We start from the raw sequence: 57,671 nt of genomic DNA, 5'->3' as shown, positions 1-57,671 counted from the left end.
AATATATATTATATGCTTAGGAAGGAGTATGCTATACTAATTTATAATTTTATATTAAATTTTTAAAACTTCACCAACGTTTAGTATATTTATTGATCCATCGTTTAATTTTTCTAGTCTTAAGGATGTCTCGTTAAAATCCTCTAAGGATAACATAAAGGTTTTATAATGAATAGGAAGCATAATATTTGCATCCATCATCTTAAACATCTCAAAGCTTTCTTCTGGAGTGCAGTGCATAACTGAAAATCTATCAGGCTTATAACAGCCAACAGGCATTAAAGCAACATCACATTTTAAATCTTTAAAACCTTCAGTAAATGCTGTATCACCAGCGTAAAAAACGCTTTTATTTTTATGTTTAATGATATAAGAATTACTTTCATCATCTATACCCATGTAATATCTTCTACCATCATGATTTGCTTCTAAAGCTTTGATAGAGATGTATTCATCATTATAAGTTTCACCATGTCTTAAAAGAACTACGTTTTTAAATCCCATAAGTTTAAGTAATTTTTTATAACCTTTAGGCACTATAACAATAGCATTCCTATTTAATTTAAAAAGTGATGAGAAATGCATATGATCCATGTGACCATGAGATAAAAGAATGTAATCTATATTTATATTCTTTAAATCATTAGGCATTTTAACCATTCTTTTAAAATGACCTAAAAAGTTCGAAGTAACAGGATCGGTAACTAATATTTTATTACCAAGATTTATAAGAGCTGTAGCGTGGCCCAGCCATTTAACAGAGTCCTCGGATAAATCATCATTCATACAATCCTCTGGTTTTTGAGAATAAGCTTTAAAGTTATTTAATGTAAGGCGTGAAAGAAATTTTATATTGGCAAAAAAATTCATAAATAAAGTCTCCTTTTAGTGTTTCCATTTAAACACTATTATACCAACAATCATTATGATAACGCCAATAATTTCGTTCATTCCAAAAGTTAATTTTTTTGAATCAAATAATCCAAAGGCATCTATAATTGCAGCAGCAGTTAATTGAGCAACTAATATTATAGCTATAGAGTATGTTGCTCCTAAAGAAGTTATACCAGTTATGACCGTGAAAATTATTATAACTCCCAGAACACCACCTAAAAGATACAATTTATTTACAGTGCGTAGTTCTTTAAAGGTTCCATTACCAAAAAAGAACATAATAATAAGAGTTAAAACAAATGCCGATCCTTGAACGATAGCATTTGTTTCCCAAATACCTATTTTATCACTTAATCTACTATTAAAAACTCCTTGGATACTCATGGCTACACCAGCTAGAATAGAGAAAATAATACCTATCATAAAATCACCTCTAGCTTATTGTATCCAAAAAATAAAAAAAAAAGCACTCTAAAAAATTAGAGTGCAATTTTACAATAGTTTATATTAAAAAAACGTTCTTCGATTTGATCTGATGAAAAACCTAAACTTACACCAAGACTCATAAAGTCTTCAAGTAAAGTTTCATAATGATCAATTGAAGGTGATATTATAAGATCATTTAAATCTATAAATAAATTTAAAAATTGATCACTTAGACAATAATCATTCGGTTTTATAGTTATTGAATTTAGGGTAACATAATTTTTATCTATGCCTAAAGTCAGTATGTGACCTAAGCAATCTACATATTTTTCTAGGACTAATTGTTTTGATATCTTAGTTTCTTTTTCAGTTGAATAATTAAAACATTTTGTTTCGTTAGCTAAATCACTAAGCCTAACTTGCAAAGTTAGTTGCTTTCTAGCAGTTATTTTATACTCGCTTAAATTCTTATCAACTGAAATTTTAGAATTTATTAAATTTTGGTGAGAAAATAATTTATCAAGATTCATTTTGTGAAATCCCCCTATCCTCTTTAACACAAAGTGTTACAACTTTATTTTACAAAAACTTTTTAAAATTGAAAAGGTGGGTAAACGAATACAAAAAGAAAAAGTTAAAATTTTTTTAAATTTATTGACAAATCCAAATATTACGATTATTAAAAAAGAGCATATTATAGATTTTAAAAAAATATATATGCTCTCGTAAATATTTTCGTATTAAATTTTAAAAGATTAATAGTCTCTAAGATTGTAACTTTTAACAACCATATCTTTTTTGTTATTAACAGGTTTCCAAAGTTCTATCCTATTTATTTTTGCAACACTAAAAAATCCTTTGTCTTTTGTTGTACTGCAAGCTATTTCATACTCATTTTTTTTCCATTCCCTATTTGCAAAATTTGAATTAGCAAGAGAAACATGCATATCCCAATCATTTATATTATCTCTAACGAAGAAACCATGTAATTTAAGTAAATCATTCAATGATCTAGAAATCTTTTTTATATAACCTGCATTCTCTACTTTTAAATTTACAGATTTATGAGGTTCATTAAAACATATAATATCATTTAATTCTACTTTGAATTTTTTATAAGGTTTAAAGAACTTTTGTAAGATTTCATCAAGTTTATCAATGTTAGGGTTATCAATAACTTCTAAAGTTATGTGAAGTGTAGGAAGATTTTTATATAACTTATACTTTTTTGATAAACTTTTTTGTAAGGGTTCTATATTCTTATAAGAATTTTCATCAAATAATGCTACTAAATAATATTTCATATTAAAACCTCGCTTAATTGTTGTATTTATATAATATACAAACTTTGTTATAAATTATAGCATATTACAAGCAATAAAAATATAGAATAATTAAATTTTTTATGTACATAATAAGATTTGTGAATTGAAATTCATAATTATATTTTAAAAGTAAGAGGAGATTTTAAAATGAGACATAATGATAGTATTGGATGTTCTGTTGAAGAATGTGCATATCATTGCAAAGATGATAATTATTGTACATTAGAAAAAATTCAAGTTGTAAAACATGAAGCTACTGCTAAAACTAAAGAATGTACTGATTGTGGAAGTTTTAAAAATTCAAATGCATAATTTAATGTAAGAAGGATTAAATTTTTATATTATTCTTACTAAAATTAAAAAGATAAGCCTTATAATAGAATTTAATTTTATTATAAGGCTTATTTTTTTTATTAATTCAAGTAATAAATCCTCAGAATTATATAAAATAATATTAAAAAATGCCTATGAAATGAATATTTTTAAGAACATGTGAAACAATATATTTAATGGGAAAAATTAAATAAAATTGAAAAAATAAACTAAAAAGGGAAAAGTGTAAAAAAGAAATTAATTAAAAATTGATTTATTATTGTATGTTTACATTTACATAGAATAAATTACTATAATAACATTTGAAAAAACCTATTTAAATATAGTGGTATTGTGATATAATGAAAAGAGTTGATAAAATCAACTAATAATGGAATTTAAAATATTTTTAAAATATTTACAGGAAGTTTTCGGATTGAAATAGATAATAAGAAATTTGATGGGAATTTGATATATAGAATAAAAATAGGCAAGGGTGAAGTGGATGGAAAGATTAGTTATAAAAGGTGGAACAGCTTTAAAAGGTGAAATAGAAATTAATGGAGCTAAGAATGCAGCCGTAGCAATATTACCAGCTGCAATATTAGCGAGTTCAGGGGAATGTGTAATAGATAATATACCAAACATAGAAGATGTACATTGTTTAGAAAGAATATTAGGAGTATTAGGTTGCGAAGTAGAAAAATTAGGGGAAAATACTTTAAAAATAAATGCTACAAAAATGACTAGCGTAAACGCTTGTACAGAACATGGTAGTAGAATGAGAGCATCATATTATTTTATAGGTGCTTTACTTTCGAGGTTCAAAGAAGCTAGAGTTGACCTTCCAGGGGGATGCCCTATAGGGGTTAGGCCTATAGATCAACATATTAAAGGCTTTGAAGCATTAGGGGCAAAGGTTTCTATAGAGCATGGAACTATTTCAGTTAAGGCTGAAAAGTTAGTTGGAGCCAATATATTCTTTGACGTAGTAAGTGTTGGAGCTACTATAAATTTAATGTTAGCAGCAACTTTGGCAGAGGGAACGACTACACTTGAAAATGTTGCAAAAGAACCACATGTTGTAGATGTAGCTAACTTCTTAAATTCGATGGGAGCAGATGTTAAGGGTGCAGGAACTGATGTTATAAGAATAAAGGGCGTTAAAGATTTAAAGGGATGTAATTATAGTGTAGTTCCAGATCAGATAGAAGCAGGAACATTTATGATAGCAGCAGCGGCTACTAAGGGAGATGTTACACTAACAAATGTTATACCTAAGCATTTGGAATCAATAAGTGCAAAACTTATTGAAATGGGTGTTAATATAGAAGAGGGTGATGATACTATAAGAGTATTTGTAGATAAGCAGCTTAAAGGTATAAATATAAAGACATCACCATATCCAGGATTCCCTACAGACGTACAACAACCTATGTGTTCATTACTAAGCTCAGTAGAAGGAAGAAGTTTAATAGTTGAAACTATATGGGAATCTAGACATCAGCATGTTGATGAGCTTAAAAAGATGGGAGCATCAATAAAAGTAGAAGGAAGAACTGCTATAATCGATGGGACAGACAAGTTAACTGGAGCAGTAGTAAAGGCAACGGATTTAAGAGCAGGTGCAGCAATGGTTATAGCTGGTCTTATAGCAGAAGGAAGTACAGAAATATGTAGTATAGAGCATATAGATAGAGGATATCCTAGAATAGAAGAGAAGTTCAAATCACTGGGAGCTAATATATCTAGAGTTCAAAGATAACTAGGTGGGGGAAACATAATGAATTTTTGTTCACTATATAGTGGAAGTAGTGGAAATAGTATATTTATTGGTACGGATAATACAAGAATATTAATAGACGCAGGGCTTCCAGGGAAGAAAATTGATGAAGCATTAAAGAGTGTAGATGAAGATACAACAAAAATTGATGGGATATTTATAACTCATGAACACTCAGATCATATAAAAGGTGTAGGAGTTCTGTCTAGAAAATATGATATACCTATATATGCAAATTCAGATACATGGTTAGCTATGAAGTCTAATATTGGGAATGTTAAGGATCATAATATTAAAATTATGGATAAGAGAAGCACTGTAAGTATAAAAGATATAGAAATAAAATCTTTTAATATACCACATGATGCAGCAGGTCCTGTAGGCTATACAGTAAGTAATGGTAAATATAATTGTAGTGTAGTAACTGATATAGGAACATTTACAGAAGAGATAAAACAAAATATAAGAAAATCTGATGTGATATTGTTAGAAAGTAACCACGATGTACAAATGGTTAAATACGGACCCTATCCTTATATTTTGAAGCAAAGAATATTAAGTGAAATAGGTCATTTATCTAATGAGAATTGTGGTGAGGCAATAGTAGAGATTATGAAATATGGTAGACAAAAGCATATATTTTTAGGACATTTAAGTAGTACAAATAATCAACCAGATTTAGCATATCAAACAGTATTAAATGTATTAAATGAAAATAATCTAGAACTAGATAAGGATTTGATTCTAAAAATGGCAAGTAGGAACAATCCAAGTGAATACATAAGATTAGCAAAATAGGATTAAACATTATAGATAAGTATTTTAGGTAGAAGTTGAAATGTATTAAACCTTTTAGAAGAGGTGATTTATATGGATTTAAGAAACATCATATTAGCTTGTGAAGAGCATGTAGAAATTGCAATTGATGAGTGTATATCTAAAAAAGAAAGCTTTCCTAATATGATAATTGACGAAAATTATAAATGTAGTTATTGTGAAAAAGTATCAAAATATAGAATTGAATAAAAAGAAAATATAAATTTGCTTGAAAATAGAGGAATTAATTATTATAATTTTTATATAATATTTATGATTAAAAAGGAGATAGGGAAATGAGTTTATATAAACAATGGACGGATATGGTTGTAGAATATGTGAAAACTAAGGGCGAAGCAGCATTTTGGGATGAATATAGTGATATAGAAACAAAAATATACGTAAATTTATTAGCTAATCATGGAGAGGTTAAGAAGGCTTCTATAAAATCATTAGCAGATGAATTTGGAGTAACAATTGAATTTGTTATGGGATTCGTTGATGGAATAAATGATAGTTTAAAAACTTCATATGACTTAGAAAAGGTTGAAGCGGATCAAGAATTAGCTTTTGATATAGATTTTGAAAAATTATACTTTAACATGTTAGATGCTAAAGCTGAATATTTATATGAATTACCACAATGGGAAGCAATATTCTCACAAGAAAAGAGAAAAGAAATTGCTACAAGATATAGAGAATCAAAAATAGTTAGAAATGAAAATAAAGTTGGAAGAAATGATCCATGTACTTGTGGTAGTGGGAAAAAGTACAAGAAGTGCTGTGGTAAATAATTATTTACATAAGATATATGAAATAAAATAACTAAAAAGTGAGAGTAATATCTCACTTTTTTTATATAATATAGGAGGGTGTGTTTATGAATAAAAATATTGAATGGGTAAATGAAAAAAGAGCTGAAAGAGTTATAGCATCTTTAGAAAAGAATAATATGAACGGTTATTTAGTTAGGTCAAAAGATGAACTATTAAAAAAGATAGAAGAACTTATAAAAGATGGAGATACAGTAGGTTGTGGTGGATCAATGACACTATTTGAAACTGGGATAATAGATTATTTAAGAAGTGGTAAATATAATTTTCTTGATAGATATAAAGATAATCTAACAAAAGATGATATTAAAAAAATATATAGGCAAGCATTTTTTGCAGATGCATATTTTTCAAGCACAAATGCAATAACTGAAAATGGAGAATTGTATAATGTTGATGGTACTGGAAACAGAGTAGCAGCGCTTTTATACGGCCCAGAAAAGATAATAATAGTGGCAGGATTGAATAAGATAGTAAAAAATGTTGAAGAAGCTATAGCACGAACTAAGGATATAGTAGCACCTGCAAATGCTAAAAGGTTAAATAGGAAAACACCATGTGCTAAAGTTGGATATTGTGTAGAATGTCAAAGTGAAGATAGAATATGCTGTGAGTATACATTAATAAGAAGACAAACCATAAGCAACAGAATACACGTAATATTTATATCAGAGAATTTTGGTTATTAAATTTATAGTATGACTAAAAAATAATTTACCGTTAATTGTAGTGTTTATTGGGAGAGAATTTATGAAAAATAAAATATTTAAGGCATATATAGGTACTTATACTACAGAAGAAAGTGAAGGTATTTATAGTATTGAATTAAATTCTGATAGTGGGATTATTTCCGAGATAAAGTTAGAAGTTATTATAGAAAATCCAACATATTTAAGTTTAAGTAAAGATAATAAATATTTATATTCAATAATTAAAAAAGATAATTTTGGTGGAATAGCTATATTTAGAAATAATGTTAGTGGTTTAAATATGATAGATTATAAAGTGAATGAAGGGAAACCTCCTTGTTTTATAAAAAATATTTTTGAAGATGTTATTGTAACTGCTAATTACCATACTTTTAAAATAGAAGAATACTTTTTAAGTAATCAAGATAAAAGAATAGAAGATTTTCATAGTATTCCTAATAATTTAAATCACAATTTACAAAGTCATCCTCATTATGTTGATATAAGAGATGATAAATTTTTAGAAGTTATAGATTTAGGTATGGATCAAATATCAATTTATGATGTTTCAAAGGATAATAAGTTAAGGACTATTAAAGAGGTTATTAATTTGAAATCAGGTTGTGGACCAAGGCATATGGTTAAAAGTAAGGATGATAAATACGCGTATGTACTTACTGAAAAAACTTCTGAAATAATAATCTTGAAATATTTAAAAGATGGAAAGTATGAAGTAGTTAAATATCTAAAAACATTACCTGATAATGTTAAAAACAGTTTTGGTGGAGCTATTCACATTTCAAAGGATGGGGAATATATTTATATATCGCACAGAGGGTATGATAGTATAATGTCATTTAAAATAGATTATGAAAATGAGAATCTAATTTTTATTGATAATTGTAAGTTGAATGGTTCTTATCCGAGAGATTTTTCTTTAGATCCAGAAGAAAAGTTTATAATTGTTTGTAATGAAAAAAGTAATAATATAGAACTTTTGGAGAATAAGAAAGGAAAGCTTAAAAATTTAAATAAGAAAATTTTTTGTTCAAAACCAGTATGTGTTAAATTTCTAAACTATTAAATTAAAAGATATAAACCTAGAGATGCATTATAACTCTAGGTTTATTTTTTTTATAAATATATAAAAACAGTTTTTACAAGATAATTTTTTATTTAATTTATTTATCTTAATGTAAATAGATACAATGTATAAAATATAATGTTAAAAAATGGTGGTAATTAAATGGAAAAACAATAAACCATAATTAAAATTATTACATAGTATAATGTTATAAGTGAATTTTTGGAGTGATATATAATGCAGGATAATTTAGGATCTAGTAAAAGTGAAATAGAAAATATAGAGATAAAGGATATCAAAGTCTCACGAGAAGAAAATATAAAAAAACGAGTTAAGCTGGTGTTTTTTGTAAAGCAAGGATTAGATAGTTTTTTAGGTGATATTATTGAGGGACTATCAGAAGATTATGATATAAAAAAAGTCATAGCAATAAATTCTCAACAAATTGATGAAGGAATGAAATGGGCTGATATTTGCTGGTTTGAATGGTGTGATGAATTAATAGCATATGGTAGTAAGCATGCTTTAGCATATGAGAAGAAAATAATATGTAGAGTTCATAGTTATGAGGCATTCACTAATTATATTAATAATGTTAATTGGGATAATGTTGATAAAGCTATTTTTGTTGCGGAACATATTAGAAGTAATGTGCTGAAAAAGGTAAGCATAGGAAAAGAGAGAACAGAGGTTATATATAACGGAATAAATTTGGATAACATTAAATTTAAGGAAAGAGAAGTTGGATTCAACATAGCGTATGTAGGCTATATAAATTATAAAAAAGGACCTATGTTACTATTACACACATTTAAGGCCATTTATGATAAAGATAATAGATATAAACTATATATTGCTGGACAATTTCAGGATGAGAGATATGTACTATATTATCAGCAAATGATAAAGGAATTTGGGCTTGAAAACAACATAATCTATGAAGGATGGCAAGATAACTTAGATAAATGGCTTGAAGATAAAAATTATATATTATGTACGAGTGTATTAGAATCTCAAAATATGAGTGTAATGCAAGCTATGAGTAAAGGGATAAAGCCTGTCATCCACAATTTTGTAGGTGCTAGTAGAATATATTCATCTAAGTATTTATGGAATACCATCGATGAAGCTGTGAATATGATTACTGTTGATAAATATTATAATTCCATGGAATATAGAAAATATGTAAAAAATAAGTGTGAGTTAAAAAAACAAATAGCTTTGGTTAAAAATTCAATTGAAGGAATAATAAATAAGGAGAAGATAATAAATATTGTTAAAAAGTTCTTAAACAATGAAAATAAAAATGAAGTAAAACTAAATGATTGTACATTGTTAATTACGTCATTTAACAGACTTAAAATATTAAATGAGGATTTATTCAGGGGGTTTAAGTTTGGATTACAGGATAAATTAATTGTTGATGATTGTTCAACAGTTGATTTAGAAGAAAGAAACTCTATTATAAAAAATAAAAAAGTTTTGAGAATAGAGGATATAATAATTCATGAGATTAATAAAGGGTCAGCAGAAGCAAGAAATACTGGTTTTAAAAATATAAAAACTCTAAACACAATTGTTTTAGATGATGATGATATGCTTTTATGTATAGACAAAAACAAAATGAAAATTGAGTACAACAAATTAGCGGAAGATGCAATAATTGTAGTGCCTAGATATATAGTAAATTTATATGAAAATGGTCAAATTGAAGTAGCTTATGATAGAAAAGGTTATGGCGGATTACAAGCTAAAAGTGTTTTAAAAGATATAACAGTAACCTCAGAGATTAAGGCGCTTTTAGCAGGTGCAATAGTAAAAAATAGTGAGCTAATAGTTGCTAATAACAATAATGATAAATTTATTATATCAGAAGACTTTATAGCTTTAATAAAATTGTTTGCTAATAATTTAAATAAAAAAGTAGTAGTTTCAGAAAATTATGTTCATGTTAGAAGAATTAATAGTAATTCCTTAAGTAGAGTAATTAATGAGAAAAGAATAGCGATAGGATTAATTGCTCAATGTGTTGGGTGTTATTATTGTGTTAAAAATGAAATTATTAAAATTGAAGATGCATTTGAGTATATGAGAAAAAGAGGAAGTTTGATCCAACAAATTTATAAATATGGAGAGGAATTTATTGAAGAGTTAATCGCATATTTAAATTATGAAATTAAAGAGAATATTTTTGTTAAATATTTAAATACTTTGGATATAAAAGTTGAAAATTCTGTTGATGAAATATGCTTAGAAATAAATTTAATGAAGAAACTTATTAAGATATAGTACAAGGTTAGTATAGGCAAATAACTAGTTAAAAAACTAAGAATTTTTGACTAGTTATTTATTTACAATGTCTAGTTTAAAAAGCAATAGTACTTTAATAAAATAGGATGAATTTCGAGGTGATTAGTTAATGAAGGCTGTTATATTAGCAGGAGGGTTGGGAACAAGACTTAGTGAAGAAACAGAATTAAGACCAAAGCCTATGGTTGAGATAGGAGGAAAACCAATTATATGCCATATAATGAATATATATTCTCATTATGGGATTAATGAATTTATTATATGCTGTGGCTATAAAGGATATATTATAAAAGAATATTTTGCGAATTATTTTATGCATATGAGCGATTTGACAGTAGATTTAAGTTCTGGAGATATAACGTATAATAATAGTAAAGCTGAGCCGTGGAAGATCATGATTATAGATACAGGTTATAATACAATGACTGGAGGAAGAATTAAGAGGATAAAAGATTATGTAGGAGCTGAAACATTTATGCTTACCTATGGAGATGGGGTAGCCGACATTGATATAAATAAGCTTTTAGAGTTTCATAAAAGTAATGGTAAGATAGCGACAGTTACAGCAGTGCAACCTGCTGGTAGATTTGGAGCATTAAGTATAGAGAATAATATGGTTAACACATTTATGGAAAAGCCTGATGGAGATGGAACTTGGATTAATGGAGGATTCTTTGTGTTAGAGCATGAAGTATTTGATTATATTAAAGACGATAGTACTATATTTGAAAAAGATCCACTTGAAAATTTGGCCAAGGATAATAGCTTAAGTGCATATAAACATAAAGGTTTTTGGAGCCCTATGGATACATTAAAGGACAAAAATATGTTAGAAGATATGTGGCAAAAAGGAGAGGCAAAATGGGCAATGTGGGATTTGTAATAGTGTCTAATCTTTTAGTGTATAAAATTAGTGAGCACGCACATTTTATTTGTACACACATAATATGGAGTGTATGATATATTTTGGATAAAGATTGAAATTCAAAATATTTATTTAGCAATTATATAATATAGAGGGAGTTTGATGAAAAACACAATAAGCTTATGTATGATTGTAAAAAATGAAGAAGAGTATCTTGCAAAATGTTTAAATAGTATTAAGGATTTAGTAGATGAAATAATTATAGTTGATACAGGTTCTAAAGATAAGACAGTAAAAATAGCTAAGAAATTTGGTTCTAAAGTTTACCATTTCAAGTGGAACAATAATTTCAGCGAAGCTAGAAATATATCATTAGGGTATGCTACTAAGGATTGGATACTTATATTGGATGCGGATGATGAATTTAGTGAAGAGGCAAGGGTAAATTTCAAAAAATTACTAAATGGGAAGTTGGATGAAAAAGCAATATATTATTTTGAAACTCTAAGTTATTGTGGTAGAAGTGTTGAAGAAGGAACTGTGGTTACAAATTTAAACCCACGTTTATTTAAGAATAAGAGAGGAATTCACTATGAAGGAGAAGTTCATAACCAACTAATATATACTAGTCAAGAATATAACGTAGTTGAAGACTCTATAAAGATACATCACTATGGTTACTTAGATAAAAGAATTATTTCTCAGGATAAAAGAAATAGAAATATAAAAATTTTAAAGGAGCAAATAAAGAATAATCCTAAGAATTATTTTGCTTACTTTAATTTGGGGAATGAATATTCATCATTAAATGAGTTTAAAAGTGCTTTAGAATGTTACTATAAATCTTATGAAGATTTTAAACCTTCTAGAGGATATAGTTGTGTGTTAATATTAAGGATAGTCATATCAAATTATAATTTAGGAAATTATAATGAAGCTTTTAAGTTTATAGATATTGGACTTAAACATTATCCAAAATGTACGGATTTACATTATTATAAGGCTAATGTATATAAAGAAATAGATAGTCCTGCAATCCAAATAAGAGAGCTAGAAAAATGTTTAGAACTTGGAGAACCACCTTCAGATTTGAAATTTATACATGGAGTAGGTAGCTTTAAAGCAAGTTATGAGCTTGGAAATGCGTATATGAGACTTAGAGATTATGATACTGCATATAAGTATTATATTGAAACACTTAAAACAAAGCCTGATTATATTGATCCTTTATATAAAATAATATATATATTAAAGCTACAAAATCTATCGATAGAGGATTTTAAAGCAACAGTAGAAAAATTCTTCGGTGAAAATATTAAAAACGCATATGGCACTATTGCAGATTTATTTTGTAATATAGAATATTATGAAACAGCGCTAGAATATATAAAAAAATGTGAACAAGAGGGAAATACTACAGAAAGTACTTATGTATTAAAAGCTATATGTCTTATGAGAAGTGGTAAGTTTGAAGAATATATTAATGTTGAGAGTATAGGTGAAAATAGTATTCATTATGTGGCCTTTTCAATGTATAAAGTTTTAAGCGCTTTGATAATTAATAAATATGAATATGCAGAATCTACAATAGATAAATTTAAAAAAATTAATTTAAAAGAATCTGATAAAAAAGTTTTAAGTATATATACACAATTAGTAAATTTATTTCTAAAGAAACCAACCAATATAATATCAGAATCAAAAAATGAAAAAGAGTTGATAAATATAATTTTAGATATCTGTGAGATTTTATTGATGAATCAAAAAAATGATGAATTTGAAATAGCTGTTAATTTATTTAATTTAATAGAGAATGATTGTGCATTACTTTGTGTTGGAAAACTTTATAATAAGTATGGATATACTGATATTGCTAAAAAGGAAATCTTACGTTCTATAAAAGAGTTCGAAGTATATGATGTTGAAGCATTAGATATATTAAAATTATAAGAAAGCCTCCCATTAATTTGAAATATGATATTAATGGGAGGCCTTTTTAATCTACAATGGATTTTTATATAATTTTTATAAGCTATCCTAAATAAGAACCATAGAAGTTTATTGTTTCAGAATCGCAAGCAGATTCTTTTGGAATGATTGCTAAATTGTAAATTTTATCTATATTTATTGAGCTAGTATTTTTAGAATTATCATATTGATCAGCAATATAGTAAGAATCTATATGCCCTGATGGGTTTCTTTGAACATCGACATTTACAACTGCGTTATATATTGAATCTGGGGCAACAGTTCCAGTTACTTGTATTCTTTTTAAAGTTGCATCTTTATAATCATTGCAACAACAGCAATCAAAGGTTATTTTTAAGAATGGAATAAGGTATTTATCTGTACATTTTGCTGAACCAAAATGTAGAAGAGAGTTTTTCTTTTTACCATAGAGCATTAAACTTGTGTTAATAGAGCTATTTTCAAGCCAAGCTTCGACAAATGAAGTGATTGAAACTGTTACAACTGCCTCAGTAGTAAAAGGAAAAAATTCCTGCTTTAGTTCATGATTTATTTCGGGGTAATTATTGTAGTTTGTAAATGAACTAAAATATCCGTTTAATCCATATATTCCAAAAGCTTTATTATCACAATTATAAAATTTATCTGTTTTAAACAATACAAGTTCTGCAGAACGAATTACAGCATTACAAGGTACAGCAGAAATATCGAAGAAAAGATAACTCAAATAATTATAGCATCCATCATTACCAACAGATAAAACGGCATTATTTATAGACATATTAGGATACTTATTAGTTATTGTAATACTTTTAGCTGCAGGAATAATTAAACTAGACATATTTTTAATCACCTATCTTAAATTTTATCTAATTATAATATAGTAATATTTATACAAGCTGTGATAAGAATTTTAAATTCCAAGATAATAATATAAATTTTGAGTTATTAAATTATGAAAATATAATATATCTTGATTTAGTATATGATTTATAATAATAAAATAATACTAAATGTATGTAGTAATTAATTAATCACATTAAAATATGGCGTACATAAAATGGAATATGAGATAAACTTTTTAAATCCTAAATGTTTATTGAGTAAGAGTATATATAGAGGAAGTTTAATGAAAAATACAATAAGTTTATGTATGATTGTAAAAAATGAAGAAGAATATCTTCCAAAATGCTTAAATAGTATCAGTGATATGGTTGATGAAATAATCATAGTTGATACAGGTTCCAAAGATAAAACAGTAAAAATAGCTCAAAAGTTTGGTGCTAAGGTTTATTATTTTAAGTGGAACAATAATTTTAGTGAGGCTAGAAATGAATCATTAAAATATGCCAATAAAGATTGGATACTTATATTAGATGCGGATGATGAATTTAAGAATGAAGATAAAGAGAAACTTAAAATATTGATAAATGGAGAATTAGACGAAGAAGCAGTATATTACTTTGAAACTCTGAGTTATTATGGGGATAGTATTGAAGAGGGAAATATTAATGCAAATTTAAATCCAAGATTATTTAAAAATAATTGTGGGATTCATTATGAAGGAGAAGTGCATAATCAATTAATTTGTATAAATGATGAAAAGAATGTAATTTATGATGATATAAAAATATATCATTATGGATATTTGAAAAAGAGAATTGTTGACCAAGATAAGAGAAGCAGAAATATGAATATTTTAAAACAACAAATAAAAAATAATTCTAATAATATATTTGCCTATTTCAATTTAGGAAATGAATATTTAGCATTAGATGAATTTAAAAATGCTTTAGAATGTTATTATAAAGCCTATGAAGATTTTGATCCACGTAGAGGGTACAGCCATGTATTAATACTAAGGATAATAGTTTCAAACTATAATTTAAAAAAATATAATGAGGCATTTAAATTTATAGATATTGGAGTTAAGTATTATCCAAATTGTACAGATTTATATTTTTATAAAGCACTTATATATAATGAAATGGATAGACCAACCCTTCAAATAAGGGAATTGGAGAAGTGTATTGAACTTGGTGAACCACCTTCAGATTTAAGGTTTATATATGGAGTAGGGAGTTTTAGAGCTAGGTATGAACTAGGAAATGTTTATATGAAACTTAAAGATTATGACACTGCATATAAATATTATATTGAAGCAATAGAATTAAAAGAAGATTATATTGATGCTTTATACAAAATAGCATATATATTAAGGATAAAAAATACACCGTTAAAAGAGTATAAAGAAATAATAGAAAACTTTTTTACTAAAAGTATTAAGGATTCTTATGGTATAATTGCAGATATATTTTATACCGTAGGTGAATATCCGACTACATTGGAATATATAAAAAAATCAGAAAAAGAGGGAATCTCTACAGAAAATAATATTATATTAAAGGCAATATGTCTTATAAGAAGTGGTAGATTTGAGGAATATCTTAATATTAATGATGTAGATGAAAATAATAATAAATATGTAGTCCTTTCAATGTATAAGATTTTAAGTGCCTTAGTAATAAATAAATATGATTATGCAATAACAATGTTAAAAAGATTTAAAGAATCTAATTTGACAGGAGCAGATAAAAATATTCTAAAAGTATATAATCAATTAATAAATTTGTTCACAAAACAACAAACAGCTATAATATCAGAAAGTAAAAATGCAATAGATCTTATAAATATAATTTTAGATATTTGTGAGATATTATTAATGAATAAAAAATTTGATGAGTTTGAAATAGCTGTTAATCTATTCAACTTAATAGAAAATGATTGTGCTCTACTTTTGGTTGGAAAGTTATATTATAAATATGGGTATATTGACATTGCTAAAAAAGAAATATTAAGATCAATAAAAGAGTTTGATGTATATGATGCAGAAGCACTTGATATATTAAAAGTATAAGAAAGTACGTTTAATTAGGATTAAGGGACTGTATCTGATTGAGCAAAATGCTCAATCAGATACAGTCCCTTTTTTGAAAGATTGATTTAGTTTTAACGAATCCCTTAGACTTTGAATATAAAATTCAAAATAAATAATATATAAAAGATGTATTAAATTCATTCTTAAATTAATTTAATACATAATCTTTATGAAGTTAATATATTATAATTACTTTAGAGAGTAGTTATAATTTAGAGTTCCGGTTGCTCCAAACATTTCTGCAGGTTCAATACATAGAGTGAAAGTTGAGGTAACTGCTTGAGCTACACTACTAGTAGTAAATATAATTGTTTTATAGAAAGTCTTTGAAACACCAGTAGCACTACCATCAGCAACAGTAGTAGTAACTCCAATATGAAAATAAGCTTCAGTCGGATGTCCTGGCTCAGTAACTGGAACATTTACTTTGAAGTCAACAAGTTTAGCGGAGCTGGTTTTTGGGGAATCAAAATCTACTGAAAGATTAGCCATATTAAATACATCTCCTTAATCAAAAGATTTCAAATGTTATCTAATTATAATATAGTAATGTTTCTGTAAAATGTGACAAAATTTTTAGTAAATGAAGATATATTATGTTGAATTAAGAAAATTTATTGATTAGAGATTCGATGGGCTGAAGAGTATGTTTATTTTAATGAAAAATAATAAAAATCGCTATTTTTAAAACTAATAATAGCGATTTTTATTATTTAATTTAATATTCTACGAGCTCTTGAAACTTTATTCCAAGGAACAGCTGTAATTCTTACTTTACTTTTAGAGTTTGGAGCTTCTAACCATTGACCATTTCCTACATACATACCAACATGGTTCAAGTCAGAATAGAAAATTAAGTCACCAGGTCTTAAATTATTTAAAGATACTTCTGAGCCGTTACTTATTTGATCCCAAGTAGTTCTACCTATATTAATGCCTATTTGTCTAAAGCTCCATTGCATTAGACCAGAACAATCAAAGGCTTTATAGCCTTTATTGAAGACACTAGGATCAACATTGTAGATACCTCTTGCAGCTTCAGAAGGGAAAGTATTTTTCAATCGTTGTATTAATTCAGGTGTTAATAATTCTCCTGAGCCACCAAATATATAAGGTGATCCTATTTGACTTTTCATAACATTTAAAAGAGCTTCATAATTTTTTGAAACTGAAGCATTAGAGTTACTTGAATTAGAATTATCTGAACCTGTATATTTTTTTATGTATTGTTTATTAGCATAACCAGTTTTATCTTTATAAATTACTTTATACCAATCACCCATGTCAGATAAAATAGTTACCTTCTCATTTGAAGCTATATAGGCTAAAGTATTGCTAGCACTTGAGGTATTTGGTTGAGTTCTTAATCTAAGATTTGTACTTACATTATAAACAATACCAATTTGTGTTTCGTTATTAGTGTTTGGTTTAGATGGTGTAGAATTATTTGTGTTATTATTGTTATTATTATTGTTATTATTATTGTTATTATTAGAACCATTATTTTGTGTGTTTGAATTATTATTAGAACTATTGTTAGGAGATGAATTTTCTATTATTTTAACATAATCAGAACTTATATAACCATCAACATTGTTAAAGGCAATCTTGTACCAGTTACCACTCTTTGCTTTGATAGATACGTTACAGCCATTTGTTAAATAGCCTATTATTGAAGAGTTAATATCTGCAGCTTGTCTTACTCTTAGTGTTGAGGAGACATTCATAACTTGTCCACTTGAAGCACTAGGTTTTTCAGTACTTGTATTAGGTGTAGATGGCACAGAATTATTATTAGTGTTAGTATTTGGGGTAGATGGTGTACTATTAGAAGATACTTCTTTCACATAATCTTTAAAAATATAACCTTTTTTATTTCCTTTTTCTATTTGATACCAATCACCATTAATACCTTTAATTATGAAGTTTTCTCCATTATTTAAATAACCTACAATAGAAGAGCTAATATTAGCGCCTTGTCTTATTCTTAATGTTGAAGAAACATTTATAACTTGGCCGTTTGAATTTTTTGCAACTTCAGTGTTAGTAGGTGGTTTTATAGAGTTAGTAATATTGTTGTTTGATGAAGAGTTTATGTTGTTAGAATCTAATCTTTTCACGTAATCTTTAAAAACATAACCATTTTTATTATTACTTTCGATTTCATACCAATCACCTTTAATGCTTTTAATCGTGAAATTATCACCATTAACTAAGTAGCCTATGATAGAAGAGTTGATACTAGCATCTTGTCTTATTCTTAAGTTAGTAGAAACGTTAACAACTTGTCCTTTTGCGATAGAGCTTTGTTCTATAGTTTTAGCGTTTGTAATATCTTTATTATTTAAAGGTTCGGCAGAAACCTTTTTATCTAAGCTTGCTAGACAAGCACAACTTGCGGAAGTTACTATAAGTAACTGTGCAATTTTCTTTCTATTCATCACGATCACTTCCAATTTAAAATTTATTTTAATATAATTATAACTTATTTTATTACAAATGTCATAAATTTTTGTAAATGAGGTAATTTTCTTAGGATTTATATGAATTTTAAAAAATATTATTCATTAAATTAATAATATTTTAGTTTTTATAAGTAATAGACATAATAATTGTATTGACGATAACATAATAATAAATTAAAATTAGTTTGCATACAAACCAATTGGAGGTCGAAATGAATAAAAATTTTAATGCATTTAAAATGGCTATGCTTATAAAAGAGATGTATTCAAAAACAACATGTTTAATGAGTGATAATTTAAAAGATAGTGGGCTTACGCATCAACAAATTGTAGTTATTAAATTAATAGCTCATAACAAGCAAATGACAATAAGTGAACTTTGTGAAGAAATGAGTTTGTCTAAAGGAACTGTTTCAGGAATAGTACAAAGACTGGAAAGGGGTGGATATTTAGAAAAATTCAAAAGTGAAGAAGACAAAAGAAATACCTATGTTAGATTTTCGAAAAATGGTTTAAAATTTGCAAATGATTTTAGGCAGAATATAAATGAGAGCTTTGAAAAAATATTCGAGAATTGTACAAATGAAGAGTTAGAGGAAATGATAAAAAGTTTAACAAAGATTTTAAATAAAATCTAGGAGGATAAAAGAATGAGTATTCTATTAATATTTGCAATTATATCAATAACACTAGCATTAGTATTTTATACTATTGGTGTTTGTGGTGAACATAGAGCTAAGGTTTTAAGGAAAAAACATGTTATTATATTTTGGTTAGGTTTAGTTTTGGATACTTTAGGGACAACGGCTATGAGTAAAATTGCTAAAACAGCAAATGCTTCTGGTAATGAAGTCATGATACATGGAATAACGGGTGCATTAGCTATTATATTAATGTTAATACATGCTGTTTGGGCAAGCTATGTTCTTTATAAAAATGATGAAAAAATGAAAAAAATATTTCACAAGTTTAGCTTAGTAGTATGGTTTATATGGTTAGTTCCATATTTAGTTGGAGCATTCATGGGAATGGCTAAATAGAGATAAAAAGACTTCTTTACTTGGTTTTAGTGAAGAAGTTTTTTTGCATTGATTAGTTGACTAGATTATGTTTATTAATTTATCAATTTAAATATAACTTTTATTATTCAAATTAATAGTTATAGGATATATATAATGCATATTAGATAAAATGAAGATTATATTATTTGTTACATGGTATAATAATGTAAATAAAGAAAAAAGAGGTGTGTTTATGATAATAATAGATAGAGAAAAGTCATATTTTGATAGGTTAAGAAAATATAAAATAATGTTAGATGATACATGTATAGGAACTATATGTTCAGATGAAAAAATGTCATTTGAAATTCCAGAAGGAAATCATACTATTTATATGAAAATAGATTGGTGTAGAAGTAATAAAATTAATTTTTATATGAAAGAAAATAGTACAATAAAATTTGAATGTGGAAACAATATACATAGTTCTTGGAGAGGATTCATTTGTTTTGTATATATATCGATTCTTAGAACTAAATATTTATATATAAATATAAAACAATTCAATTAGGGTAAAATATTATAACTTGCTTAGGTGTTAGTGTCATATTTGTAACAACAAATATATAATTGAAACACATCTGACCTTCTGGTTTTTTTATTTTAACAACAACTCTACGTTCTTTATAGCAAGAGGATGAATTATACTTAAACTCTCAATATAGCACCTTATAATCGTAGATATTATCTTTACATTCTCTAATCATTATATCAGTTATTTCAGAAGCTTTTGTATACAGTGTTTTATAAGCTTTTAATCTTATAGTATAAAAAGTATTATTATCTTCAATAAAGTTGTATAATTCGAGTGTGGCAAAGCTACTATCAGCTCTAACAAACCTGAATACAAACTTATATTTATTAACATATTTCTTTAAAATAGGTCCTAAAAATCTAGTTACTTGTCTTGAAGTGTATACATTACCAGACCTAAGTTCGGCTTTTATACAATTGCCTGTTAATCGATCAAAAGCTAGTAATGGATGATATCCATTAGAAGAATAATGGTAATTATAATTTGAAGCATATTGATTACCATAGGTTTTACAATTAGTTGAATTTAAATCGATTAATATTTGTTCAGGCATTTTAATAGAATTCACTTTATCTTGTAATATTTCATTGCATGAGTGTAATTGCTTAACGATATCAGTATTTAATCTATTATTAAATCTTAAAAATGTTGATTGTGAAGCTAAAGATTCTTTACCGAGAACTGCCTTAAATGTAGGATCTATTGTTAATTCATCTGCGTTATCATCTGTATGATAGCCTGCTATATTTTGATATATTTTTTTGAATAGATATATTTAGAGTTATATAAATATGAATATTTTTTATTTTTCTATGAATAATTCAGGTTTATTTAAATACTGACCTACTATAAACTTTAAATAGAATATTAAAAGATTTTCCACCATCATCAGAAAAATTACTAGAATGCTACAAAATAAAAAATAGCCCACTTTTTGGAGGGCTATTTTAAAATCTACAATATATTCAATTGGTACTACGTATTTTTCTGTACCAATTCAATTTTATTAAATTTATTGTAGTTTTAGGATTAAGTTAGACATTTCTAAAGCTTGAGTATATTCTTTTTCATTATTGCAAATAAAAATCATAGTATCATTATTTTTTGCTGTTTTAATAGTAATAATAGATTCAGTATCATTTTTTTCAACATTAAAGGACGTTATATCTTTAACATCAATAGTTTCTTTATTTTCAGTTTCAGGTAAACCTCCCCATGTTGAATAACCAGTTGCATCTATATATAAAATACTTTCAGTAAGGGTTAGTTTGAAATCATTTGTTATTCGTCCGCCAACTCCACCGAGTCCAGCAACAAGTAAATTTGCTATAAAGTTAGACATTACCTTTGATTTTGTTATTTCTTTATGTGATTTTACTATACAAAGTACTTCTGTGCATTCATTTAAATTATTCATATTTATATAATCCTCCTTTTAAAACTTAAGATTTTAAATAGTAAAAATTTAATATATCATCAATTTTATGTTTTATTATGGATAAGTCTTTTATCACTAAGTTAATATCTTCTGTACACTTTAATTTTTTAAACATACTAAAAGCTAAGTCATAATTTCTTGTAGTGAAATATACCCATCCCCACAAAGAAAATAAATGATCAGCATTATTATTTATTAATGAGAATGAATCTTCTATATTAGATACTTTTTTTATACTTGAACTATTTATACTTGCTAGATGAGTTATCATATTCATATATCTTTTTAGTAAATCAAAGTAGTATCTGTCCATACAATTTGAATTATGTTCTTTACATTGTTCTAGATATTGATAAAAACAATCTGTATTTTCAAAATCTAATTCCATTAATTTTATTAAAATTCCTATTTTGAAGTTTTCAGGGTCATCGTATGAATAATTAAGCCCCTTTAATAAAATGCTTTTTATATAATCTTTAGGCATTTTTAAAAAAATGGAATCCCTAGCTAAAAAATAATACCATCTGATATTTTCTGGCTCTATTTCAATCATTTTTTTTAATAAATGGACATTTCTATTATACTTATCTTTTGAAATTATGATATTTTCCATATATCCATCATGATAAAGCTTTACATTAGGGATAATATAGTTTTTAATAGTAGCATTTTTATATCTTAATTCCTCATGAACCATTCCAAAATATTTAAAATCAGAAGTTCGTTTAAAAATACGTTTTGTTATAAAATATTCTCTTTTTGTATGATCTATTATTTTAGGACTTATCACTTTAGGCTCAATATCAAGAGTATCAATAATATTAATAAAGTTTTTTAATACTATTTGATCATTCAACTCTAAAAATTCATCAGCATCTATTTGAAAAATCCAATCACAACTAGACAAATTTATTAGTTCGTTTCTAATATAAGAAAAGTCATTTTCCCAAGAGCGCATAAATAATTTAACTGCAGGAAATTTACTTGATATTATATCAATAGTCTTATCTGTAGAACCAGTATCTATTATTATTATTTCATCAGCTATGTTTTCAATGCTTTTAATACATCTAGATATACATCGTTCTTCATTAAACGTCATAATTACAACTGACAAAGATACACTTTTTTTTATGGATTCTAATGAATTATTAATAAATAATTCATCATCTTTTTTTGATAACAATATTTCATTTATATCATTAGAGCACTCTTCTATATTATTGAAAAATATATCATTTAATATTAAAGCATTTTCATTATTCACTGTATTACAACTCCTAAATAAAAATAAGATTTGTATAAAAAAAAACCTATATTTTTATTTAGGAAACATAGGTTTTTTTCATTAAATGTTATCTATGAGTACAGCTAGAGCCACTACCAGAGCCGCCACCAGACACTGAAGAACCACCTGCCCATTTCCAAGCTTCATATACACTGCTAAGTCCACCAAAGCCTGAGCCTGGACGAATCCATCCTCCATCAATTTTTTCTAAATCTTCATTTGAAAGTGCGTTTAAAACTACATTCTTTCTATTATTCATTATATGTATCCCTCCATTTATTGTACTTCATTCAAATTATAACATATATTTTTAATTTTTTCCATATAAATTGTTGATTTTTGTAATTTTTTATATTTAAATAATATTATCGTTAAGAATATTTAATTGTTAAAAATATTTTAGGAGGTTTTTAATTAGAATGTTAAAAAAATATTATTGTATAAGGCAACATGACTATAAAGATTGTGGTTGCGCATGTTTAGCAACAGTATGCAAACAGTATGGCTTAAAATATCCAATATCTAAAATAAGAGAACTTGCTGGAACTGATAAACAAGGGACCAGTGCATTAGGTATTATAAAGGCATCCGAGAAACTTGGATTTACAGCTAAAGGAGTGAAAATTAATGAACTTAAAGATATCTTTAGTGAATTTCCATTACCAGCTATAGCACATGTAATTATTGATGAATCTTTTCTTCATTATGTTGTTATACATAAAATAACTAAAAACGAAATACTAGTAGCTGATCCAGGTAGAGGTATTATTAAATATAAATTAGAAGAATTCTTTGAAATTTGTACGGGTGTATTAATTCTAATGACACCAACAACAAAGTTTACAAAAGGAAATGAAACTAAAGGTTTATTTAGTAGATTCATGTCATTATTAAAACCTCAAAAGAAACTTTTAATTAATATATTTTTATCATCAATACTTATAACTATTTTAGGTATAGGTGGTTCGTTTTATTTTAAATTTTTATTAGATGACATAGTGCCAAATAACCTAACAACAACACTACATATTTTTTCCATAGGAATAGTGGTTCTTACAATATTTCAGGTATTAACGCAAGCCTTTAGAACTCAACTTTTAATACATTTAGGTCAAAAACTTGATATTCCATTAATGCTTGGTTATTACGATCATGTCATAAATCTTCCAATGAACTTTTTTGGTACAAGAGAAGTTGGAGAGATTATTTCAAGGTTTAATGATGCGTCTAAGATAAGAGATGCCATATCAGGGGCAACGTTAACTATGATGATAGATACATTCATGGTTATTATAGGAGGTATAATTCTTTACAATCAAAATTATACATTATTTGCCATAACTATAGTTCCTGTTATTCTTTATGGAATAATTGTTTTTAGTTTCAAGAAGGCAATTGAAGTAGTAAATAGAGAGACTATGATAAGTAATGCAAAGCTTACATCTTATCTAGTAGAATCATTAAACGGAATAGAGACAGTTAAAGCTTTTAATGCTGAAAGAGAAGTAAATCTTGAAACTGAAAAAAGATTTGTTAAGCTTATAAAAAATGTATTTAAAAATGGATGGATAAACAATCTACAAGGATCTTTAAAGGGTGGTATAAAATCAATATTTGCTATAGTAATTCTTTGGCTTGGAGGTATGCAAGTTTTAAAAGGAAATCTATCTATTGGAGAGCTTTTAACTTTTAATGCACTACTAGCGTATTTCTTAACACCAATTGAAAACATCATAAACTTACAACCAATGCTTCAAACTGCTGTGGTTGCAGGAGAAAGACTTGGAGAAATCCTAGATTTAGAGCTTGAAAAGAGCGTAGATGAAGATAAGAAGATAAATCCTAATTCTTTAAAAGGAGTTATTGAATTTAAAGGTGTAGATTTTAGATATGGGACAAGACAATTAGTTTTAAAAGATATTAATTTAGAAATTAAACAAGGTGAAAAGATAGCATTAGTTGGAGAAAGTGGTTCTGGTAAAACAACTTTTGCTAAGATTCTTATGAAGTTTTATGAACATGAAAAAGGTGAGATTTTACTTAGCGGATATAACATTAAAGATATTAATATAGAAGCTTTAAGAGATAAAATAGCTTATATATCACAAGAAACCTTTTTATTCAATGGCACTATTATAGAAAATCTTTCACTTGGTAATCCATATTTAACTTATGAAGAAATAATAGAAGCTTGTAAAAAGGCTCAAATACATGACTTTATAAATTCATTGCCTTTAAGATATAATACTATGATCGAAGAAAATGGTTCAAATTTCTCTGGTGGACAGAAACAAAGGTTATCTATTGCTAGAGCAATTCTTAGAAAGCCAGAAATATTAATAATGGATGAGGCTACTAGTAGTTTAGATTCAATAACAGAAAAAGCTATTGAAAAGACTATGAATGAATTTAGTGAAGGAATAACAACTATAGTAATAGCTCATAGATTAAGCACTATTATGCGTTGCGATACTATTTATGTTATGGACAAGGGTGAAATTAAGGAAAAAGGTAGTCATAGTGATTTGTTAAGATCAGGTGGTATGTACTATGCATTATGGAAAGACCAACTCCCTGAAGTCTACTTAGAAGAAATAGCAGCAACTAAGGAGGTGGCGAAGTAATGAAATTTGTAGTTCAAAACATTAATGATATTACAGATAGTAGAGAGTTACTAGAATCAAAGCCACACCGTTTTACAAGTATATTTGTTTATCTTGTATTATCTTTAATATGTGCAGCACTAATATGGTGTTGGTTCAGTGAAAAAGAAATAGTTGTAAAAACAAATGGTATTATAAGACCTAGTGGAGAAATAAATAAGGTCGCCAATATGGCTTCTAGTAAAATAGACTCTATTAAATTTAAAAATGGTCAAACAGTAAAGAAAGATGATATTTTGTATACTTTAGATCATTCAGAGATAGATTTACAAAAAAAATCTATTGAAACTAAAATTGAAAATTTAAATCAAGATATAGAAAATCTAAAGAAACTTAAAACCTCTATTTCAGATGGTAAAAACTATTTTGATAAAGATAATGATAAGGAAAAAGATTATTATAATAAATACTTAAATTATGAAAAAGGAAATAGTATTTCACTTTCAGATTCTAATACGATTTTAAGTTCAAAAAATGATATAAATTCAAAAATATCATTATATACACTATTAAAAAAATCTATAAATGAAGGTAAAAACTATGTTGAAGCAGATACCCTAGTATCTGATCAGTATAAAAACTATAATCTTTCAGAAAAACAACTTGAAGATAAGATTAGTGAATTACAAAAGTCTTATGATAGCTTAAAGGCAAAAAATACTGATAATGATACCCTTAACCAAGCAGAAAATTTACTTAAGACTTCTAAAAACGATTTAGAGAAATTTAAAAGTGATTATAACTTAAAGATTTCTCAGACTATCGAAGAATTAAAAACTAAGAATAATGATTTAGATAGTAACTTAAATAAAATTAATGATAGCAATAATTTAGCTAAAGATAAAAATAAAACTACTATATTAGTTCAAGTTGACGATGCTTTAAAAGCAAGTAATGAAAAGCTAAAAGATATACAAGACAATTTGAAAGTAATTGATACTAATATTGATAAGTGTACAGTTAAAGCTCCAAGTGATGGTGTTTTAGATACATTGGCTGATTTAAATATAGGTGATATTGTGCAAGCTGGAGCTGTAGTTGCAAATATATTACCAGATAAAGCAAAGTATAAAGTTGATTTATATATAGCTGATAGAGATATAGCTAACATAAAGTCCGGACAAGCTATAAAATACAGTTTTCCATCATTACCTTATAAAGAATATGGATTCTTAAATGGTAAGATAGAAAAAATAAGTGCTGATTCTAAAGTGAATAAATCAAGTGGAATTAGTTTTTATACTGCTGAAGCATATATTGATTCCAACAAAGTATATAGCCATAAAGGTGAAGAATCAGAAATAAAAAATGGGATGACATGTGAAGCACAAATTATAACTAGAAAAGAAAAGATGCTTTATTATTTATTAGAAAAATTAAATCTTAAAGATTAAGAATAAGAATGTTTTAATTCTAGATCATATTTAATAATATTATTGTTAAAATAGACAATGATGAAACTTTAGTAACTTTTATAATCATTGTCTATTTCAGCATGAAGAGTATTTTATTTTAATATAAAATATTAAGATAAGTCATAAAAAATAAGTGATGATAATTGTTGTACATTTGTTATCACTATTTATTTTTGAAAAAATAATAATCTATACATATATAACAAATGAAAACTTTTTTAAGGAGGTATAAGACTATGTCAAAGAAAATAGGTTTTAAAGAGGTAAGTTTAGCCAAGCTAACACTTGTATAAAGTGAAGATAAAAAGACTTCTTCACTTGGTTTTAGTGAAGAAGTCTTTTTAGTTCATGATTATAATTATTGTGTATTTAATTTATCTTTTTTTAATCTGGTAGCTATAATGAAACTAGCTATAGTTAGAATTATAAGTGTTAAATATACGTTATGAACACCTGTAAAGAAAGCATTTTTTATTTCTAAACTAGAAGTTGCTGATGAGTATATATTTTCGGAAGTTATTCCGTCAATTCCCATTTTTGAAAAATGCTTTGAAATACTTGAGTTAACTATACTACCAAAAATACTTACACCAATGGTTTGTCCTAATGTACGGATAAGAGCATTTGTAGAAGTCGATACACCTCTTTGTTCATATCCAACAGCAGATTGAACCATTATTGTTGTGACAGTAAATATAAAGCCAAAACCAAAGCCCATAATAAAAATAATAATTATTAAATATATCACGGAACTAGATATACTTAAGAATTTTAATAGTATAGATGTAGATATAAGTATTATTAAAGCTGATAGAATCACCTTTTTTTCTCCATACTTAGGAAGAGCTTTAGACAATATAACTGAACTAAGTAGCCAAGCTATTGACATAGGTCCCATAATAACACCAGCTATAGTTGGGCTAAAGCCAAGAACATTTTGAGTATAAATAGGAGTATATGCTTCAATACCCATTAAAATTGATGATGTTAAGAAGGCTATAATGTTTGCTATAATTGTTGCTCTAGTAAATATAGAAAATGGAACTAATGGATCCTCAGCTTTATTTTCTACAAAGTAAAAAATAACTAAAGATATTATTAATGTAAATAAGCAAGATATTTTTAATGTTGCATTATTTAAAAATACTCCAAACAATACAGAAACAATAGAAATTGTTAAAAGTAAAGCTCCTAAATAATCTATCTTAGGTTTTGTATTACTTAAAGTTTCAGTAAGATTTTTATTTAATAGGAAAATTGATAATAAACCAAATGGAACATTTATGAAGAAAATCCAATGCCATGAAAGATAGTCTATTAAAAAGCCTCCTAAAAATGGTCCAATCAAGCTAGCGATACCCCATACTGTACTCAACCAACCTTGTATTTTGGTCCTTTGCTCAATACTAAATGTATCACCTATTATAGTATAAGTAATTGTTAATATTGCACCAGCACCCAAACCCTGAATTAAACGAAAGATTATAAGTTGAAACATATTTTGGGAAAATCCACATAGAGAACTACCGAAAATAAATATTAAGATACCAATAGAAAGCATTTTCTTTCTACCGTATAAATCAGATAGTTTACCATATATAGGTGTAGAGATAGCTGAGGTTAAAAGATAAGCTGAAAATATGAAGCTTATTAAGTTAAAACCTTTAAGACTTTTAGCTATTGTAGGCATAGCTGTTGTTACAACGGTACCCTCAAATGCAGCTAGAAACATTGCTACCATAAGTGCAATTACGATATTTCTATTTTTTGAATTCATATAAAACACAACAATAGATATGCTATTGTTGTTAATCACCCCTTTCTTTTTGTAAGAAATTAAAATTAGCAGTTATCATTAAATAATACACCAAAATAATATATTATTTCAACATATATATTATTTAAATATCTGGAAAAGATATATTAGTAAACTAATAAATAATAAGATTTTTATAAAAAATATATACCATATATTAAATTCATGCTAATATATGGTATATAATTATTGAATAAATATTTAAGGAGATTGAAATATGAAATATTTAAAAATATTATTGATATTTGTACCAATAAGCATAATATGTAAATTTATTCATCTTAATCAACCAACAGTTATGTTTTTATTGTCTGCTTTAGCTATAATCCCATTAGCTGGACTTATGGGAGAAGCTACAGAGGAAATATCATTTTATTCAGGAAGTAAAATAGGTGGGTTTTTAAACGCTACTTTTGGTAATGCAACTGAACTTATAATATCCTTTTTTGCGTTAAAAGAAGGGTTGTTTGATGTTGTTAAAGCATCTATAGCAGGGTCAGTTATAGGAAATATACTCTTAGTTTTAGGGGCTAGTATGTTTTTTGGAGGCATAAAACATAAAAATCAAAAATTTAATAGGAAGGTAGTAGAAGTATCTTCTAGCATGCTTATTTTTGCAGTTATAGGTTTAAGCATACCAGCTATATTTACACATACAGTAAAATCTGAACTTTTAAACACAAAATATGAGTTCTTAAGTGTAGGGGTTGCAATAGTTATGATAGTAATTTATGCACTTAGCCTGTTTTTCTCTTTTCATACACATAAAGATATTTATTCATCGGAACCAGAAGAACATGGTGAACCAAATTGGTCTCTTAAAAAGGCAATAATAGTTTTAGTATTGGCAACATTAGCTATTGCTGCTGAAAGTGAAATTTTGGTTGAATCAGTAGAACCTATGACTCATGCTTTGGGGTTAAGTGAATTTTTTGTTGGTATAATATTAATACCTATCATAGGAAATGCAGCAGAACATAGTACTGCAGTTCTAATGGCTATGAAAAATAAGATGGATGTTGCTATAGAAATAGCCATAGGATCAAGTTTACAAATTATTTTATTTGTAGCGCCTGTTCTTATATTTTTAAGTCTTATATTTAAGCCAATGAGCATAATATTTAATGAGTTTGAGCTCATAGCAATGATAGCATCTGTTTTTATAGCAAATAGAGTTGCTAGTGATGGAGAATCTAATTGGCTTGAAGGAATACAGTTGTTAGCAGTGTATCTTATAATTGGTATGTCGTTTTTAATATTATAATTAATAATAAATTTCAACTAGTTTAATTAGTAGAATCACTCTTACAAAATAGGTTTAATTAGTTAAATACGAGGTTTATAATATCAGCTAATTTCAAATAATTAAATCTAATATTTAGATTTTAATTTAAGGCAATCTTTGATAAAAAGGTTGCCTTGTTTGACAAATAAAATCAGAAATGGAATACTATAAAAGAAATATGGTGATGAGCATGGGTGGAGGTAAGATGAGAAATTTTAAAGAGTTACTAGAAGAAAATCCAGTAATAGCTGCTGTTAAAGATATGAATGGTTTAAATAAAGCATTAGAATCAGATGTACAAGTTATATTTGTTCTGTTTGGAAATATAATAAACATATCCGAAATTAGCAAAAAGATTTATGATAATAAAAAGGTTGGGATAATACATATAGATTTAGTAGATGGACTTGCTAGTCGTGAAATTGCAATAGAATTTTTAAAGAATAATACAAAATTTCATGGAATAATAAGTACTAAACCTCAAGTTATTAAAGCTGCTAAAAATTATGGGTTTATAGCAATACAAAGAAGTTTCATATTAGATACAATATCACTTATAAATGTAAAAAATCATTTAGTAGAAAGTTGCGATGCTGTAGAAATATTGCCCGGGCTATTATTTAAGGTAATGAATAAGCTTTCTAAAACAATAAATAAACCTCTTATAGCTGGTGGACTTATTTCGGATAAGGAAGACGTCGTAGAAGCTCTTAGATCAGGAGCTACATGCATATCTACTACAAGAGAAGAAATATGGGATATGTAAAAATCTTTTGAGTTATATTTAATATTGAAAGCATATTAGTAATTAAGGGTATTATAAGTAGACTTTATTTAAAAGATAGTCTTTATATTAAAAAAGTACTGGAATTAATCTTAAGGGTATGTTAAAATAATATTGTAAACATTTAAATAGAATATAAAAGGTGCTAAGAGAAGTAGAGTCAAGCATAAAATTTAGGATTATATATCCTTGTTTTTGCTTGGCTTTTTTTAATTTTACTAAATAACTTTGTATCAAGTAAAGTGCATATTTGTGAATAGGTTATTTACAGCTAAAATTTAGAGGAATTGTCTAATTTCAAAATTAACTTTAGTAATTTATAGTTTACAAATAGGGAAAAATTTATATAAATCAATTTTTGTATTTATTGAGGAGGAGTTTTAATATGTATGATGTAGCAATTGTAGGAGCAGGTGTTATTGGAGCCTCTATATTTAGAGAGCTAACTAAGTATAATTTAAAGGTTATTATACTTGAAAAAGAGAGTGATGTAGCAATGGGGACTTCAAAAGCTAATTCAGCTATAGTTCACGCTGGGTATGATCCTAAAGAAGGGACTTTAATGGCTAGGTATAATGTTAAAGGTAATGAAATGTTTGAAGACATTTGTAAGGAACTTTCAGTACCATTTAAAAGGAATGGGTCACTTATATTAGCTTTTAGTGATGAAGATATGAATACACTAAAAGGATTATATGAAAATGGTAATAAAAATAAAGTTAAAGGCTTAAGATTGTTAAGTAAGGAAGAAGTATTTGAGAAAGAGCCTAATGTTAAAGATACAGTTGTAGGAGCTCTATATGCGCCTACAGGAGGGATAGTAGGACCTTTTGAGTATACAATAGCACTTGTTGAAAATGGTATTGATAATGGTGGACATATTAGGCTTGGTGCTGAAGTTGAATCAATAAAAAAGGATAATGATTTTAAAATAGGACTAAGCACTGGAGAAGTCGTTGAAGCAAAATATATAGTTAATGCAGCTGGAGTATATGCAGATAATATTCATAATATGATTTGTAAAAAAGCTTATACTATTACACCAAGAAAAGGTGAATATTATGTAATGGATAAAGATCAAGGAAAGTTAATGAGTCATACTATATTCCAATGTCCGTCTAAATTAGGAAAAGGAGTTTTAGTTTCTCCAACAGTCCATGGAAATCTTATAGTAGGACCAGATTCACATGATATAGAAGATAAAGAGGATACATCAACTTCAAGAGAACAACTAGAGTTTATAAGAGAAACTTCTCAAAAGACAACTGATAAAATAAATTTTAGAGAGAGTATAAGAAATTTTGCTGGGCTTAGAGCTTTAGCAGACAGGGATGATTTTATTGTTGAAGAGGCTAAGGATGTTAAAGGATTTATAGACGTAGCTGGAATGAAATCACCAGGTCTTTCTTCAGCACCAGCTATAGGAGAAGATGTAGTTTTAATACTTGAAAAAGCTGGACTAAAACTAAAAGAAAATAAAAATTTTAATAAATACAGAAAACAAATTCATTTTGTAGAGTTATCAGCAAAAGAAAAAGGTGAATTAATAAAAGAGAATCCTAAGTATGGAAGAATAATATGTAGGTGTGAAAACATTACTGAGGGGGAGATAGTAGATAGTATAAAGAGAACTTTAGGTGCTACTACATTAGATGGAGTAAAGAGAAGATGTCGTCCAGGAATGGGAAGATGCCAAGGAGGTTTTTGTGGACCTAGAGTTCAAGAAATACTTTCAAGGGAATTAAGTATACCTATGGAGGATGTAAAGCTAGAAACCAAGGGTTCATATATATTAACAGGACATACAAAGTAGGAGGGGAAGATTATGAAATACGATGTGGTTATAATAGGAGGAGGTCCTGCAGGGCTTGCAGCAGCTTATGAAGCTTATAATAATGGGGTAGAAAGTATATTAATTATAGAAAGGGATAAGGAACTTGGGGGAATACTTAACCAATGTATCCATAATGGTTTTGGGCTTCATACATTCAAAGAGGAATTAACAGGGCCTGAATATGCTCAAAGATTTATAGATATGATAAAAGACACAAAAATAGAAGTTAAGTTAGATACAATGGTTTTAGAAATAGATGATAATAAAAATATACATGCTATAAATTCAGATGATGGATATCTAGTTATAGAAGCTAAAGCTATAGTTCTAGCAATGGGATGTAGAGAAAGAACCAGAGGAGCTATAAATATACCTGGCTTTAGACCTTCAGGAGTATTTACAGCAGGTGCTGCTCAACGATATATAAACATGGAAGGGTATATGGTTGGTAAGGAGGTTGTTATCTTAGGTTCAGGAGACATAGGACTTATTATGGCAAGAAGAATGACATTAGAAGGAGCGAAAGTAAAGGCAGTAGTTGAGCTTATGCCTTATTCAAACGGATTAAATAGAAATATAGTTCAATGTTTAAATGATTACGATATACCACTTTATTTATCACATACTATAACTAAGATAGAAGGAAAAGATAGATTAGAAAAGGTTATAGTTTCAAAGGTTGATGAAAATAAATGTCCTATAAAAGGTAGTGAAATAGAATTTGATTGTGATACGTTACTTTTATCAGTAGGATTAATACCTGAAAATGAAATATCAAAAAATGCAGGAATAGAGCTAGATAGGAGAACTTCAGGTTTAGTAGTTAATGAAAGTATGGAAACCTCAAAGGATGGTATATTTGCTTGTGGTAATGTAGTTCATGTACATGATTTAGTTGATTTTGTAACAGGGGAAGCAAAAAATGCAGGTAAAAATGCTGCTAAATATATTAAGAATGAACTTAAAAAAGAAGGATATTTTAATATAATAAATGGTGATAAAGTAAATTATACTGTACCACAAAAATTTAATGTAGATAATATTTCTGATAAGTTAGATATATTTATGAGGGTAAATAATATTTATAAGGACATGGCTTTGGTTGTTAGATGCAATGGTGAAAAGATTGCAGTATTCAATAAGAAGCATTTAGCACCTTCTGAAATGGAAAAAATAAGCCTTAAAAAATCAGATTTAGAAAAGGTAAATGGAGATATAACAATTTCTCTAGAGGAGGTTAAATAGTTATGGAAAAAGAATTAATTTGTATATGTTGTCCTATGGGCTGTCATCTTAAAGTAAATTTAGATGAAAAAAAAGTTACAGGAAACACTTGTCCAAGAGGAGCAGCATATGGAATAAATGAACTTACTAATCCTGTTAGAGTTGTTACATCAACAGTAAAGATAAATGGTGCTATCCATAGGGTTTTGCCAGTTAAAACTAAGGAGCCTATAAAGAAAGAGCTTATATTTAAATGTATGGAAGCTTTAAGAGATGTTGAAGTTAATTCTCCTGTAAAAGTAGGAGATGTTATAATAGAGAATATACTAGGAACAGGTGTGGATATAGTTGCAGCAAGAAATATGTAATATGAAAATAGTCAAGGCTATTAAAGGCTTTGGCTATTTTCTATAAAAGTCCTAATTATCTATTGTCTCGTATAATAAAGATATATTATTCCTTCTTCCCAGTTAAAAATTCAGGTGGTCTATATCCCTCGTATGATATCTTTCTTGTCTCACTTAAAGTTTTATTGTCTAAGTTCTTATTATAATATAAGCCATTTTCATTAATAGAAAATGTTTTAGCAAAGATATCATCTGATTCAACTAGAGTCTTTATATTATTACACCAATCATATTTAGCAACCAATTGTAAAGGTTTTGATGGCTTTCCTTGAATTTCTCGCTTATATTCTAGCTTTAGCCAGTCAATAATGTTTATCAACACTATCCTTAGCTGACGACCTCCTAATATTTTTTCTGCATTATTTAGTAATGGCGTTACATTGTTTGTATTAATACTTGTTAATACATTAGATATTAAATCAACCATCTTTTTGCTCCTTCTTAGAGATATTTTCTTGCCACTTTGTATTAAATCTTACCAACTAATCTGCGGGATTCCTCAAAAATTCAAAAACCATATGGATTAAACTCATCATATTTCTATGATTCTATTTAATAACATATTAACATAAATGTCCTCTAATAAAATATCTCCTAATTAACATAAATATCTTCTAAAATAAATATTAATAAATATTTAATATAAAATTTATAGCTAATTTTCTTTAAATATAATGAAAGCTGACTAATAACTGGAGAAATTTTCAAGACTTTATTGTGGTGTATAAAAAGGAAAATTTAAGAAAGAATTAATAATATACTAAGGTTTTATTAATAGAAAATATTATGAATTTAATATACAATTTTTATAAGATATAAAATAAATCTTATTTTATATCTTTAAAGTTAATAATTAAGTATTGAGAGTTTGTTTATTAAAACTCTCAAATTTTAAATCACAATGATTTTGAAAATAAGGAGAGTACTATGAGTTCTGATAATAGAGTTACTGGATTAACGTCCTCTCAAGTTCAAGAAAGGATAAGAGATGGATTAACTAATAAACTCCCTAAGGTTCCAACTAGAACATTTGCACAAATATTAAGAGCAAATTTGTTTACAAGATTTAATGCTATAAATGCTGTACTTGCAGTATTAGTAATAATAGCTGGATCACCTAAAAACGCGTTATTTTCAGGAGTTATAATAACAAATACTATAATTGGTATAATACAAGAGGTTAGAGCTAAGAGAACTATAGAAAAGTTATCATTATTAAATGTAGCTCATGCTAAAGTTCTTAGGGATGGAAAAGAAGTTAGTATAAATATAGAAGAGATAGTTCAAGATGATGTTCTAGTGCTTGTACCAGGAACGCAGCTTTTGGCTGATGCAAAGGTAATGGTCGATTCAGAGTTTGAAGTAGATGAAGCTATGCTAACAGGAGAGGCAGATCCGGTTCATAAGAAGGAAGAAGATGATTTGTTATCTGGTAGTTTCATAGTTAACGGTAGTGGATACGCAAGGGTTATTAAGGTAGGAGCAGAAACTTATTCCTCAAAAATAGCAAATGAAGCTAAAAAGTTTAAGAGGATAAATTCAGAACTTCTATCAGCAGTAAATAAAATTTTAAAAGTTATAATGATGCTTATAATACCTGTCGGAGGACTATTAGTATTTACACAAATATACTTTACACATAGAACTTGGCAAGAGGCAATTATAAGCGCAGCAGCTGGCATAGTTGGCATGGTTCCGGAAGGATTAGTTCTTTTAACTAGTTTAACCTTTGTAGTAGGTATAGTTAGATTATCTAAATGGAAGACATTGGTACAAGAACTTCCAGCAACTGAAGTATTGGCTAGAGTAGATACTCTATGCTTAGATAAGACTGGAACAATAACAGAAGGTAGGTTAAACTTAGTAGATGTAAGAGTTTTAAATGGAATTGCTGGAAATGAAGTAGATGAGATAATGCAAGGTGTAGCTCATGGATTTCCAAGTACAAATCCCACTCAAGAAGCAATTCTAGAAAAATATAAAAGTGAAAGTAATTTAGAAATAATAAATAAAATTCCATTTTCATCTCATAGAAAGTGGAGTGCGTTAGAATTTAGAAATAAAGGTTCATGGATTTTTGGGGCACCTGAAATGATATTAAAAGATAAATATGAGGACATAAGAAATATAGTTGAAGAAGAAGCTGCTAAAGGTAGAAGAGTGTTACTGTTAGCAAAATTTACAGAGGGAACTTTAAGCGAGGAGTTAGCAGGTAAGGTAGAGGCTGTGGCTATGTTCTTAATAGAGGATGTTATAAGAGAAGAGGCTCCAAAAACTTTAGAATATTTCAGAAAAGAAGGAGTTAATATTAAGATAATTTCTGGTGACAATCCAGTTACAGTTTCATCAGTTGCAAAAAGAGCTGGTGTTCATGGAGCGGAGAATTATATTGATGCTAGAACGCTTCCAGAAGATATAGATAAATTAGAAGATATAGATAAATTAGCTGATATTGTAGAAAATACAACTGTATTTGGCAGAGTAACTCCACATCAAAAGAAATTATTAGTTAATTCACTTAAATCAAAGGGACATGTAGTTGCTATGACTGGTGATGGTGTTAATGATGTACTTGCATTAAAAGAAGCAGACTGCGGTATAGCCATGGCATCAGGTAGTGATGCAGCTAAAGCTGTATCTCAATTAGTTTTATTAGAATCTAATTTTAGTGCTTTGCCAGAAGTGGTTTTAGAAGGTAGAAGAATGATAAATAATTTAGAGGGTGTATCTGAACTATATTTAAATAAAACAGTTTATTCAACCTTGTTATCCATATTATTTGTTATTTTAATGGTACCATATCCATTTACCCCTATAAATATAACTTTAATAGGTTCAATAGCAATAGGTATACCATCATTTTTCTTAGCTTTAGCACCTAATAAGGAAAGAGTTAAAACAGGTTATTTGAAAAGAATTATGATAGTATCACTAACTAATGGTGGAGTTTTAAGTTTAAGTACTATGGGAATGTTTATGTATGCATATAGTACTGGAATTAAAGTAACCCAAGCTAGTACTTTAGGAGTTATGGTTGCTGGAGGGATAAGTTTAGTTGTCTTATTGAGGGTTTCTAGACCTTTAAGTAAACTTAAAATAGCTTTAATTACCTCTATGGTATTTTTATTCTCACTGGCTTTCATAATTCCGTTAGGAAGGTATATATTTTCACTAGAATTAGCTAGCATTAAATATTCAGTATATGCAATAGTAATAGTTATTTTAAGCTATCCAATAATATCAGGAATCATAGGTTTGCTTAAGAAGATATATTATAAAAAATAAAAATAAGGTTCTAGGTTTTAATACCTAGAACCTTATTTTTTATCTAGAATTTTTAGATTTTAAATATATTAACTTGTCCTTTCAATTGTTTAGAAAGACCTTCTAAATTATCTATTAATCCAGTAATTTCATCTAGTGCAGCAGAAACTTCTTCAGTAGAAGCACAAACTTCTTCAGTAGAAGCGGCTGTTTCTTGAGATATAGCAGAAAGGTTTTGAATTTCTGCCATTACAGAATCCTTTTTATAATTTACTTGTTCAATAGCATGAGATATTTGAGATACTTCTGTGCTAAGTTTATCTATTGAGCTTAGGATTGTTGAGAATATTTGGTTACATTCATTTATAGCAGTCTCTTGACTATTTACCATTTCATTGGTTGTGTTAACTGCATCAACAGCTAATACAACCTTAGTTTGAACATCCTTAACTATGGTTTCAATTTCCTTAGCTGAATGACTAGACTCTTCTGCTAGAGTTCGTACTTCTTCTGCAACTACTGAAAAACCTCTACCAGCTTCACCGGCACGAGCAGCTTCAATGGCGGCATTTAATGCGAGTAAATTAGTTTGTTCAGTTATCTGAGTTATAGATTCTGTTATCAAAGCTATCTTTTTTGAACTTTCATTAACTTCATTAACTATTTCACTAACCTTTAAAGTTGAAGACTTTGTGTTTTTCGATTTTAACTTAACGTCAGTTAACTTAGCTAAAACATTGGAGCTTAAATCTTTAGTCTCTGTAGATACTAAGTTTACGTTTTTTGTTGAAGAATTAATTTTATCAATTTCATCACCTAATAGAGTTAAAGAAGAAGAACTATTTTCAATGTTACTTGATGAAGTTATAGCACCTTTAGAAATATCACTAACAGTAGATGCTACTTGAGTCATTGCTTCAGCTGTAGAATTACTTACTGAAAAAAGGTTTTCAGTAAAATTATTAACTTCAAAAACTGAGTTATCAACGTTTTTTATAAGTTCTATTATGTTATCTTGCATATCATTGAAATGGGCGGCAAGCAATGAGAATTCATCTTTAGTATTAATGGAAATCTTTTTAGTAAAGTCTCCGGAAGAGGCTATCTTAAATGCAGAGATAAGTTTTGTAATACTATCATTTACATAGTTGGTGAATTTTGTAGAGCCAATAAGTATAAGTATAATCACTACTAGAGTTATAATGATTGTTGTATTTCTTATGTGATTCGAAGAACTTAGTATATCAGAGCTTGGAGAATATAAAACAATTGTCCAATTTGTTTTAGGACATTTATATTGAACAGCTGTATAGTCAGTTTTATTGTTAGTGAAATCAAAGGTTTCTTTATCATTTGACTTTATGTGGTTCCAAATAGGAAATACAGTATCAAGATCTTGTCCTATTTTAGTTTTATCATTAAAAGCTATGATTTTTCCTTTAGAATCAGTTAAAATGAAGCCACCATTTTCATTATATTTACTTTGTGATAAAAGATCAGATAAAGATGAAAGATTAATGTCTAGTGCAACTACGCCTTCTAATGAGCCTGTAGAATTTGTTGCATGGGACATTGTGATAATTGGTTTTTTAGTAATAGTATCTAAGTAAAGGTCACTTATAATTGTTTTATCAGGTGATTTTATTGCATCTTTAAACCAAGGTCTAGAGGTAGGATCAAAATCAGATGGCATAGTTTCTTCAGGATATTGAATATAGGTTTTATTAGCTAGACCTGTGTATACAAAATCTATGGATTTACTTTTACTTTTGATATTTGATAATATTTTAGAATAATTTGGATCGGAAACATTTCTTTTTGAAACCCAGGTTAATTGGTCTTCATTAGAAGAGAATTCATTATTTAGTGTGCTTGATATAATTTGAGCAATATCTAAAGCTGATTTAGTGTGAGTTTTAGTAAGCTCATTTTTAGTTGTAAAATAGCAAATATTGCTAATAAATAAAATAGGAATTAAGGCTGTAAAAATAATAAAAATTCTAAGTTTATTTTTAATGGATTTATGAGGTTTATTTATTGTATTGTTGTTCATTAAAAAGCTCCTTTCTATTATCTAGTATATAAATAATAACAATTATATATAAATAATAACAAATTTCTTAAATTATGTAAAACTTAATAGGGTAAAATATTAAATTTTTTGTTATAAGTTACAAATTTCATGCTTTTATTTAAATGTAATTACATTCTTTGAACCTAAGTATTTACAATAGTTATAAATAAAAATAGAATAAACATATAATATAAAAGGTTTTCATAAAAGGGTTAATGGAGGAATGAAAATGGCAAAAATAGAAGCATGCTTATTTGATTTGGATGGAGTAATTGTAGATACAGCAAAATATCATTACCTAGCTTGGAAAAGACTAGCTAATAATTTAGGTTTTGATTTTACTATAGAAAATAATGAACTTTTAAAGGGTGTTAGTAGAGTTAGATCTTTAGAAATATTATTAGAAATAGGAAATTATACTGCTACTGAAGAAGAAAAGCTTAAGATGGCTGCTGATAAAAATGAATGGTATGTTGAATATATAAGCAAGCTTAAAGAAGATGAAATACTACCAGGAGTTAGAGAGTTTTTACTAGAGCTTAAAGCAAATGGAATAAAAATAGCCTTAGGGTCAGCATCTAAAAATTCTATGTTAATATTAAATAATTTAGGATTAACAAAGTATTTTGATGCAATTATAGATGGGAATAAGGTATCAAAAGCAAAACCAGATCCAGAAGTGTTTATATTAGGAGCAGAGGAATTAGGAATTTCACCAGAAAATTGTGTTGTATTTGAAGATGCAAAAGCTGGTATAGAAGCTGCAAAGGCTGCTAATATGAAGGCCATAGGAGTTGGCGACAAGACTATATTAGGACTAGCAGATAAGGTTGTTAAGGATTTAAGTAACGCAAATATAGATATTATTAAATTTTAATATGGAAGATATGATTGATTTTAACTAAGGTATCACTAAGGTCATTAGTGGTACCTTAATAAAGTTTGATTTTTTATTTTAAATTTTCATTTTAATTTTAAAATAGGACCGTATAGACCTCTAGTATGAGAGATTGTAGCATCAGTAAAGAAAAATGATATGCTTTTATCAGCCACTATTTTAATACCCTTATCTTCTACTATTTCGTCATTATCAGTAATTTTATCAGCTATTATTTTTACAGTTATGCCACCACAACCAGGACCAGCTTTAGCTATTCTAATAGCTTCAGTATTTTGTTCTTTCAACATTTCTTGTAATATTTCTAACGTATCATCAGCAATTGCAATTTTCATACATTATACTCCTTCATGATTATTTATAATTTTAAATTATATCAAGCTTTAAGTTATTTGTTAAGAAAACTCTAAGTATATTATAAGCATAATTTCATAATATACTTATAATATTAAAAATAACAAAGAAATAGAAACTTTATATTGTTATAAAGTATAACTATAGTTTTAGGGATAAGTTTATTAAGTTTAAGTGATTTAGGGTATAATGGAGGAATAAGAAAATTAATAAATTTACTACTATAACATTACATTTGTACACTTTAATAAATGTTATTGTAGAATTTATTGATGTAAAGTCATATAATCAATATAAGGAATTTTAAAAATAACTTAATTGGGGAATTAAGAAATAGGGGGCAAAAAAATATGAAAAAAGTAAGGATAGCATTACTTGGTCTTGGAAATGTTGGTAGAGGTGTTTGGAAAATACTTCAGTTCAATCAAGACGAAATAAGAAAGAGATCAGGTTATGATATTGAAGTAGCAAAAGTTCTTGTAAGAGATATGAATAAAGCTAGGGGAGTAGATATACCAGAGGAATTATTAACTACTGATTTTAATGATATAATAGAAGACTCGTCTATTAAGATAGTAGTTGAAATGATGGGTGGAATAGAACCAGCTAAAGAGTATATGCTAGAGGCTATGAAGAAAAAGAAACATATAGTCACAGCAAATAAAATGGTACTTGCAACAGAAGGTGATCAGCTTTTTGAAACTGCTGATAAAGAAGGAGTAATGTTTTATTATGAAGCTAGTGTAGCTGGTGGTATACCTATAATTAGTGGAATAAATGAAAGTTTAACAGCTAATAAAATAGAGCAACTTTATGGAATAGTAAATGGAACTACAAATTATATTTTAACTAAGATGGCATTAGACGGGATGGAGTTTGAGGAAGCGTTAGAAGAAGCTAAAGAAAAGGGATATGCAGAAGCTGATCCTACTTCTGATATAGAAGGGTTTGATGCAGCTTATAAATTAGCAATACTTTCTTCATTAGCATTTGGAACTAAGGTTGAATTTGATCAAGTCTATAGAGAAGGGATAACAAACATAACATCAGAGGATATCACTTATGCAAAGGAGTTTGGGTATGTTATAAAGCTACTCGCAATAGTTAAGGAAATAAATAATAAATTACAGCTTAGAGTTCATCCTACTTTTGTACCAGCAACACATCCATTAGCAAATGTTTATAATTCTTTTAATGCCATATTTATTAAAGGAAATGCAGTAGGCGACTTAATGTTATATGGAAGAGGTGCTGGAGATTTACCAACAGGAAGTGCAGTTGTTGGAGATATTATTTCAATCCTTAGAAATAATGTAGATTTGGAGAGTTATTTACCATCAGTAAAAAATAACTTATGGCATAAAGAATTTATAGATATGAAAGATGTAGAATGTAAGTATTATATAAGAGCTACAGTTGAAGATAAGCCTGGAGTTCTTGGAGAACTTACAACTATGTTTGGGAAAAACAATGTAAGTCTTCGTTCGGTAATTCAGAGAGGTAAAGAGCAAGGTGAAGAAGGAGTATCATTAGTACTTGTAACTCATTTCACGAAGGAAGAGAATCTATTAAATGCTATTGATCTTATAAATATAGCACCTTATGTTGTTAAAGTTGATAATATAATAAGAATAGAAAATTTTTAGTAAAAATATAAAGAGTATAAATATAGCTATTAAGTAAATAATACTTAATAGCTATATTTATGTAATAAGATGAGGTAAATAACAATGCTAATGAAGAAAACATTTTTTATAATAGTATTAAATGATAGGTTTATTGTAGTTGATCTTAAAACTTATGATAGAACAGAACTAAAATTTAATATAGATAAATTACCATACACACTTTTTTATCATTATTTGTTTGAGAATGATGAGAGTTTAGAATATATGAAGAAAGAATTAGGCAGTAAATTAGGTAGGATTATAAAGAGTGATGCTATTATATCTATACCAGAAGATTCTAATTATCTTGATAAGAGAATTGTAGTGGAAATATTTGAAGGATTAGGTATTAGGAAAATAATAATCATGTCACAGAATGCTAATTTTAGTAATTTAGAGACTACGTTTATTACATTATCTAAAACTGAAAGAGTATATTCACTTTCATATTTTAAAGATAATAATCTACAAAAAATAAAATATTTTGATATAAATAGTTTTAATCTAAAAAATATAGAGTTAGAGATAAAGAATCTTGATAAAGATTGTGAGTATAATAATAGTGCTTTTTATGTGAATTGTTTAAATAGTAATGAACTAATTAATTTTGGAAGACCAGTATATTTAAATGATTTTATTGATAATTTTAAGATAAAACAAGAAGAAGCTTTAAAAATAGTGAAACACTCTTAAAAATATACGAAATAAAAAATTTAACTTAATATAGATTTAATAGTATATGTTTTATGTTTTGGGAAAATATAAAATTGAATTTTAAAATCAAAACATAAAGGAGCGTTATCAATGAAAAAATTTATAGCCACTTTATTATTAAGCTTAATGTTTTTATCAACAATAGGGACTGGAATTAATGTAAAAGCATCAGATGATACTAAAAGTGAAAAATCTAGCTATAGCAAGGCAAAAAAAGATTTAAAAAACACAGAAAGAAAACTTTGGGACCAACATGTAGTATGGACTAGAAATTTTATTATAAGTGATTTAGCTTCACTTGAGGATAAAGATGCTGTGCTTCAAAGGCTTCTTAAAAATCAAGATGATATTGGAAATTCAATTAAAGCATATTATGGAGAAGATGCAGGAAATAAACTAACTAAGTTATTAAGAGAGCATATTGTATTAGCAGGAAATATTGTGGATTTTGCTAAAGCAGGAAATAAAGCAGATTTAGAAAAATATAATAAGTTATGGTATGAAAATGCTGATAAAATTGCTGGTTTTTTAAGTACTGCAAATTCTAATTGGTCAAAGGATACAGTAAAAGACATACTATATAAGCATTTACAGTTTGTTACTGATGAAGTTACCTCAAGGTTAGCTAAGGACTGGAAGGCAGATATTGATGCATATGATAAAGGTCAAGAACATATGATGATGTTTGCAGATGTGATTTCAGATGGAATAATAAAGCAATTTCCTGATAAATTTAAATAACTTTACATAAAAATAAAGATTATAATTAGTATTTACACTATAAAAAGAGGTTACATCAAAATTGATTTTCTTAAATCAAGCAGATATAACCTCCTTTTTATATTTTGTTCTTTTTAATATTATTTTAATCTTTATATTTTTCACAGATATATGAAGTAATTTTTAAAGAACCATCTTCATTAATACTTTCAGCACAAATATGAATAGAATCTATAAAAGTATGAGATAAATTTTCTAAAATAACAATATCGTGCTTAGTATTATTTTCATCTAAAAAATACATATATAAAGGTTTGGGATTAATTAAATTTTTAATTGATATAGCTGTTGATTTAACCTTATTAGGTTTAATTTTTTTTAATGAAGAGTCTATTGATAATCCCTCATAAGTAAAATATAATTCAGGAATAGTAGTGGTAGTATTGTTATGAACATATACCATTGGAAAATTGAATACTGGACGAACGGTTTTAAATATAGTAGGCATTGTATTGTCCCCTTTTTTTATATTTAATATAGTATGAGAATAGCATGGTTATATATTAGACTAAAGAGATTAACTTTAAAAACATCCATATTATTTATAAAATGTCGTTTTTTCACACTAAAATTACAAATATAATTTCATCCTAAAGTCTTAATTAAATAAGTGTGATGTAGTCACTTTGTTATAACTATTAAATATTTAAAATAAATTTTATTAACGTAACTTTGGTTACCGATAAAACTATACTTTGTTAGTATAATTTAGACGTAGAAAAGAAAAAAATAAATTTAAATAAATGGAGGAATTTTAAATGGGTATGTTTTGTTTTCAATGTCAAGAAGCAGCTGGTTGCACAGGTTGTACTATAAAAGGTGTTTGTGGTAAAACAGAAGATTTAGCTAAGGTTCAAGACTTATTAGTATATGTAGTTAAAGGATTATCAGAAGTAGGAGTTAAAGCTAGAGAAGTAGGCGTTATTAATAAAAAAGTTGATAAATTCGTAACTGAATCATTATTTGCAACAATAACTAATGCTAACTGGGATAATTCAGTATTCATAACAAGAGCTAAACAAGGTTTAGAGTTAAGAGAAGCATTAAAAATTGAAGCTAAAAATGCTGGAGCTGATTTAATCAATTTAAATGCAGCTGCTAACTGGAGTCCAGCTAATGATTCAGAAATGCTTGCAAAAGCTGAAACAGTTGGAGTATTAGCTACTGAAAATGAAGATGTAAGAAGTTTAAGAGAACTTATAATATACGGAATAAAAGGATTATCAGCTTATATGAAGCATGCTAATCAATTAGGATATGATGATGATGCTATTAGCGGATTCATGCAAAAAGCTATGTCTGCTACTTTAAATGATAATTTATCAGCAGATGAATTAGTAGCTTTAACATTAGAAGCTGGAAAATTTGGTGTAGATGGAATGGCTTTATTAGATAGAGCTAATACAGAAAGCTACGGAAATCCAGAAATGACAAAAGTTAATATAGGAGTAAGAAACAATCCTGCTATATTAATAAGTGGACATGATTTAAAGGATATAGATCAATTACTAGCTCAAACTGAAGGAACTGGAGTTGATGTTTATACTCATAGTGAAATGTTACCAGCTCACTATTATCCAGCATTTAAAAAATACTCACACTTTGTAGGAAACTACGGAAATGCATGGTGGAAACAAACTGAAGAATTTGAAAAATTCAATGGTCCTATATTAATGACTACAAATTGTTTAGTACCACCTAAAGAATCTTATAAAGATAGAGTTTATACAACTGGGGTAGTTGGACATAAAGATTTAAGACACATAGAAGCAGATGAAAATGGGGTTAAGGATTTCTCACAAATTATAGAACATGCTAAAAGATGTGCTGCTCCAACTGAAATAGAAAAGGGAGAAATAATAGGTGGATTTGCTCATAATCAAGTTTTAGCTTTAGCTGATCAAGTTGTAGAAGCTGTTAAGACTGGAGCTATAAAGAGATTCTTTGTTATGGCAGGTTGTGATGGAAGAGCTAAATCAAGAAATTACTATACAGAATTTGCTGAAAAATTACCAAAGGATGCAGTTATTCTTACAGCGGGTTGTGCTAAATATAAATATAATAAGTTAAATCTAGGAGATATAAATGGTATCCCAAGAGTTTTAGATGCAGGTCAATGTAACGATTCATATTCATTAGTAGTAATAGCATTAAAGCTTAAAGAAGTATTTGGTTTAGATGATATAAATGAATTACCAATAAGCTATAATATAGCATGGTATGAACAAAAAGCTGTAATAGTATTACTTTCATTACTTCACTTAGGTGTTAAGAAGATACATTTAGGACCTACATTACCAGCATTCCTTTCACCAAATGTAGCAAAAGTACTAATAGATACTTTTGGAATTGGTGGAATAACAAATGTTGAAGATGACATGAAAATGTTCTTTGAAGCATAAGAGCTAAATATAAAAGCAAATAAAGGGTCACTAGGTGTTTGATAAAAACAATACTAGTGGCCCTTTAAATAGTGGGTTTTGATCCTGAAATTATGGCTTCTAAGTCTGCAATTCTCTGTTCCAAATCAGATACATCTGAACTTGAATTAGTATTAGAATTATCAGCAGGTCGTTCGAAAATGCCTCTTTCAACAGCAATAAGTCCTAAATTACTACTAAGAGAGCTAAGAAATGCTGTTATGACAGCTAGTTTACCAAGATCGTATTGGTTAGATATGCTAATAGCAAGTAAAAGACTTAATGTTGATATTTCTTCAGGAGTCTGATTAAAAAAGTCCATAAAACCTCTAATGAAAAATATTATATAATATATATATTATTAAAGGTTCTAAATAATAACCTATAAATTTAAACCGTGTAATATGAAATAAGTTAAAAATATTATAGACACTATATACATAGGTAGTGATACTTCCTTATATTTTTTAGTGAATAATTTAGCTAAAGGATAGGCTATAAATCCAAAAGCAATACCGTCAACTATACTATAAGTTAATGGTATTAATACTATAGTTAAGAAAGCTGGAAAGCTTTCAGAAAAATCTTCAAAATTAATATTTACAATGTTTTTCATCATTAATCCACCAATAATTACTAAAATTGGTGAAATTGCAGCACTTGGTATTATAGTTATTAATGGAATAAAAAACAATGAGACTAAAAATAATAATCCAGTTAAAAATGACGTTAGTCCAGTTTTACCACCAGCAGCTATTCCCGCTGCACCTTCAACAGTTGATACAGATGGACTTGTGCCAAGTAAACCACAACCTATTGTAGAAAGAGCTGTAGCTATTAGTGATTTATTTATCTTTTCAGGTTGTTTCAACATTCCTGCAACTTGTCCGTGTAAAAGCCCTATATTTTCAAATACTAATACTAGAGTAAGAGAAAATGTTGCAACCCAAAATGGTATAGTGGAAATCTTACCAAAATCCATGGCAAAAAATAAGTCGTTATATCCAGAGAAATTTGGAAGTCCAAATTTTAAAGAAGATAAATTTACTATACCAAACATTATTGATATTAAAGTACCTAAGAAAATGCTTATTAAAAATGCACCAGGTACATCCTTTAAAAATAGGAATAATGTAATTACCATAGTTATTAAAAATGCTAAAACATGAGGGTCTGTTAGTTTACCTAATCCAACTAATGTAGAAGAACTAGAAACTATCAAACCAGCCTTTTGTAGACCTATAAATGTTATAAATAAGCCAATACCAACTGTTATAGCTTCTTTTAAACTATGGGGAATAGAATTAGATAAAATGTTAGCTAGTGGTGTAAGCGCTATCACAGAGAATAGCAAACCAGCGATTACAACTGCAGCTAAAGCTTGATGATAGTTAAGTCCCATAGCTCTTACTATAGTATAAGTAAATAAAGCATTTACACCCATACCAGGCATTATTATAAGTGGAGTATTGCTTATAAAAGCTATCAGTAAACAGCCTACAAGAGAAGCTAATACAGTTGCAATTATTTGAGCATCAATAGACATTCCGGCATCACTTAATATGCTAGCGTTTACAACTATTATATAAACTGAGGCGAAAAATGAAGTTAGTGCTGCGGTAAGTTCATTTTTAAAATTAGTGTTGTTTTCTTTTAATTTAAATAAATTTTTCATCCTTTCAATCCTTTTCAATATATCCCATCACCCACCCACATCAATATGATGCATTAATATTATAGCACCACATTGAAAATGTTTAAATAGAAATTTTTTAAGTTTAATATATTTTATTATATTTAGTAGTATTTGTTGATAAATTATAAAAGAATTTATTTATAATGTAAGTTAAATCTTAAAAGAGTCATCTTTAAATAAGATGACTCCTGAAATTAGTAGAAGTATAGCCAATAAACGGAGAATTTATGAAAGGCTACAAAAGATAGTATAAACAGAATGCCAGAGTATTATTCCTTAAATAATATAGATTTAATACTCATTTTTTTTCTTAATGACTGATAATTGAATTTTCATGACTAGTCTTGCGGATAATGTAAGTGGAATCAATTTTGAGAAAAATATTGCTATTTTATTCATAAAACCAGGGGTTATAATAGCTTTATTTTTTGCTAAACCATTATAACCAATAAGAGCCACTTCATATGGAGACATAGCTGAACTTAAATCATTTTTACCAGCTCTTTTAGCAAATTTAGTTTTAGTAGCTCCAGGGCAAAGTGCTGAAACTGTTATGTTTGTATCCTTAAGTTCTTGTCTTAAAGCCTGAGTAAGAGATAAAACGTATGACTTAGTTGCATAATAGACGCCTATATATGGACCGGGTTGGTAAGCGCCTGTGGAAGCAACATTTAGGATTTTGCCGCTATTACATAATTTCATATCATTAGCTATTAAATAGGTTAGTTTTGTTAATGCTGTTATATTTAGATTTATAGTAGAAATATGATTTTCCAAAGGAACATCCAAAAAACCTCCATTAAAACCAGCTCCAGCATTATTTATTAGAATATCTATTTTTAAATTTAACTTTTTAGTTTCATCATATAGTTTTGTAACTGAATTTAAATCACTTAAATCATAATTAAAGGAGAATACCTTTATATTATAGGCTGAAGAAAGTTTAGCTTTCATTTCACTAAGTATATCTGAATTTCTTCCGGTAATAATCAAATTGAATCCATTTTTTGCGAATAGTTTTGCAAACTCAAAGCCTATACCAGAGGTTGCACCTGTTATAAGTACAGTTTTGTTCATTATAAACCTCCTATTTTAAGTAAGAATCCAAATTTTTAATTTGGGTATTCGAACTTACTCCTATGAATGATAATGAATAGGAGTTTCATTTAATAATCCTAATATAATTATAGCTTAAGGCAATAATATTTAATATAAAAATTTAAAAGGAGTGATTTAAATGGAAACTAAAAACAGTGAACAATTTCCTAAGGGTTTTCCAAAACAACACCAAAATAGGCAACCAGGTAAGGAATCAGAAATGAAACCAGAACCTATATATGAATTAGAAGGATATAATGATTTAGGTAAAAAGCTTTTAGATAAGGTTGCTATAATAACAGGAGGAGATAGTGGAATAGGTAGGGCTGTTGCTATAGCTTTTGCCAAAGAAGGGGCTAAAATTGTTTTAGTGCATCTCAAGGAGAATGATGATGCTAATAAAACTAGAGAAATTATAGAGAAAAAGGGTGCAGAATGTATATTATTAAATGGTGATATAGGAAGCGAAGAATTTTGTAAGCAAATAGTTAAAACTACTATAGATAAGTATAAAACAATAGATATACTAATAAACAACTCTGGCGAGCAGCATGAACAGAAAAATCTAGAAGATATAACAACAGAGCAAATTAGAAAAACTTTTAATACTAATTTTTTTGGAGCATTTTTTTTAACAAGAGAAGCTATGCCACATTTAAAACAGGGTGCTAGTATTATAAATACTACATCAGTGGTTGCATACAGAGGAAGTAAGACCTTAATAGATTATTCTTGTACTAAGGGAGCATTAACTACATTCACAAGAAGTTTAGCTATAAACCTAGCTGATAAGGGTATAAGGGTAAATGCAGTGGCACCAGGGCCAATATGGACGCCATTAATAGTTTCTTCTTTTGATGAAACTAAAGTAAGCCAGTTTGGTTCAGATACACCGTTAAAAAGGGCAGGTCAGCCAGTAGAAATTGCTCAAGCTTATGTGTTTTTAGCTTCAAGGGATTCTTCGTACATAACAGGAGAAACAATACATGTAAATGGTGGAGATATGGTGAATTGCTAATGGATTAAGGATTAATTTAAAAAACTCTTAGAATGTTTAAAAATCACTATAATATATTTAAATTATAATAATATAAGAATTTATACTGTAACAACAATAGTAAAATATATTATAATATATCTTAATATATATTAATTGGGGTGGTTTTTTGATTATAAGAGAAGATATTCTAAGTGTTAAAAGAATAGTAGTTAAGGTTGGGACATCTACATTAACTCATGATGATGGTAATGTTAATCTTGAAAGTATAGAAAAGCTTTCAAGAGTTTTATCAGACTTAGCTAATAGTGGAAAAGAAGTGATACTTGTATCGTCAGGAGCAATAGGTGTTGGATGTAGTAAGCTTGGACTTAAAGAAAGACCTTCATCTACAAAAGGAAAACAGGCAGTAGCCGCAGTAGGGCAATGTGAACTTATGAATATATATAGTAAGTTTTTTGAAAAATACAATCATACTGTGGCTCAGATTTTACTTACTAGAAATGTGGTTGAAGATGAACATATGAGGAATAATGTATGTAATACATTTGAGACATTATTAGAAATGGGGATAATACCAATAGTTAATGAGAATGATACAGTTTCTATAGATGAAATAGAAAACATGTGTAACTTTGGGGATAATGATACACTTTCAGCAATAGTGTCAAAACTTACAAAGGCTGATTTATTAGTTATATTATCTGATATTGATGGATTTTATGATTGTGATCCACGAAAAAATAGTGATAGTAAACTTATTAAGGAAATAGTAGAAATAACTAATGAGATAGAAGCATGCGCTGGTGGTGCTGGAACAGATATGGGGACAGGAGGAATGGTTACCAAATTATCAGCGGCTAAGATAGCTAATTCTAGTGGGGTTAATATGATACTTACCAATGGTAAAGAACCTAAAGTTCTTCTGGGTATTTTAGATGGTGAAGAAATAGGAACTTTATTTAGAGCTAATTAATATTGGGGAGGGTTTAAAGATGGATGAATTAATTATGAAAGGGCAGAAAGCTAAAAAGGCATCGTACATTTTAAGTAATATGTCAGCACAAGATAAGAATCAGGGGCTAAAGAAAATAGGGGAAAATTTAATAAAAAGAGATGAAGAAATTCTAGCTGCAAATAAAATAGATTTACAAAATGCAAAAAGCAAAGGGATTTCGGAAGTCATGATTGATAGGTTAGCTTTAAATAAAGATAGAATTAAAGCTATGGCTGAGGGAGTGTTTCAAATAATAGAACTGCAAGATCCTGTAGGAGAAGTTGTTTCTATGTGGCAAAGACCAAATGGACTTCAAATAGGACAAAAAAGAGTACCTTTAGGTGTAATAGGAATAATATATGAAGCAAGACCAAATGTTACTGTAGATGCAGCTTCTTTATGTTTAAAAGCAGGAAATACAGTAATATTAAGGGGTGGGAGTGAAGCTATAAATTCTAATAAGGTAATAATAGATATTATTAGAGAGAGTTTAAAAGAAACTAATATACCTATAGATTCTGTGCAATTAATAGAAGATACTAGTAGGGAAGTAGCAACCCAATTTATGAAGCTTAATGAATATTTGGATGTTTTAATACCAAGAGGGGGAGCAGGACTTATAAAAGCAGTAGTTAAAAATGCTACAGTACCTGTTATAGAAACCGGAACAGGTAATTGTCACATATACGTAGATAAAGATTGTGATATAGAGATGGCAAAAAATATAATAGTAAATGCAAAAGTTTCAAGGCCATCAGTTTGTAATGCAGCTGAAAATTTACTTGTTCATAAGGATATAGCAATAGAATTCTTGCCACTGGCTATAGAAGCACTTAAATCTAATGGGGTGGAAATAAGAGGCTGTAGAGCTACAAAAGCAATAGTAAATGATATTATACTTGCAACTGATGAAGATTTTAGAACTGAGTTTTTAGATTATATTTTATCAGTAAAAATAGTGAATGATATTGATGAGGCTATAAACCATATTAATGAATATGGTACAAAGCATTCAGAGGCCATAGTTACAGAAAGTTATAAGGCATCTCAAGAATTTCTGCAAAAAGTAGATGCTGCTGCTGTTTATATTAATGCATCTACAAGATTCACGGATGGTTTTGAATTTGGATTTGGTGCTGAAATAGGTATAAGTACTCAAAAGTTACATGCTAGGGGACCTATGGGATTGAAGGAATTAACAACAATAAAATATATTATATATGGAAATGGCCAAATAAGATAATAAAAACACCTTGAAATAAAAAATTTCAGGGTGTTTTCTCATTAATGCTAAAAATAAGGAATATTATACTAAGGAGTAATAACTTATTTTTATAAAAATGGAGGGTTAAAATGGTATTCAATAAGAATACTTCTTTATGTAAAGGAAGCAACTATTTTGATATTTATGGTGTTGCAGATAAACAAGCTGTTAATTATATTAATAAATCAATGTCATTACCTAATTCTAATTTTTTCAAAGAGAAGGTAATTTTAGTAGATGCTAAAGTTCAGGCTCAAAAACCTGATATTGGAGCAATACAAAGTATAAATCTATCCGTAGATATTTTAAGAAAAAAAATAATTTCTACACCAGGAGATGATATTGTTACAAATTTAGAAGGTGTCAAATCTACAGGAAAAAAGATAATTATAGAAGGAGCTTTAAATTTGTCTATCCAGTACATTTCTATGGAATTAAGACATGAAGTTTATAATTTTAATTATGGGGAATATTTTTCAACATATATAATGTTAAATAATCAAGTTAAGTTGGAGGATAATTTCAGCATAATACCATATGTTGAAAGTTTTATGGTATCAGAAATTTATCCGAGAAAAATATCAGCTTGTACAAATTTATTTTTAGTGGCATCAAGGCTTAGTATTAATGATTATGATAAAGAGATAGAAGAGGATAGTGACTATGAAATGGATATTCCAAGTTCTAAAAACACAAATGATATAACAACTTTTTTAGGACCACAAGATAAAGAATGGACTAATATTAATATCAAAGAAAAGTATACGATACCAAAAAATAAACCTGATATAGGGAAAGTAATTAATATAACATCAAACATTATAGTTAGAAATCAAAGGGTAGTATTGGTACCGATAAAACCACCAGTGAGTAGTGGAGGGAATATATTCAAAGAAAAGAAATTATTAATAGATTTAATTTTAAATCAAGATATTATATATAATGAATTTAATAATGAAGATAACTTAATTTCGGTTCAATATGGAGTGCCATATTCTATTTATATATCTATAAATGACAATTGTAAATTCACAGATAGTTTTATAATAGACTCATGTATTGAAGATTTACATGTAAATGTTTTAGATAAAAGGAATATGTTTGAAAATATAAGCATCTTTTTTAAAGTTAATAAGAAAACATATTTTTAGGGGGGCGGGGTAATATGTTTTTGAATAAAGATGACAATTCAAATTATGAAATAACTTGTTTGAATAATAATATTAATTTGATGAATTATAAGGATGTAAATTGGAAAGAAATAAATATGGTAGATAGCCTAACATTACCAGAAGATAGTTTGGATATAAGAAAAATAAACTCTATAATAGTGGGGTGCTCTATACAAAAAAAGCAATTAATACACACTCCTATGATAAAGAATACACCTATAGAAAATTTAGAGGGAGAAATAATGACTGGTTTTAAACTAATGATACAGGGAGAAGTAGATGAAAAAATATTTTATACAGTGGATAATGAGGAACAACTTATAAGAGCATGTGAGTTTAGACTGCCATTTTATACAGCCATAACATTGGACAAAGAAACACAAATAAATGATACTTATTATGTTCAAAGCTATATAGAGAATTTGTATACTAAAGTAATAAATCAAAGGGAAATATCGAATAATATAACTATATTTTTGAATGCAGAAAAAATAAGAATAGGAAATTATAAATAGAAAAAATCATGTTTCAATTAAACAAACCCCTCTGCTTTTATCAGAGGGGTTATATATTTATGAGGGGTGAGACAAATAGTGCTTAAAAGCATTATATATGGATAATTTGATTGTTATAGTTGATGGTTAAGTTTAACAAATTAAAATAGCCATAGCTCACGGGGGCACTTTTAATTTGTTAAACTAATGAGGTTAAATGATAAGTTTTGATAGCTAAGGGTAAACTTTTCATTTAACAAAGAGTAAGTTCTAGAATATTACCTCTTACATTATGTATTATGTGTATTTTAAAAAAAAATACACTGGAAAATATTGAATAAGAGTGACTTAAGTAATTGTAAAAATTACTTAAAGTAATATTCTTTAGTAAACATATATGATATTATAAATAGGAAATAAAGAAAGCGGGGCGATTACATGCTAGAAGTTAATGGGCTTACAAAAACCTTTAAGAACACTAAAGCTGTAGATAATATTTCATTCAAAGTAAATACGGGTGAAATTGTTGGGCTATTGGGAGAAAATGGTGCAGGAAAAACTACAACATTAAGAATGATTTCAACAATGATGCAGCCAACAGAAGGAACTGCAATTGTTAATGGATTTGATGTAAATAAAGAACCTACAGAAGTAAGAAAAAATATAGGTATTTTATTTGGTGGAGATGTAGGACTTTATGATAGACTTACAGCTAGAGAAAATATGAAATATTTTGCTGATCTTTATGGAATAGATGAACAAACTTCAAACAATACAATTAATGAACTATCAAAGGAACTTGGAATGGAAGATTTTATTGATAATAGAGTAGCTAAATTTTCTAGAGGTATGAAGCAAAAGGTATCGATAGCAAGATCAATAGTACATTCACCATCTATAATGCTCTTTGATGAACCGACTACTGGATTAGATGTAACAGCTGCTAGATCAGTTCATGAATTTATTTTAAATTGTAAAGAAAAAGGAAGAACGATACTTTTTTCAAGTCATTCTATGAGAGAAGTAGAAAAACTTTGTGATAGAGTTGTCATAATAAATAAAGGAAAACTAATAGAGGAAGGCACTATATCTGAGTTAAAGAGCAAATACAACAATGAGGATTTAGAAGAAGTATTTGTAAAGCTTATAGGAGGTGCTGGGCATGAATAATTTTCTTACTATTTATAAAAAAGAAGTTAAAGATATATTTAGAGATAAAAAGACTTTGTTTTTTACAATATTTTTACCAATAATATTATATCCATTAATGTTTGGTATAATGAATTTTGCTATGAAGGATACTATGGATAGTGTTAGTAAAGAGTTTTCCATAGGTATTAGGGATAATGGAAATTCATCTATAACAAAGGTTTTAGAAGCAGATAAAAGTATAAAATTAGTTAAAGGTGACGATTTAGACGAAAAGATAAAAAAAGGTTCTATTGGATTAATATTAGAAATACCAGAGGACTTTGATAAAAATATTGAAAATGAAAAACAAGCTGGAATAAAGATGATAGTAGATGATGAATCCAATAAATCCATGATGGGATCTCAAAAAATAAAAGAAGTTTTAGATGTATATTATAAAAACATAGTTAATACTAGAATGGAGAAAAGGGGTATTAGTAACACTGTACTTAATCCATTTGAAGTGGAAAAAGTTAATACAGCAAATAAGAAGGATACAAATAATATAGGAACAGTAATAACTGGTCTTTTACCAACATTACTTATAATTTTAATGATATCTCCTACAATGGGAATGGCTCCAGATTTAGGTGCAGGAGAAAAGGAAAGAGGTACGTTAGAACCATTATTATCAACGGCTGTTAATAGAACCTCTATACTTTGGGGGAAGCTTGCAGCTTTAGCAACTATAGCATTTTTAAATTTAGCAGTATCATTAGGAGCAATAGCTATATCCATGATGGTTATAATTAAAGGTGGAAAATTAACATTAACAGGTGGTTCATTAGCTGTTATGGGGATATTCTCATTGTTCCTACTTATAGCAGTATGTGCATTAGAAATGGCTGTTAGTATATATGCAAAATCCATAAAAGAAGCTGGTTCATTAATGATGGCAGTATTTTTCCCAGTAATGCTTTTATCTTATGTACCATATATGATGGATGCAAAGACTATAAAGTTCATATATTTTAATATACCAGTAGCTAATGCTATAAGTGTAATGAAGGAAGCTGCTGTTGGTATTTATGATATGAAACATTTATTAATAGTTGCGGGATGGCATCTTGTATATATGTTCATAGCTGTAATGATATCTAGATATATGTTCTCAAAAGAAAAGGTTGTATTTAGAGCATAAAAAAATTAAATTTAAAAAAAGTTCATAATAAGTGATTATATATTATTATAAATAATGGCAACACTAATAAAGAATAAATCATAAGGGAAGGTGTTGTTATTATGAAAATAAGAGAAGGACTTATTCCAACCATAGTAGGGTCAGCAGTAACTATAGGAGCAGCTACTGTTAGAGCCAGAGATCTAAAAAAACACGGATTACCTAAAAAAGAGATAGCTCCAATGATAGGAACTGCCGTTTTGGGCTTTGGATTAGCACATGTAGTTTTAGGAGCTATAGATTTAATAAATGATAGATAAGTCAAAAAGATATTATTAGAACATCAACTTAATGTTGATGTTCTTTTTATATTATTATACCATATTAAGGAATAATATATGGTTGTTATATTTTGGATTTTAAATATTCAAATAAAAATTTATCATATATGTGGATAAATTTTTTTAGTTTATATTTAATAAATAGAAATAATAAAAAAGTAGAAATGAATCTAAATAAATAAAGTAAATAAGCCACCTTTAGGTGAATAAAAATGCGCATATTATACCTTTAAAGACTATAAAATATTAAATTTCAACAAAAATTTCAACAGGTTTTTTAATTTCTGTGGATAAAATATGTGGACAATGTGGATAACTTGTTCAACATGTGTGTGAATTATTAATTTACAAGGTTTTGGTGGCAAATAGATTTTATATACATAAAGTATAAATAGGAATAATTTTAATGGTAAAACAAAAATGAAAAAATTATATAATATAGCCCTTTGTTATCAGGGAATAACTGAGGATAAATCAAAGGTTAGTAATTATATTACTTATATAGAGGATTTTAAAGCACAGATAAAGTATATTATTAACCTAGGATATAGATTGGTATTTCCTAAGGAATTTTATAATTGGTATAAAAATAATAATTTTTTAAAGCAAGATATATGTATGATAAGATTTGAGGGTGGATTGAAAAGCATAATGCCAGCAATAGTTTGGCTT

General features: G+C 27.7%; 55 protein-coding genes (1 of these 55 cut by a window edge). 37 read left to right on the top strand and 18 right to left on the bottom strand.

Features of this window, described 5'->3' with window-relative positions:
- Positions 1-54: 54 nt before the first annotated feature.
- From BUB01_RS15955 to BUB01_RS15940, 4 genes are all read right to left on the bottom strand, one after another.
- Positions 55-870, bottom strand: coding sequence for an MBL fold metallo-hydrolase (locus BUB01_RS15955; protein WP_072990169.1), 816 nt, complete (start codon positions 868-870; stop codon positions 55-57).
- Between the two features lie 15 nt (positions 871-885).
- Entirely contained in the window at positions 886-1,317 is a 432-nt protein-coding gene (locus tag BUB01_RS15950) for a DMT family transporter (protein ID WP_072990167.1), read from the bottom strand.
- 56 nt (positions 1,318-1,373) lie between these two features.
- Positions 1,374-1,850 carry a dUTP diphosphatase gene (locus tag BUB01_RS15945; protein ID WP_072990165.1) on the bottom strand — a complete coding sequence of 159 codons (477 nt, stop codon included), beginning with the start codon at positions 1,848-1,850 and terminating at the stop codon, positions 1,374-1,376.
- 225 nt (positions 1,851-2,075) lie between these two features.
- A complete protein-coding gene (locus tag BUB01_RS15940) occupies positions 2,076-2,624 on the bottom strand; it encodes a 2'-5' RNA ligase family protein (protein ID WP_072990163.1) in 549 nt (182 codons plus the stop codon).
- Positions 2,625-2,792: 168 nt separating this feature from the next.
- Between BUB01_RS15940 and BUB01_RS15935 the strand changes: the two genes are divergently transcribed.
- The 10 genes from BUB01_RS15935 to BUB01_RS15890 all read left to right on the top strand — a co-directional run bounded on the left by BUB01_RS15935 (position 2,793) and on the right by BUB01_RS15890 (position 13,287).
- A complete protein-coding gene (locus tag BUB01_RS15935; protein ID WP_072990161.1) occupies positions 2,793-2,957 on the top strand; it encodes a DUF1540 domain-containing protein in 165 nt (54 codons plus the stop codon).
- A 505-nt stretch (positions 2,958-3,462) separates the two neighbouring features.
- Positions 3,463-4,722 (top strand): UDP-N-acetylglucosamine 1-carboxyvinyltransferase, encoded by a 1,260-nt coding sequence (locus tag BUB01_RS15930; protein WP_072990159.1) that lies wholly within the window; start codon positions 3,463-3,465, stop codon positions 4,720-4,722.
- 18 nt (positions 4,723-4,740) lie between these two features.
- Positions 4,741-5,538, top strand: coding sequence for an MBL fold metallo-hydrolase (locus BUB01_RS15925; RefSeq protein ID WP_072990155.1), 798 nt, complete (start codon positions 4,741-4,743; stop codon positions 5,536-5,538).
- A 72-nt stretch (positions 5,539-5,610) separates the two neighbouring features.
- Positions 5,611-5,766: a CxxH/CxxC protein gene (locus tag BUB01_RS15920; protein ID WP_072990153.1), complete on the top strand. Its 156-nt coding sequence runs from the start codon at positions 5,611-5,613 to the stop codon at positions 5,764-5,766.
- 86 nt (positions 5,767-5,852) lie between these two features.
- Positions 5,853-6,350, top strand: coding sequence for an SEC-C metal-binding domain-containing protein (locus BUB01_RS15915; RefSeq protein WP_072990151.1), 498 nt, complete (start codon positions 5,853-5,855; stop codon positions 6,348-6,350).
- 86 nt (positions 6,351-6,436) lie between these two features.
- Positions 6,437-7,078 (top strand): lactate utilization protein, encoded by a 642-nt coding sequence (locus BUB01_RS15910; RefSeq protein ID WP_072990149.1) that lies wholly within the window; start codon positions 6,437-6,439, stop codon positions 7,076-7,078.
- Between the two features lie 61 nt (positions 7,079-7,139).
- Complete coding sequence (locus tag BUB01_RS15905) at positions 7,140-8,162, top strand: lactonase family protein (protein WP_072990147.1); 1,023 nt, start codon at positions 7,140-7,142, stop codon at positions 8,160-8,162.
- 237 nt (positions 8,163-8,399) lie between these two features.
- On the top strand, positions 8,400-10,451 hold the full coding sequence (locus BUB01_RS15900; RefSeq protein ID WP_072990144.1) for a glycosyltransferase: 2,052 nt from the start codon (positions 8,400-8,402) through the stop codon (positions 10,449-10,451).
- A gap of 130 nt (positions 10,452-10,581) precedes the next feature.
- Positions 10,582-11,355 carry a glucose-1-phosphate cytidylyltransferase gene (rfbF, locus tag BUB01_RS15895; RefSeq protein ID WP_072990142.1) on the top strand — a complete coding sequence of 258 codons (774 nt, stop codon included), beginning with the start codon at positions 10,582-10,584 and terminating at the stop codon, positions 11,353-11,355.
- Positions 11,356-11,499: 144 nt separating this feature from the next.
- Positions 11,500-13,287 (top strand): tetratricopeptide repeat-containing glycosyltransferase family 2 protein, encoded by a 1,788-nt coding sequence (locus BUB01_RS15890; RefSeq protein WP_072990140.1) that lies wholly within the window; start codon positions 11,500-11,502, stop codon positions 13,285-13,287.
- 82 nt (positions 13,288-13,369) lie between these two features.
- Here BUB01_RS15890 and BUB01_RS15885 read toward each other — a convergent pair whose 3' ends face one another.
- Positions 13,370-14,146, bottom strand: coding sequence for a DNRLRE domain-containing protein (locus BUB01_RS15885; protein WP_072990138.1), 777 nt, complete (start codon positions 14,144-14,146; stop codon positions 13,370-13,372).
- A 288-nt stretch (positions 14,147-14,434) separates the two neighbouring features.
- On the opposite strand from BUB01_RS15885, the gene BUB01_RS15880 reads away from it, so the two are divergent.
- Complete coding sequence (locus BUB01_RS15880) at positions 14,435-16,222, top strand: glycosyltransferase (RefSeq protein WP_072990136.1); 1,788 nt, start codon at positions 14,435-14,437, stop codon at positions 16,220-16,222.
- A 210-nt stretch (positions 16,223-16,432) separates the two neighbouring features.
- On the opposite strand, the gene BUB01_RS15875 is transcribed toward BUB01_RS15880, so the two are convergent.
- Together BUB01_RS15875 and BUB01_RS15870 are read right to left on the bottom strand one after the other, a co-directional pair.
- Positions 16,433-16,735, bottom strand: a complete 303-nt coding sequence (locus BUB01_RS15875; RefSeq protein WP_072990132.1) for a hypothetical protein — start codon at positions 16,733-16,735, stop codon at positions 16,433-16,435.
- A 221-nt stretch (positions 16,736-16,956) separates the two neighbouring features.
- A complete protein-coding gene (locus BUB01_RS15870; RefSeq protein WP_072990129.1) occupies positions 16,957-18,684 on the bottom strand; it encodes a C40 family peptidase in 1,728 nt (575 codons plus the stop codon).
- 236 nt (positions 18,685-18,920) lie between these two features.
- On the opposite strand from BUB01_RS15870, the gene BUB01_RS15865 reads away from it, so the two are divergent.
- The 3 genes from BUB01_RS15865 to BUB01_RS15855 all read left to right on the top strand — a co-directional run bounded on the left by BUB01_RS15865 (position 18,921) and on the right by BUB01_RS15855 (position 20,280).
- Complete coding sequence (locus BUB01_RS15865; protein WP_072990127.1) at positions 18,921-19,346, top strand: MarR family winged helix-turn-helix transcriptional regulator; 426 nt, start codon at positions 18,921-18,923, stop codon at positions 19,344-19,346.
- A gap of 12 nt (positions 19,347-19,358) precedes the next feature.
- Positions 19,359-19,748, top strand: a complete 390-nt coding sequence (locus BUB01_RS15860) for an HsmA family protein (protein WP_072990124.1) — start codon at positions 19,359-19,361, stop codon at positions 19,746-19,748.
- 214 nt (positions 19,749-19,962) lie between these two features.
- Entirely contained in the window at positions 19,963-20,280 is a 318-nt protein-coding gene (locus BUB01_RS15855; RefSeq protein ID WP_072990122.1) for a hypothetical protein, read from the top strand.
- Between the two features lie 145 nt (positions 20,281-20,425).
- Here BUB01_RS15855 and BUB01_RS15850 read toward each other — a convergent pair whose 3' ends face one another.
- The 4 genes from BUB01_RS15850 to BUB01_RS15835 form a co-directional block, all read right to left on the bottom strand.
- Complete coding sequence (locus tag BUB01_RS15850) at positions 20,426-21,061, bottom strand: transposase (RefSeq protein WP_278337145.1); 636 nt, start codon at positions 21,059-21,061, stop codon at positions 20,426-20,428.
- A gap of 255 nt (positions 21,062-21,316) precedes the next feature.
- Positions 21,317-21,721 carry a hypothetical protein gene (locus tag BUB01_RS15845; protein WP_072990115.1) on the bottom strand — a complete coding sequence of 135 codons (405 nt, stop codon included), beginning with the start codon at positions 21,719-21,721 and terminating at the stop codon, positions 21,317-21,319.
- A gap of 25 nt (positions 21,722-21,746) precedes the next feature.
- Positions 21,747-23,009 carry a glycosyltransferase gene (locus BUB01_RS15840; protein WP_072990112.1) on the bottom strand — a complete coding sequence of 421 codons (1,263 nt, stop codon included), beginning with the start codon at positions 23,007-23,009 and terminating at the stop codon, positions 21,747-21,749.
- Positions 23,010-23,097: 88 nt separating this feature from the next.
- Positions 23,098-23,289 carry a hypothetical protein gene (locus BUB01_RS15835; RefSeq protein ID WP_072990110.1) on the bottom strand — a complete coding sequence of 64 codons (192 nt, stop codon included), beginning with the start codon at positions 23,287-23,289 and terminating at the stop codon, positions 23,098-23,100.
- 160 nt (positions 23,290-23,449) lie between these two features.
- Here BUB01_RS15835 and BUB01_RS15830 point away from each other — a divergent pair, with 160 nt between their 5' ends.
- Positions 23,450-25,654: a peptidase domain-containing ABC transporter gene (locus tag BUB01_RS15830; protein WP_072990108.1), complete on the top strand. Its 2,205-nt coding sequence runs from the start codon at positions 23,450-23,452 to the stop codon at positions 25,652-25,654.
- Complete coding sequence (locus tag BUB01_RS15825) at positions 25,654-27,087, top strand: beta-barrel domain-containing protein (RefSeq protein ID WP_072990105.1); 1,434 nt, start codon at positions 25,654-25,656, stop codon at positions 27,085-27,087. Before BUB01_RS15830 ends, BUB01_RS15825 begins: the two co-directional genes overlap by 1 nt.
- A 379-nt stretch (positions 27,088-27,466) precedes the next feature.
- On the opposite strand, the gene BUB01_RS15820 is transcribed toward BUB01_RS15825, so the two are convergent.
- Positions 27,467-28,885, bottom strand: coding sequence for an MDR family MFS transporter (locus tag BUB01_RS15820; RefSeq protein WP_072990215.1), 1,419 nt, complete (start codon positions 28,883-28,885; stop codon positions 27,467-27,469).
- A gap of 256 nt (positions 28,886-29,141) precedes the next feature.
- On the opposite strand from BUB01_RS15820, the gene cax reads away from it, so the two are divergent.
- From cax to BUB01_RS15795, 5 genes are all read left to right on the top strand, one after another.
- Positions 29,142-30,188 carry a calcium/proton exchanger gene (cax, locus tag BUB01_RS15815; RefSeq protein ID WP_072990103.1) on the top strand — a complete coding sequence of 349 codons (1,047 nt, stop codon included), beginning with the start codon at positions 29,142-29,144 and terminating at the stop codon, positions 30,186-30,188.
- Positions 30,189-30,414: 226 nt separating this feature from the next.
- Positions 30,415-30,975, top strand: a complete 561-nt coding sequence (locus BUB01_RS15810) for a glycerol-3-phosphate responsive antiterminator (RefSeq protein ID WP_072990212.1) — start codon at positions 30,415-30,417, stop codon at positions 30,973-30,975.
- Between the two features lie 403 nt (positions 30,976-31,378).
- Complete coding sequence (locus BUB01_RS15805) at positions 31,379-32,806, top strand: NAD(P)/FAD-dependent oxidoreductase (protein ID WP_072990101.1); 1,428 nt, start codon at positions 31,379-31,381, stop codon at positions 32,804-32,806.
- 12 nt (positions 32,807-32,818) lie between these two features.
- Complete coding sequence (locus BUB01_RS15800; RefSeq protein ID WP_072990099.1) at positions 32,819-34,072, top strand: NAD(P)/FAD-dependent oxidoreductase; 1,254 nt, start codon at positions 32,819-32,821, stop codon at positions 34,070-34,072.
- Positions 34,073-34,074: 2 nt separating this feature from the next.
- Positions 34,075-34,419 carry a DUF1667 domain-containing protein gene (locus BUB01_RS15795; protein ID WP_072990097.1) on the top strand — a complete coding sequence of 115 codons (345 nt, stop codon included), beginning with the start codon at positions 34,075-34,077 and terminating at the stop codon, positions 34,417-34,419.
- 85 nt (positions 34,420-34,504) lie between these two features.
- On the opposite strand, the gene BUB01_RS15790 is transcribed toward BUB01_RS15795, so the two are convergent.
- The gene (locus BUB01_RS15790; RefSeq protein WP_072990093.1) at positions 34,505-34,885 is read right to left on the bottom strand and encodes a hypothetical protein; all 381 of its coding nucleotides are present in this window, start codon (positions 34,883-34,885) and stop codon (positions 34,505-34,507) included.
- Between the two features lie 500 nt (positions 34,886-35,385).
- On the opposite strand from BUB01_RS15790, the gene BUB01_RS15785 reads away from it, so the two are divergent.
- The gene (locus BUB01_RS15785) at positions 35,386-37,743 is read left to right on the top strand and encodes a cation-translocating P-type ATPase (protein WP_072990091.1); all 2,358 of its coding nucleotides are present in this window, start codon (positions 35,386-35,388) and stop codon (positions 37,741-37,743) included.
- 52 nt (positions 37,744-37,795) lie between these two features.
- Here the strand turns inward: BUB01_RS15785 and BUB01_RS15780 are convergent, their stop codons facing one another.
- Positions 37,796-39,775 carry a methyl-accepting chemotaxis protein gene (locus tag BUB01_RS15780; RefSeq protein ID WP_072990088.1) on the bottom strand — a complete coding sequence of 660 codons (1,980 nt, stop codon included), beginning with the start codon at positions 39,773-39,775 and terminating at the stop codon, positions 37,796-37,798.
- Positions 39,776-40,025: 250 nt separating this feature from the next.
- Between BUB01_RS15780 and pgmB the strand changes: the two genes are divergently transcribed.
- Positions 40,026-40,673: a beta-phosphoglucomutase gene (gene pgmB, locus BUB01_RS15775; protein ID WP_072990086.1), complete on the top strand. Its 648-nt coding sequence runs from the start codon at positions 40,026-40,028 to the stop codon at positions 40,671-40,673.
- A gap of 86 nt (positions 40,674-40,759) precedes the next feature.
- On the opposite strand, the gene BUB01_RS15770 is transcribed toward pgmB, so the two are convergent.
- Positions 40,760-41,029: an iron-sulfur cluster assembly accessory protein gene (locus BUB01_RS15770; protein WP_072990083.1), complete on the bottom strand. Its 270-nt coding sequence runs from the start codon at positions 41,027-41,029 to the stop codon at positions 40,760-40,762.
- 369 nt (positions 41,030-41,398) lie between these two features.
- Here BUB01_RS15770 and BUB01_RS15765 point away from each other — a divergent pair, with 369 nt between their 5' ends.
- From BUB01_RS15765 to BUB01_RS15755, 3 genes are all read left to right on the top strand, one after another.
- Positions 41,399-42,694 carry a homoserine dehydrogenase gene (locus BUB01_RS15765; protein ID WP_072990080.1) on the top strand — a complete coding sequence of 432 codons (1,296 nt, stop codon included), beginning with the start codon at positions 41,399-41,401 and terminating at the stop codon, positions 42,692-42,694.
- 84 nt (positions 42,695-42,778) lie between these two features.
- Entirely contained in the window at positions 42,779-43,408 is a 630-nt protein-coding gene (locus tag BUB01_RS15760; RefSeq protein ID WP_072990077.1) for a hypothetical protein, read from the top strand.
- Between the two features lie 111 nt (positions 43,409-43,519).
- Positions 43,520-44,170: a glycosyltransferase gene (locus BUB01_RS15755; protein WP_072990074.1), complete on the top strand. Its 651-nt coding sequence runs from the start codon at positions 43,520-43,522 to the stop codon at positions 44,168-44,170.
- 124 nt (positions 44,171-44,294) lie between these two features.
- Here the strand turns inward: BUB01_RS15755 and BUB01_RS15750 are convergent, their stop codons facing one another.
- Positions 44,295-44,657 carry a hypothetical protein gene (locus BUB01_RS15750; RefSeq protein WP_072990072.1) on the bottom strand — a complete coding sequence of 121 codons (363 nt, stop codon included), beginning with the start codon at positions 44,655-44,657 and terminating at the stop codon, positions 44,295-44,297.
- A 310-nt stretch (positions 44,658-44,967) separates the two neighbouring features.
- On the opposite strand from BUB01_RS15750, the gene hcp reads away from it, so the two are divergent.
- Together hcp and BUB01_RS22960 are read left to right on the top strand one after the other, a co-directional pair.
- Complete coding sequence (gene hcp / locus BUB01_RS15745) at positions 44,968-46,611, top strand: hydroxylamine reductase (RefSeq protein ID WP_072990069.1); 1,644 nt, start codon at positions 44,968-44,970, stop codon at positions 46,609-46,611.
- 92 nt (positions 46,612-46,703) lie between these two features.
- A complete protein-coding gene (locus tag BUB01_RS22960) occupies positions 46,704-46,937 on the top strand; it encodes a hypothetical protein (protein ID WP_207649999.1) in 234 nt (77 codons plus the stop codon).
- A gap of 74 nt (positions 46,938-47,011) precedes the next feature.
- Here the strand turns inward: BUB01_RS22960 and BUB01_RS15735 are convergent, their stop codons facing one another.
- Both BUB01_RS15735 and BUB01_RS15730 read right to left on the bottom strand, forming a co-directional pair.
- Positions 47,012-48,304, bottom strand: coding sequence for an NCS2 family permease (locus tag BUB01_RS15735; protein ID WP_072990063.1), 1,293 nt, complete (start codon positions 48,302-48,304; stop codon positions 47,012-47,014).
- 312 nt (positions 48,305-48,616) lie between these two features.
- Complete coding sequence (locus BUB01_RS15730) at positions 48,617-49,402, bottom strand: SDR family NAD(P)-dependent oxidoreductase (RefSeq protein ID WP_072990060.1); 786 nt, start codon at positions 49,400-49,402, stop codon at positions 48,617-48,619.
- Positions 49,403-49,562: 160 nt separating this feature from the next.
- On the opposite strand from BUB01_RS15730, the gene BUB01_RS15725 reads away from it, so the two are divergent.
- The 9 genes from BUB01_RS15725 to BUB01_RS15685 all read left to right on the top strand — a co-directional run.
- Entirely contained in the window at positions 49,563-50,441 is an 879-nt protein-coding gene (locus tag BUB01_RS15725) for an SDR family oxidoreductase (RefSeq protein WP_072990057.1), read from the top strand.
- A 148-nt stretch (positions 50,442-50,589) separates the two neighbouring features.
- Positions 50,590-51,396: a glutamate 5-kinase gene (gene proB / locus BUB01_RS15720; protein ID WP_143152514.1), complete on the top strand. Its 807-nt coding sequence runs from the start codon at positions 50,590-50,592 to the stop codon at positions 51,394-51,396.
- A 19-nt stretch (positions 51,397-51,415) separates the two neighbouring features.
- Positions 51,416-52,660, top strand: coding sequence for a glutamate-5-semialdehyde dehydrogenase (locus BUB01_RS15715; RefSeq protein WP_072990055.1), 1,245 nt, complete (start codon positions 51,416-51,418; stop codon positions 52,658-52,660).
- 110 nt (positions 52,661-52,770) lie between these two features.
- Positions 52,771-53,832 carry a DUF3794 domain-containing protein gene (locus tag BUB01_RS15710; RefSeq protein ID WP_072990052.1) on the top strand — a complete coding sequence of 354 codons (1,062 nt, stop codon included), beginning with the start codon at positions 52,771-52,773 and terminating at the stop codon, positions 53,830-53,832.
- Between the two features lie 14 nt (positions 53,833-53,846).
- On the top strand, positions 53,847-54,368 hold the full coding sequence (locus BUB01_RS15705) for a DUF3794 domain-containing protein (protein ID WP_072990049.1): 522 nt from the start codon (positions 53,847-53,849) through the stop codon (positions 54,366-54,368).
- A gap of 417 nt (positions 54,369-54,785) precedes the next feature.
- The gene (locus BUB01_RS15700; protein WP_072990046.1) at positions 54,786-55,517 is read left to right on the top strand and encodes an ABC transporter ATP-binding protein; all 732 of its coding nucleotides are present in this window, start codon (positions 54,786-54,788) and stop codon (positions 55,515-55,517) included.
- Positions 55,510-56,679, top strand: a complete 1,170-nt coding sequence (locus BUB01_RS15695; RefSeq protein WP_072990043.1) for an ABC transporter permease — start codon at positions 55,510-55,512, stop codon at positions 56,677-56,679. Before BUB01_RS15700 ends, BUB01_RS15695 begins: the two co-directional genes overlap by 8 nt.
- Before the next feature lie 101 nt (positions 56,680-56,780).
- A complete protein-coding gene (locus BUB01_RS15690) occupies positions 56,781-56,978 on the top strand; it encodes an asparagine synthase (RefSeq protein WP_200802883.1) in 198 nt (65 codons plus the stop codon).
- Between the two features lie 441 nt (positions 56,979-57,419).
- Positions 57,420-57,671, top strand: partial view of a polysaccharide deacetylase family protein gene (locus tag BUB01_RS15685; RefSeq protein WP_072990040.1) — the 5' portion only. Its footprint extends 1,803 nt past the window's final position; 252 of the gene's 2,055 nt are visible here — the first part of the coding sequence; it begins with the start codon at positions 57,420-57,422; its stop codon lies off the right edge, out of view.

The organism is Clostridium cavendishii DSM 21758, assembly GCF_900141845.1.
Lineage (GTDB): Bacteria > Bacillota > Clostridia > Clostridiales > Clostridiaceae > Clostridium_AG > Clostridium_AG cavendishii.
The sequence above is the reverse complement of the archived record's forward strand: the minus strand, read 5'-3'. Positions and strand labels throughout refer to the sequence as shown.

What these genes read in the sequence shown, in the direction of transcription:
- BUB01_RS15955 (WP_072990169.1), bottom strand. Translation starts at nt 870, where the DNA reads ATGAATTTTTTTGCCAATATAAAATTTCTTTCACGCCTTACATTAAAT.
- BUB01_RS15950 (WP_072990167.1), bottom strand. Translation starts at nt 1,317, where the DNA reads ATGATAGGTATTATTTTCTCTATTCTAGCTGGTGTAGCCATGAGTATC.
- BUB01_RS15945 (WP_072990165.1), bottom strand. Translation starts at nt 1,850, where the DNA reads ATGAATCTTGATAAATTATTTTCTCACCAAAATTTAATAAATTCTAAA.
- BUB01_RS15940 (WP_072990163.1), bottom strand. Translation starts at nt 2,624, where the DNA reads ATGAAATATTATTTAGTAGCATTATTTGATGAAAATTCTTATAAGAAT.
- BUB01_RS15935 (WP_072990161.1), top strand. Translation starts at nt 2,793, where the DNA reads ATGAGACATAATGATAGTATTGGATGTTCTGTTGAAGAATGTGCATAT.
- BUB01_RS15930 (WP_072990159.1), top strand. Translation starts at nt 3,463, where the DNA reads ATGGAAAGATTAGTTATAAAAGGTGGAACAGCTTTAAAAGGTGAAATA.
- BUB01_RS15925 (WP_072990155.1), top strand. Translation starts at nt 4,741, where the DNA reads ATGAATTTTTGTTCACTATATAGTGGAAGTAGTGGAAATAGTATATTT.
- BUB01_RS15920 (WP_072990153.1), top strand. Translation starts at nt 5,611, where the DNA reads ATGGATTTAAGAAACATCATATTAGCTTGTGAAGAGCATGTAGAAATT.
- BUB01_RS15915 (WP_072990151.1), top strand. Translation starts at nt 5,853, where the DNA reads ATGAGTTTATATAAACAATGGACGGATATGGTTGTAGAATATGTGAAA.
- BUB01_RS15910 (WP_072990149.1), top strand. Translation starts at nt 6,437, where the DNA reads ATGAATAAAAATATTGAATGGGTAAATGAAAAAAGAGCTGAAAGAGTT.
- BUB01_RS15905 (WP_072990147.1), top strand. Translation starts at nt 7,140, where the DNA reads ATGAAAAATAAAATATTTAAGGCATATATAGGTACTTATACTACAGAA.
- BUB01_RS15900 (WP_072990144.1), top strand. Translation starts at nt 8,400, where the DNA reads ATGCAGGATAATTTAGGATCTAGTAAAAGTGAAATAGAAAATATAGAG.
- rfbF (WP_072990142.1), top strand. Translation starts at nt 10,582, where the DNA reads ATGAAGGCTGTTATATTAGCAGGAGGGTTGGGAACAAGACTTAGTGAA.
- BUB01_RS15890 (WP_072990140.1), top strand. Translation starts at nt 11,500, where the DNA reads ATGAAAAACACAATAAGCTTATGTATGATTGTAAAAAATGAAGAAGAG.
- BUB01_RS15885 (WP_072990138.1), bottom strand. Translation starts at nt 14,146, where the DNA reads ATGTCTAGTTTAATTATTCCTGCAGCTAAAAGTATTACAATAACTAAT.
- BUB01_RS15880 (WP_072990136.1), top strand. Translation starts at nt 14,435, where the DNA reads ATGAAAAATACAATAAGTTTATGTATGATTGTAAAAAATGAAGAAGAA.
- BUB01_RS15875 (WP_072990132.1), bottom strand. Translation starts at nt 16,735, where the DNA reads ATGGCTAATCTTTCAGTAGATTTTGATTCCCCAAAAACCAGCTCCGCT.
- BUB01_RS15870 (WP_072990129.1), bottom strand. Translation starts at nt 18,684, where the DNA reads ATGAATAGAAAGAAAATTGCACAGTTACTTATAGTAACTTCCGCAAGT.
- BUB01_RS15865 (WP_072990127.1), top strand. Translation starts at nt 18,921, where the DNA reads ATGAATAAAAATTTTAATGCATTTAAAATGGCTATGCTTATAAAAGAG.
- BUB01_RS15860 (WP_072990124.1), top strand. Translation starts at nt 19,359, where the DNA reads ATGAGTATTCTATTAATATTTGCAATTATATCAATAACACTAGCATTA.
- BUB01_RS15855 (WP_072990122.1), top strand. Translation starts at nt 19,963, where the DNA reads ATGATAATAATAGATAGAGAAAAGTCATATTTTGATAGGTTAAGAAAA.
- BUB01_RS15845 (WP_072990115.1), bottom strand. Translation starts at nt 21,721, where the DNA reads ATGAATAATTTAAATGAATGCACAGAAGTACTTTGTATAGTAAAATCA.
- BUB01_RS15835 (WP_072990110.1), bottom strand. Translation starts at nt 23,289, where the DNA reads ATGAATAATAGAAAGAATGTAGTTTTAAACGCACTTTCAAATGAAGAT.
- BUB01_RS15830 (WP_072990108.1), top strand. Translation starts at nt 23,450, where the DNA reads ATGTTAAAAAAATATTATTGTATAAGGCAACATGACTATAAAGATTGT.
- BUB01_RS15825 (WP_072990105.1), top strand. Translation starts at nt 25,654, where the DNA reads ATGAAATTTGTAGTTCAAAACATTAATGATATTACAGATAGTAGAGAG.
- BUB01_RS15820 (WP_072990215.1), bottom strand. Translation starts at nt 28,885, where the DNA reads ATGAATTCAAAAAATAGAAATATCGTAATTGCACTTATGGTAGCAATG.
- cax (WP_072990103.1), top strand. Translation starts at nt 29,142, where the DNA reads ATGAAATATTTAAAAATATTATTGATATTTGTACCAATAAGCATAATA.
- BUB01_RS15810 (WP_072990212.1), top strand. Translation starts at nt 30,415, where the DNA reads ATGAGAAATTTTAAAGAGTTACTAGAAGAAAATCCAGTAATAGCTGCT.
- BUB01_RS15805 (WP_072990101.1), top strand. Translation starts at nt 31,379, where the DNA reads ATGTATGATGTAGCAATTGTAGGAGCAGGTGTTATTGGAGCCTCTATA.
- BUB01_RS15800 (WP_072990099.1), top strand. Translation starts at nt 32,819, where the DNA reads ATGAAATACGATGTGGTTATAATAGGAGGAGGTCCTGCAGGGCTTGCA.
- BUB01_RS15795 (WP_072990097.1), top strand. Translation starts at nt 34,075, where the DNA reads ATGGAAAAAGAATTAATTTGTATATGTTGTCCTATGGGCTGTCATCTT.
- BUB01_RS15790 (WP_072990093.1), bottom strand. Translation starts at nt 34,885, where the DNA reads ATGGTTGATTTAATATCTAATGTATTAACAAGTATTAATACAAACAAT.
- BUB01_RS15785 (WP_072990091.1), top strand. Translation starts at nt 35,386, where the DNA reads ATGAGTTCTGATAATAGAGTTACTGGATTAACGTCCTCTCAAGTTCAA.
- BUB01_RS15780 (WP_072990088.1), bottom strand. Translation starts at nt 39,775, where the DNA reads ATGAACAACAATACAATAAATAAACCTCATAAATCCATTAAAAATAAA.
- pgmB (WP_072990086.1), top strand. Translation starts at nt 40,026, where the DNA reads ATGGCAAAAATAGAAGCATGCTTATTTGATTTGGATGGAGTAATTGTA.
- BUB01_RS15770 (WP_072990083.1), bottom strand. Translation starts at nt 41,029, where the DNA reads ATGAAAATTGCAATTGCTGATGATACGTTAGAAATATTACAAGAAATG.
- BUB01_RS15765 (WP_072990080.1), top strand. Translation starts at nt 41,399, where the DNA reads ATGAAAAAAGTAAGGATAGCATTACTTGGTCTTGGAAATGTTGGTAGA.
- BUB01_RS15760 (WP_072990077.1), top strand. Translation starts at nt 42,779, where the DNA reads ATGCTAATGAAGAAAACATTTTTTATAATAGTATTAAATGATAGGTTT.
- BUB01_RS15755 (WP_072990074.1), top strand. Translation starts at nt 43,520, where the DNA reads ATGAAAAAATTTATAGCCACTTTATTATTAAGCTTAATGTTTTTATCA.
- BUB01_RS15750 (WP_072990072.1), bottom strand. Translation starts at nt 44,657, where the DNA reads ATGCCTACTATATTTAAAACCGTTCGTCCAGTATTCAATTTTCCAATG.
- hcp (WP_072990069.1), top strand. Translation starts at nt 44,968, where the DNA reads ATGGGTATGTTTTGTTTTCAATGTCAAGAAGCAGCTGGTTGCACAGGT.
- BUB01_RS22960 (WP_207649999.1), top strand. Translation starts at nt 46,704, where the DNA reads ATGGCTTCTAAGTCTGCAATTCTCTGTTCCAAATCAGATACATCTGAA.
- BUB01_RS15735 (WP_072990063.1), bottom strand. Translation starts at nt 48,304, where the DNA reads ATGAAAAATTTATTTAAATTAAAAGAAAACAACACTAATTTTAAAAAT.
- BUB01_RS15730 (WP_072990060.1), bottom strand. Translation starts at nt 49,402, where the DNA reads ATGAACAAAACTGTACTTATAACAGGTGCAACCTCTGGTATAGGCTTT.
- BUB01_RS15725 (WP_072990057.1), top strand. Translation starts at nt 49,563, where the DNA reads ATGGAAACTAAAAACAGTGAACAATTTCCTAAGGGTTTTCCAAAACAA.
- BUB01_RS15715 (WP_072990055.1), top strand. Translation starts at nt 51,416, where the DNA reads ATGGATGAATTAATTATGAAAGGGCAGAAAGCTAAAAAGGCATCGTAC.
- BUB01_RS15710 (WP_072990052.1), top strand. Translation starts at nt 52,771, where the DNA reads ATGGTATTCAATAAGAATACTTCTTTATGTAAAGGAAGCAACTATTTT.
- BUB01_RS15705 (WP_072990049.1), top strand. Translation starts at nt 53,847, where the DNA reads ATGTTTTTGAATAAAGATGACAATTCAAATTATGAAATAACTTGTTTG.
- BUB01_RS15700 (WP_072990046.1), top strand. Translation starts at nt 54,786, where the DNA reads ATGCTAGAAGTTAATGGGCTTACAAAAACCTTTAAGAACACTAAAGCT.
- BUB01_RS15695 (WP_072990043.1), top strand. Translation starts at nt 55,510, where the DNA reads ATGAATAATTTTCTTACTATTTATAAAAAAGAAGTTAAAGATATATTT.
- BUB01_RS15690 (WP_200802883.1), top strand. Translation starts at nt 56,781, where the DNA reads ATGAAAATAAGAGAAGGACTTATTCCAACCATAGTAGGGTCAGCAGTA.